Raw genomic sequence first — 55,867 nt, forward strand, 5'->3', positions numbered from 1 at the left:
GGTCTGGTTCGTGATGGCCGGGGGTGGGGTCGTTTTTTTCGGGGCTTGCTGGGTGCTCGGGTACTCGCTGCTGGGGGCGCTCGACGGGGCGCTGATGGTGGGGGTGGTGCTCCCGGTTGAGCTTGGTGGGGTGCTGGAGGTGGATCTGATCCAGCTGGACTCGGGTGTTCTGCTCAGCGGATCGTCGTCGGCCACGCCGTGGATCGCCATTCCCACCAGCACTCCGAGCAACGCGGACCCGAGCACGGCGGAACCACCCGCGGCCCACAGTGCGCGCACAGCAGATCTCCTCACATGCTCACGGTTGGAAGTCGGGCGATCACGCTCAGATTAGCGGGTAGACCAGTCGCAGCAGAACGCTCGCCTGCTTGCCTTATCGGCTTCTTGATGGCCCCGGTTGAGTGATCGCTGTCACTGATCTGTTATCCGGGCGAGTACCAAACTGGCCCCGGAAAGGCCTGCCACCAGCACGGTTCCGGTCAGATGCCACGTCGGAGCGTCACCCGTGCAGGTGAACACCTCGGTGAAGCGTTCAGAGGAGCAGGTGACGAACGGGACCGAGGAGAGGGCGATGGAGGAGGCCGCTACGCCGCCTAGTAGTGCGGAGCCGAACGTGCGCATGAGTGGGAACGCGGCGTTGGCTGTGCCTACTGCTGCGATGGCGAAGAGGAGGGGGACGGGTCTTGGGAAGAGGCCGGTCAGCGCGCAGCCGACCATCAGGACCCCGAGCACGGCCTGGCCGATCCTCGCCTGTGTCGCCACGGCAGGGACCATAACAACTCCGTAAGCTCTTTTTGGTCCGGTTTGGGCCAGTATTTTCGGTATGCCGTATCGCCGATTTCTGATTCCCATCGCAGTTGTGCTGGTCGTTGCGCTGGGGGTCGGGTTGTACCTGTTCCAGCCGTGGCGGCTGCTCACGAACCGCGAAACGCACGAAGCGCTGCTGGTGCCGACGTCCACGGCTCAGTCGGAGACTTCCAGCGCGCCCGCGCCCGTTGCGGAAACGGCCAAAGAGGTTGCCGCGGGTGAGTGGCGGTCTCTTGAGCACGCCACGACCGGTAAGGCAAGCCTGATCAAGCTGCCGAACAGCGGCTACTCGGTCCAGTTCGCCTCGTTGGACACGAGCGATGGTCCTGACCTGCACGTATACCTCTCGCCGCACGCTTCCAGCTCGCCGGAGAAGACATTTGGTCAGGGATTCACCAGTCTTGGCAAGTTGAAGGGAAATCGTGGCGACCAGGTGTACGAAATTCCCGCCGGAGTGGACGTGTCCGCCATTCGGAGTGTGGTGATCTGGTGCGAGCGGTTCTCGGCGGGCTTCGCTGTAGCACCGTTGGAACAAGGCTGAAACATCGCGGCGAGTTTGCTCTCTTCACACTATTGACATTCCTGGTCTAGACCACATAGCGTTATCCGGACGGACACAACATCGTCCCTTGCCGATGGGCGTGCGGAAGCCCCGTTGGCGAGGGGTACGGCTCACTGGGTGGGCCTTCACCGGCGGTGACGCGACTCCAACTCTCCCCGGAGCCGCGTCACCGCCGGTGGCGTTTACTGTGGTTCGTGCACACCCGGACCGTGGCGATCCATTACGTGCGTGCGGCTCTCCGCGCGTGCCCGGCGCCGTCCGACGTGCTCAGCGGTGCGGGTATTCCGGCCAGTCTGCTCGCCGACGACCGTGCGCGCGTCACGCCCGCGCAGTACACGAAGCTCATTCAGACGCTTTGGGAAGTTCTCGACGACGAGTTCATGGGGTTCGGGCCCCGGCCGTCGAAACGCGGCACGTTCGCGATGATGTGTTTGCTGGCCGTGCACTGCCCGGACCTCGAGTCGGCGCTCCGGCGCGGCCTGGCCTTTTACGCGCTCTTCGACGAACCGCTGCACCTGGCGCTCGACGACGGCCGGTTCGAGCTCGACGTGCCGGGCGATCCCGACCACTTCCTCACCGAGTCGCTTCTCGTGCTGTGGCACCGGTTCTCGTCGTGGCTCATCGGCCGCCGCATTCCGCTGCGGGAGGCTGAGTTCGCTTATCCCGAACCGGCGCACGCGGCCGAGTACCACCTGATTTTCGGGTGTCCGTTGACGTTCGACGCGCGCGCCACCGCGATCGCGTTCGACCCGAAGTTCCTGCGCATGCCGGTCGTGCAGGACGAGGCCGCGCTGCGCCGGTTCCTGCGGCACTCGCCGGCGGAGTTGTTGTCGCGCCGGGACCACGGCGCGGACACGGCGGGGCACGTGCGGCGGTTGCTCGGGCGCGGGGTGACCGGGCTGGAGGCCGTGGCGGCTCAGCTGGGGGTGTCGGCGCCGACGTTGCGCAGGAGGCTCGCCGCGGACGGGACGTCGTTCCGCGAGGTGCGTGAGCAGCTGCTGCGCGACCAGGCGGTGGCGTCGCTGGTGCGGGGCGGGGAGTCGGTGGAGGAGTTGGCGCTGCGCCTCGGGTTCTCCGAGGCGAGCGCCTTCCACCGGGCCTTCAAGCGGTGGACCGGGTCCTCACCCGGCTCCTACCGCGCCTAGAACTCGTCCCGCTCCCGCAGCGAGGCCGGCGGGCGGAACCGCTCCCCGTACGTGTCGGCGAGGTAGTCCGCGCGTTCGACGAACGCCTGCACGCCGTAGGAGTTGATGAACTGCAACGTGCCACCGCTCCACGGCGCGAAGCCGAACCCGAAGATCGAGCCGATGTTCGCGTCCGCCACCGACGTCAGCACGCCCTCGTCCAGGCACCGCACTGTTTCCAGCGCCTGCACGAACAGCAGCCGGTCCCGCACGTCCTGCTCGGACACGCCGGCGTCGGCCTTCGCGTACCGGGTCGTGAGCTCGGGCCACAGGAACTTCTTCGACCCGTCCGAGGGGTACTCGTAGAAGCCCGCGCCGGTGGACTTCCCGGCGCGCCCCAGGCCGACCATCTCGCGGATCAGGTCGTAGGCCGCGCTGTCCGCCACCAGCGACGGGTCGTCGGCGAGCGTCTGGTCGTGGATCTTCAGCTGCAGCGACAGCGTCACCTCGTCGGACACGGCCAGCGGTCCGACGGCCATGCCGGACTTCTTGGCCACGTTCTCGATCAGCGCCGGCGCGACGCCCTCGGCCAGCATCGAGATCGCCTCGATCACGTACGTGCCGAACGTCCGCGAGGTGTAGAAGCCGCGCGAGTCGTTGACGACGATCGGCGTCTTCCCGATCTGCCGCACGTAGTCGAGTGCCCGCTGCAACGTCTCCTCGGACGTCTTCTCGCCGCGGATGATCTCCACCAGCCGCATCTTCGGCACTGGCGAGAAGAAGTGCAGCCCGATGAACCGCTCGGCGTCCGGAACCGCCGTGGCGAGCCCGGTGATCGGCAGCGTCGAGGTGTTGGACGCGATCACCGCGTCCGGCAGCGCCTGGGCCTCCGCGGCTCCCAGCACCTTGTTCTTCAGCTCGCGGTTCTCGAACACCGCCTCGATGATCAGGTCGCAGCCCGCGAGGTCGGCGTCGGAGTCGGTGGGGTGCACGCCTTCCAGGCCCCCAGCGCCCTTCTGGGCCGCTTCGAGCGTCACGTCCTTCAGGACGACCTCGATGCCGGCCTTCGCCGACACCTCGGCGATTCCAGCGCCCATCATGCCCGCGCCCAGCACGCCGAGCTTCGCCACCCGCTTGCCTGCCGACGACGCGCGGCCGTTGACCTCGTTGAGGTTGAACCAGAACGCGGTGATCATGTTCTTGGAAACCTGACCGGAGGCCAGTTCCACGAAGTAGCGGCCCTCGATCTTCAGCGCCGTGTCGAAGTCGACGTAGGCACCCTCGACCGCGGTCGCCATGATCTTCTCCGGTGCCGGGTACGCGCCGTGCGACTTCTTGCGCAACACCGCGGGAGCCGCGCCCAGCAGGCCGTAACTGTTGGGGTCACCGAACTTCAGGTCCGGCACACCCGCGCCCTGCACGTCCCACGGCTGCACGGGCGCCGGGTTCGCGAGGATCCACGCACGGGCCTCGGAGATCAGCTCCTCGCGCGTCTCCACGACCTGGTGCACGATTCCGGCCTGCAGCGCGCGTTCCGGCCGCAGCTGCTTGCCCTCCATGAGCAACGGCAACGCCTTCTGCACGCCGAGCAGCCGCACCATGCGCGTCACGCCACCGCCGCCGGGCAGCAGGCCCAGCGTGGCCTCGGGCAGGCCGACACGGATGCTGTTGTCGTTCAGCACGATCCGGCGGTGCGAGGCCAGCGCGATCTCGAACCCGCCACCGAGCGCGGACCCGTTGATCGCCGCCACGACGGGCTTGCCGAGCTTCTCCAGGCGCCGCAGCTGGGACTTGAGCTCCTCGACGCCGTCCAGCGCCTGGGCCGCGTTCTCCGGGGTGATCGCGATCAGCACGTTCAGGTCGCCGCCCGCGAAGAACGTCTTCTTGGCGGACGTGATGATCACTCCGGTGATCTCGTCGCCTTCGAGGCGAGAGACCGCGTCGCCCATCAGGTCGCGGTACTCGTTGTTCATCACGTTGGCGGAGCCGGACATGTCCATCGTCAGCGTGACGATGCCGTCGGAGTCCTTGTCGTAGTGGAACGGCATGCCTCAGACCCTCTCGATGATCGTCGCGATACCCATGCCGCCGCCCACGCACAACGTGGCCAGCCCGCGGCGCAGGTCCCGGCGCTCCAGCTCGTCCAGCAGCGTGCCGAGGATCATGCAGCCGGTCGCGCCCAGCGGGTGGCCGAGTGCGATCGCGCCGCCGTTGACGTTGACCTTGTCCTCGGGGATGTCCATGTCCCGCAGGAACTTCAGCACGACCGACGAGAAGGCCTCGTTGACCTCGAACAGGTCGATGTCCTCGACCGAGAGCCCCGCCTTGTCGAGCGCCTTGCGCGCGGACGGCGCCGGCCCGGTGAGCATGATCGTCGGTTCGGTGCCGACCACCGCGACGGACACGATCCGCGCCCGCGCGGTCAGCCCGAGGGCACGACCGGCGGCTTCGGAGCCGATCAGCATCGCCGCGGCGCCGTCGACGATCTGCGACGAGTTGCCGGGCGTGTGCACGTGGTTGATGCGCTCGACGGTGGGGTAGCGGTCGATCGCCACCGTGTCGTAACCCAGGTCGCCGTGGAACTGGAAGCTCGGCTTCAACCGGCCCAGCGACTCCACAGTGGACTCGGGACGGATCGTCTCGTCCTCCTTGAGCACCACCGTGCCGTTCTGGTCGATCACCGGCACCACGGAACGCTCGAACCGGCCGTCCTTCTGCGCCTCGAACGCACGGGCGTGCGACCGGGCGGCCCACGCGTCGACGTCGGTGCGCGAGAAGCCTTCGAGCGTCGCGATCAGGTCGGCCGAAACACCCTGCGGCACGAACGACAGGTCGAAGTTCGTCGCGGGGTCGATCGCCCACGCGCCACCGTCGGAGCCCATCGGCACGCGCGACATCGACTCGACGCCACCCGCGACCACCAGGTCCTCGAACCCGGACGCGACCTTGGCCGCGGCGAGGTTCACCGACTCCAGGCCGGACGCGCAGAACCGGTTGAGCTGCACACCGGCCGGCCGCTGGTCCCAGCCCGCGGCCAGGACGGCGGTGCGGGCGATGTCGCCGCCCTGCTCGCCGAGCGGTGACACGACGCCGAACACGACGTCGTCCACCGCGGAGGTGTCGAGGGAGTTGCGTTCGGACAGCGCGCGCAGCACCCCGGCGGCGAGAGCGACGGGCTTGACGCTGTGCAGCGACCCGCGCTTCCCCTTGCCGCGCGGCGTGCGCACCGCGTCGAAGATCAAGGCTTCGCTCATGGCACCCACGCTAAGCCTGCTCGATTGAGCTGGCCATGACCGTGAAGGGTGACCGATTAGCTCACCTTCAGCTCCATGTGCTCCGGTTCGAAGGCGTCCACGAAGCCGAGTCGCTCATAAAGCCGCCTGGCCGGCAGGTTGTGGTCGTACACGCGCAGCCGGACGAGCTTCCAGCCCGCCTCCGCCGCCCACGTCAGCACCTCGCGGACCAGCGCCTCCCCGACCCCGCGGCCGCGGTGCGACGAGCTCACCCACATCGAGTAGAGGTACAGACCCTGCGGTTCCGGCGCACCCGCGACGAGCCCGACCGGCCCGTCGTCGAAAGCGACCACCTTCACGCCCTCGACCAGCCTCTCCCGCCAGTCCGACTCGCTGTACTCCTCCTCACGGGCGAGCGTCGACCCGAACTCCTCGGGGTCGCTGGCCAGCGCTTCCAACCGGATGTCGCGCCACAGCCGCCACTCGTCCGGCGTGACCTGCTGGATCTGCATGTGGAGCAGTGTGTCCGACGGGGTGGGAATTTCGCTCAGTTTTTCGGGTGACGGCCTGGCGCGCCGGTCATGGCGTGGATCAACGTCCGGTGGTTTCGTGGACGGCATGGCAGAGCGTCGATCGCGGTGGATGGACAGCGACCTGGACCAGTTGCGCCAGCTCGCCCGCACGTTCATGGAGAAGGAGGTCGCGCCGCACCAGGAACGCTTCGCCGAGCAGAAGCAGGTCGACCGCGACCTGTGGCGGCGTGCGGGTGAGGTCGGGCTGCTGTGCCTGAGCATCCCCGAGGAGTACGGCGGTGGCGGCGGCACGTTCGCACACGAGGCCGTGTTGTTGGAGGAGCAGGCACGCGCGGGCGACAGCGCGTGGGGCAACAGCGTGCACAGCGGCATCGTCGCCCACTACCTCAACTCCTACGGCTCCGAGGACCAGAAGCAGCGCTGGCTGCCCAAGCTCGCGTCCGGCGAGTACGTCGGCGCGATCGCGATGACCGAACCCGGCGCGGGCTCCGACCTCCAGGGCATCCGCACGAGGGCCGTCAGGGACGGCGACGAGTACGTCATCAACGGCTCGAAGACGTTCATCACGAACGGCCTGCACGCCGACCTGGTGATCGTGGTCGCCAAGACCGACCCCGCCCAGGGCGCGCAGGGCATCTCGCTGATCGTCGTGGAGAACGACATCCGGCGCGGCCGCGTGCTCGACAAGGTCGGCATGAAGGGCCAGGACACCGCCGAGCTGTTCTTCGACGACGTCCGCGTGCCCGCCGCGAACCTGCTGGGCGACCAGGAGGGCCTCGGGTTCATCCAGCTGATGCAGCAGCTGCCGCAGGAACGGCTGATCATCGGTGTCTGCTGCATCGCGGGCATCGAGGCGGCCGTCGACGTGACGCTGAAGTACGTCAAGGAGCGCACGGCGTTCGGCAAGGAGCTGATGAAGTTCCAGAACACCAGGTTCAAGCTCGCCGAGTGCGCCACCGAAGCGGCCGTGACCAGGGCGTTCATCGACGAGTGCATCGAGAAGCACCTGCGCGGCGAGCTCGACGTGCCGACCGCGGCGATGGCGAAGTGGTGGGCCAGCGACCGGCTGGGCAAGGTCGTCGACGAGTGCGTGCAGCTCTTCGGCGGCTACGGCTACATGAACGAGTACCCGATCGCACGGGCCTGGTCCGACGCCCGCGTGCAGCGGATCTTCGGCGGGACGAACGAGATCATGAAGGAAATCATCGCGAGGTCCCTGTGACTGCCACCTCGAAGAAAGGGCCGCTGGCAGGACTTCGCGTCGTCGAGCTCGCGGGCCTCGCGCCCGCGCCGTTCGGCTGCATGGTGCTCGCCGACCTCGGCGCGGACGTGATCCAGGTGCACAAGCCGGGCAGTCACCCGACGGTTCCCGGCGACTTCCTGACCCGCAGCCGGCGTTCGGTCGCGATCGACACCCGCAAATCCGAGGGCGCCGAGCTGGTGTTGCGGCTGGTCGAGCGGTCGGACGTGCTGGTGGAGGGCTTCCGGCCGGGCGTGACCGAGCGGCTGGGCATCGGTCCGGCGCAGTGCCTGGCTCGCAACCCGCGCCTTATATATGGACGCATGACCGGCTGGGGCCAGGACGGGCCGCTCGCCGACCGGGCCGGCCACGACATCAACTACATCGCCGTGGCGGGCGCCTTGGAACCTCTAGGACGGGCCGGTGGACCCCCGAGCTTCCCGATCAACCTGCTCGGCGACTTCGGCGGGGGAGGGCTGCTGCTGGCCGTCGGCGTGCTCGCCGCGCTGTACGAAAGGGAACGCTCCGGGCGTGGCCAGGTCGTCGACGCGGCGATGGTCGACGGGGCGGCGTTGCTGACGACGTTCCTGCACGGCATGCGCAACGCGGGCATGTGGCAGGGCGGGCGCGGCGAGAACATGCTCGACGGCGGCGTGCCGTTCTACGACGTGTACGAGGCCGCGGACGGGCGGTTCGTGGCCGTGGGCGCGTTGGAGGAGAGGTTCTACGCCGACCTGGTGGGCGTGCTGGGGCTGGCGGACGCGCCGTCCCGCGACGATCCGGCGAACTGGCCTGAGCTGCGCGAACGCATCGCGGCGGCGGTGAAGACCCGGACCAGGGACGAGTGGGCCGACCTCGCGAAGGACACGGACGCCTGCCTGGCACCGGTCCTGTCCCCGGCCGAGGCGGCACGGCATCCGTACAACGCGGCGCGTGCTTCGTTCGTGGACGTCTCCGGGGCGTTGCACCCGGCGCCGGCTCCCCGCTTCGACCGGACACCGACGGCGGTTCCGACGCCCCCGGTATCGACCGGGACGAACACCGGGGAAGTGCTTGCCGACATGGGTGTGGCGGAGGCCCAAATTATGGAACTGCGGCGGTCAGGAGTAATTGGATGAATGCTCGCGTGCGTATTAATGGAGACACGACGACGTGACAGAGCGTGTTGGGGGTGGTTCGGCATCCGGGTGAGGCCCGGTGCAACAGTGGCTGTCCAAGCTGTGGGATGCGAGGGAGTCCGTGTTCACCTCGTGCCCAGGACATCGGCGCTGGACAGGGACCTCTTTAGCCGCCATTCGGGTGACATTCCCCGTCACGTAGGCGTGCGGGCCTGGTGGATCCCGGGACCAGTTGGGCGTGGTCGTTGTTCATCGCAAGGGTGAATGAGGGACCATGACGGGTGACACGGGCGGTCCGCCGCCTGACTCGTGAGCGACATGGACGGAGAGGTACCTGTGAACCTCAAGAAGGTGCTAGTGCTGGCGGCCGTCGCGCTGGTGCTGTTCCTCCTGATCACCCAGCCCGAGCAGTCCGCCGCCGCGGTCCAGCAGGTGCTCGGCTGGCTGAGGCAGGGCGCGGAGTCGATCATCACCTTCATCAGGAGCCTCTTCGGTACGGCGACCCCGATCAGCTAGTGACAGCGGGTGACCTTCGTCCGTTCGCGTTGAGCCGGATGGGTGGAAAGAGGCCAATCACGCACTGGTAACGGGTGTTCTGGGGATTCAGGGTCTGGCGATTGTCAGACCTACCGAATACCTTCCGCTGCAATGGCCGATCCCCGACCGACGAGGAGGCACATATGGTCGAGGACTCCGGGGTCCACGAGCTGTTGCAGCAGTGGGCGGCTGAACGGTCTGATGACGCAGAGATGCAGGAGGTGAACCGGATCAAGAACGCGTGGCTCGCGGAGGCTCCCCCCTCGGCGCCAGGCATCCCCGTGCAGCGGGGAGGCAGGAGCGGGTCGTCGCGTGGCTTGGTCAAGGTCGACTCGGCGGATCCGGCCTACGTGGCCGCGATGCGCAAGCGGGCGCCGGAGGCACCCGAGGCGTTGCTCGCTGCCGCAGCGAGCTACTGGCAGCTGGTTGGCGACGTCGCCGAGGCCGAGCAGTGGTGGGACGCGGGCATCAGCCCGTTGGACCAGCGCGCGCTCGACTATCGCGCGGCGGGCCTGACCCCTGCCGATCTCGGGAGGCGCCTGGGACCGATGACGGTTCTCCAGCACCTTCGCCGCGGTTCTGCCGCAGCCTGGTGCGTCGCACGTCTGCAGAGGCAGCGCCGGGACGGCGTGGCGTAGTGGGGCACGGGCTCTCGGAGGCGGGAGCCCTGCACTTGTAGTCTGGAGGTCGTGCGCGGCCTCCTCACCCCCCAGCGAGTGTTGATCGGGCTTGCCTGTGTGGCGGCCCTGATCCTTTGTTGCGGGCTCGCGTGGTGGCAGTGGCAGCGCTTCGAGTCCGCCAGCGGCACGTTCCAGAACCTCGGTTACGTGCTCCAGTGGCCGCTCTTCGGCCTCTTCCCGGCCTTCATGGTGTGGCGCTTCCGTCGCCTGACGCGCCAACGCAGTGACGAGGCTCTCTCCGCACCGGAGCCGGTTGCGCCCGCCGCGAAGCCGGTGACTACCGTTGACGCCGTCAAACCCGCGCCTGTCGAGCAGTTCGACGACGAAGAAGACGCGGAGCTCGCGGCCTACAACCGCATGCTCGCGGACCTCAACGCGCGGGACGGTCGTTGAGCGAAGGCGGGCAGATGAAGGGTGCGTTGACCCGGTTCAGGGTCATGGCTTACGTGGTCGGAGTCTTCCTGCTGCTCCTGGTCGTGGCCATGGTGCTCAAGTACGCCGCGGACATGGGCCAGTTCATGAAGGTCGTCGGACCGGTCCACGGCTTCCTCTACGCCATCTACCTGGTGATTTCCGTCGATCTGGCGCTGAAGCTGCGCTGGTCGATCAAGGGCACCGCGCTCGTGCTGCTCGCCGGCACCGTGCCGTTCCTGTCGTTCTGGGCGGAGCGCAAGGTGGTCGAGAAGACTGCGCAGGGCGTGCCGTTGTGACGTTTGGCCTGCTAGCGTCTGGGGCTACCAACTGAACACGGCCGTCGATGTCGCGCGGGAGAGCCCATTTGAGTGTGGGCGCCGAAGGAGCAACTCCTCCCCGGAATCTCTCAGGTACAAGTACCGCACGACGAAGGCAACTCTGGAAAGCAGGCCATCGGCCTCGCCCACGGTGCAAGCCACTCCGGTGGCGAAGCTCTCAGGCTCATGACAGAGGGGGAGGCTCGCTCTAGTTGAGGAGTCTCTGATGGACCGTGTCATTCTTCTGTTGCCTCAGCCGGCCTGGTCCGGCTCTTCGGCGCACCCTGGAGGAGCGTTCTGATGTCCCGCCTCACGCCTCTGAACGCCGAGCACGAGCAGCTCGGCGCGATGTTCACCGACTTCGCGGGCTGGCGGATGCCGCTGCGCTACTCGTCCGAGCTCGCGGAGCATCACGCGGTGCGCACCACCGCGGGCCTGTTCGACCTCACGCACATGGGTGAAATCGTCCTGACCGGACCGCAGGCGGGCGAGGCGCTCGACTACGCGCTGGTCGGCCACATCTCGGCGCTGGCCGTCGGCAAGGCGCGCTACACGATGATCACCCAGGCCGATGGCGGCGTGATCGACGACCTGATCGTGTACCGGCTGGGCGACGAGGAGTTCATGGTCGTCGCGAACGCCTCGAACGCCCTCGTGGTCGCCGAGGCCCTCGTCGAGCGCGCCGCCGGGTTCGACACCGTCGTCACGGACGCCTCGACCGACTACGCGTTGATCGCGATCCAGGGCCCGAAGTCGGTCGAGATCCTGTCCGGGCTGACCGACACTGACCTGTCCACGGTCAAGTACTACGCCTCGTACCCGTCCACCGTCGCCGGTGTGGACGCGCTGCTGGCCCGCACCGGTTACACGGGCGAGGAGGGCTTCGAGCTCTTCGTCGCGCCGGCCGACGCGTCCGCAGTCTGGGCGGCGCTGCTGTCCGCCGGCGAGGCGCACGAGCTCAAGCCGTGCGGTCTCGGCTGCCGCGACACGTTGCGTCTCGAAGCTGGAATGCCGTTGTACGGCAACGAACTCACCACCTCCCTGACGCCGTACCACGCGAACCTCGGCCGGGTCGTGAAGCTCGACAAGCCGGGCGACTTCGTGGGCCGCGACGCGCTGACGAAGGTCGCGGAGTCCGGTGTGGACTCGGTCCTGGTCGGACTGAAGACCCCCGAACGCCGCGCCCCGCGACACGGTTACGCGGTGCTGAACGGCGAGGAGGTCGTCGGCGAGGTGACCTCGGGCGCCCTGTCGCCGACGCTCGGTTACTCGGTGGCCATGGCTTACGTCTCGAAGGCGAGCGCCGAGCCGGGCACCCCACTGCTGGTGGACGTCCGCGGCAAGAAGCAGCCGGTCGAGGTCGTCGCACTTCCGTTCTACAAGCGCGCCAAGTAGGGAGATCTTCCAGATGTCCGACCAGTTCAACGCTTCCCTCGCGGAGTACGACCCCGAGGTGGCCGAGGCCGTTGCGGCCGAGCTGGCACGCCAGCAGGGCACTCTCGAGATGATCGCCTCGGAGAACTTCACGCCCGTCTCGGTGCTCCAGGCCCAGGGCTCGGTGCTCACCAACAAGTACGCCGAGGGTTACCCCGGCCGCCGCTACTACGGCGGCTGCGAGCACGTGGACGTGGTGGAGCGCCTGGCCATCGAGCGCATCAAGTCGCTCTTCGGCGCCGGCTTCGCCAACGTCCAGCCGCACTCGGGCGCGCAGGCCAACGCGGCCGCGATGTTCGCGTTGCTCCAGCCCGGCGACACGATCCTGGGCCTGGACCTCGCGCACGGCGGTCACCTGACCCACGGCATGCGCATCAATTTCTCCGGCAAGCTCTACAACGTCGTGCCGTACCACGTCGCCGACTCGGACGGCCGGGTCGACATGGCCGAGGTCGAGCGCCTGGCTCAGGAACACCGTCCCAAGCTGATCGTCGCGGGCTGGTCGGCCTACCCGCGCCAGCTGGACTTCGCCGAGTTCCGCCGGATCGCGGACTCGGTCGAGGCCTACCTGATGGTCGACATGGCGCACTTCGCCGGCCTGGTGGCCGCGGGGCTGCACCCGTCGCCGGTGCCGCACGCGCACGTCACGACGACCACGACCCACAAGACCCTGGGCGGGCCTCGCGGTGGCGTGATCCTGTCCAACGAGGCGGACATCGCCAAGAAGATCAACTCGGCGGTGTTCCCCGGCCAGCAGGGCGGCCCGCTGGAGCACGTGATCGCGGCCAAGGCCGTGGCGTTCAAGCACGCCGCTTCGCCGGAGTTCGCCGACCGCCAGCGGCGCACCCTCGAAGGCTCGCGGATCCTGGCCGACCGGCTGTCCCAGCCGGACGTGGCCGCCGCGGGCGTGAAGGTGCTGACCGGTGGCACCGACGTGCACCTGGTGCTCGTCGACCTGGTCTCGTCCGAGTTGGACGGCAAGCAGGCCGAGGACGTGCTGCACCAGATCGGCATCACCGTGAACCGCAACGCCGTGCCGAACGACCCGCGTCCGCCGATGGTGACGTCGGGTCTGCGGATCGGCACGCCGGCGCTCGCCACCCGCGGGTTCGGCGAGGTGGACTTCATCGAGGTCGCCGACGTCATCGCGGAGGCGCTCAAGCCGGGTGCGGCGATCGACGAGCTGCGCGCCCGCGTCGAGGTGCTGGCGGCCAAGCACCCGCTGTACTCGACGCTCTGATCGTTCCGAAACTGAAGGGGCGCCACCGGAATCCGGTGGCGCCCCTTCAGTTCGTGACCCGAGAGCGAAACGACGGGAACCCCGGCCCCTTCCCCAGGGCCGGGGTTACACCGTGTCAGGGTGTTGTGTGTCTCAGATGGACCGTCCTAACAGAACGCTGTGGGGGGTTACGCCGCAGGAGCCACCACGCCGGGCGGGAGGCACTGGACGTTGCGGTTGCCGTCGGGCTGGATGACCCACCAGGTGCCACCAACGCCCTGGCCGGCCCACTTGCCCGGGCCCGGGTCCTTCGAGTACGAGTAGATCGGCGAGTTGGCGACGGCGACCTGCTTCTTGCCGTCAGCGCGGGTGATCAGCGAGACGAGCTTCGGGTCGATGCCCTCGACCTGCGGAACCGTGTCCGACAGGAACGGTGGCCACGTCTCAGCGCACTTGTCGTTGCAGTTGGACTTGGCGTCCGCTGCCTTGGTGTCCTTGTCGAACCGGTACATGGTCCGCCCGTCGCCGTCCTGGATGACCATGCCCATCTTGTCGACGGCCTTGCCGACCAGCTTCAACGAGCTGACTGGGGCCGCGGCGGGAGGCTGTGCCGCCGGGGGCTGCGCGGCCGGCGTTTCCGGGGCCTGCTGCTGGACCGGGGTTTCGGGCGCCTGAGCGGGCTCCTGGAGTACCGGGGCCTGAGCCGCGTCGCCGTAGTCGCCGAGGATGCCCAGGTCGGTTTCGGTCTGTGCCACGGGCTTCGAGTTCGTGCCACTTCCCGTGGCGCTCCAGACACCCAGACCCAGCACAACTGCCAGCCCCGCGGCGAGCCCGATGGCAATGCGGTTACGTCGGATCACACTCATGTCCTCCTTGTTCCGTCGTTCGCTCTATCGAGGCCATACGGGTGGGGTTGCGTCTCGGTTCAGAAACGAACCGAACCTCTTGCCGACTCGAACGTCTGGCGGAGCCAGGTTTCGCAGGAGGTGCAGGGTGGTCGTCGCTGGTCAGCTGGCGGGAATGGCCGAACGGGTGCTGGGTGCGCCGGTCCCGATCGGATTTCGGGCATGGGATGGAAGCGTGGCCGGGCCGCAGGACGGCACCGTTCTCGTGATCCGGTCGCGGGACGCGCTGCGCCGGCTCGTCTGGAGTCCGAACGAGCTGGGTCTCGCGCGCGCCTACGTGAGCGGCGAGCTCGACGTGGAGGGTGATCTCGCGACGGGGCTGTCCGAGATCTGGGGGCTCGTGCGGCGCGGGGTCACCCGGCGGCCGAGGCTCGCGGAGGTCGTGAAACTCGCATTGCAACTGAAAGTGCTGGGCCCCAACCCGTCCGCGCCGCGGGAGGAGGCCCGCCTGCGTGGCGCCCTGCACACCAAGGCGCGCGACCGGGACGCCATTTCGCACCACTACGACCTGAGCAACGCCTTCTACCGGCTCGTGCTCGACCCGAGCATGGCCTACTCGTGCGCCTACTTCACCTCGCCGGACGAGTCACTGGCCCAGGCTCAGCACAACAAGCTGGATCTGGTGTGCCGCAAGCTGGACCTGCGACCGGGTATGCGCCTGCTCGACGTGGGCTGCGGCTGGGGATCGATGATCATCCACGCCGCCCGGGACTACGGCGTGCACGCGGTCGGTGTGACGATCTCCGCTCAGCAGCGGGCGCACATCCTCGCGAGGGTCGAGGCGGAAGGTCTGCAGGACCGCGTCGAGGTGCGGCTGCAGGACTACCGGGAGGTCCGCGACGAGCCGTTCGACGCGATCTCCACGATCGAGATGGGCGAGCACGTCGGTGAGGCGAACTACCCGACGTACGCCTCGACGTTGCACCGCCTGCTGAAGCCCGAGGGGCGCCTGCTGCTGCAGCAGATGTCGCGCGGTCACAACGCACCCGGCGGTGGCGCGTTCATCGAGTCGTACGTCGCTCCGGACATGCACATGCGGCCTCTCAGTTCCACGACGGGCTTCTTGGAGGCCGCCGGGCTGGAGATCCGTGACGTGCACGCGTTGCGCGAGCACTACGTCTGGACCGTGCGGGCGTGGGCGCAGACACTGGAAGAGCGGTGGGACGAGGTCGTCGCGCTGGTCGGCGAAGGCCAGGCGCGGGTGTGGCGCCTGTACCTCGCGGGTGGCGCGCTGACGTTCGAGGAAGGACGGATGGGCGTGGACCAGATCCTCGCGGTGCGCAGGAGCGAGAACGGCAACAGCGGGATGCCGCGCGTGCGCCGTGAGCTGGTGGCGCGATGAGCTTCCTGATCACCTTTCTCGGGGCCGTCCTGCTGCTCAGCGGGCTGTTCCTGTACGCGGACGCCCGTCGCCGCTACGACCTGATCGACTCCGCGTGGGGTCCCGGCTTCGCCGTCATCGCGGTGATCACGCTGCTGTTCGCGGAGGGCGAACCAACTCGGCAGTGGTTCGTCACGGTGCTGACCGTGGTGTGGGGCGTACGCCTGGGAGCGCACATCTTCGTGCGCAACTCGGGCAAGGACGAAGATCCGCGGTACCAGGACATTTTGAGGCGTGCCAAGGGAAATCCGCGTTTGCGGATGTACCGCGTCTACCTGATCCAGGCCGTGCTGATGTGGATCGTGTCGCTGCCGGTCCAGGCCGCGCAGCATCTTTCGGCCCCGTTCGGGGTGCTAGATTGGGTGGGCACTGGCGTGTGGATGGTCGGCTTCGTGTTCGAGGCCGTGGGTGACTGGCAGCTCTCCCGGTTCCGTGCGGACCCGGCGAACAAGGGTGCCGTGATGGACCGCGGATTGTGGCGCTACACAAGGCATCCGAACTACTTCGGCGACGCTGTCGTGTGGTGGGGCCTCTACCTGTTCGCACTGCACTCGTGGCTGGCCGCGCTCACGATCGTCGGTCCGGTGATCATGACGTTGCTGCTCGCGAAGGGCACCGGCAAACCGTTGCTGGAGAAGGACATCGTGTCGCGCCGCCCTGGGTACGCCGAGTACGTCCGGCGCACCAGCGGCTTCGTGCCGCTGCCTCCGAAGAGCCGCGTGGGCTAGTGGCGTGACTCGCTACGAGGTGATTCCCGGCTGAAGCGGTGTCCGCAACCTGCGTCGGGTCTGTATCGCGCCAGGCGGCGTTCCTCGCCGCGTGGCATGTCACAGCACCCGTGCCGCAAGCGTGCGCGGGTTAGTGTTGGCGGGTGGGCAACGACATCTCCTTCCCGCGCCAACAGGCGCGCACCCAGCGGTTCACCGTCGGCGCACCGAGGACCTTCGCGGTGTCGGCGGACGGGGCCCGTGTCTTCTTCCTGCGCCCGGCCACGGCCACGAGCCGTGCGAACGGGCTCTGGGAGCTGACCACGGCCACCGGCGTCGAAAGACTGCTCGCCGACCCGGCGACGCTGCTGACCGACCCGGAGGACCTGCCGGCCGAGGAGAAGGCGCGCCGTGAGCGCACGCGTGAGTCCGGCGCGGGCATCGTGGGGTACGCCCTCTCGAAGGACGCGGGGGTGGCCTCGTTCGCGCTGTCGGGCCGGCTGTTCGTGGCCGACCTGACGACCGGTGCTGTCCGCGAGCTGCCGACTGAGGGCGGCGTCATCGACCCGCGCGTCGACCCGACGGGCAAACGTGTGGCGTACGTCACCCGCGGCACGCTCAGGGTGGTCGAGCTGGAGTCGGGCGAGGACGTCGCGGTCGCCGTGCCCGATGGGGAGGACGTGACGTTCGGCCTGGCCGAGTTCATCGCGGCCGAAGAGATGTCGCGCTACCGCGGCTACTGGTGGGAGCCGAACGGCACCCGCCTCATCGCCGCGCGCGTGAACAACGCGTCGGTGCAGCGCTGGTACATCGCCGACCCCGCGAACCCCGCGACCACGGCCACCGAGATCGCCTACCCGGCGGCCGGCACGACCAACGCCGCGGTGTCGCTGCACGTGGTGTCGCTGGACGGCACCTTCGTCCCGGTGCTGCTCGAGTTCGACTACCTCAACGACGTGCACTGGTCGTCGGGCGGCGCTCCGCTGATCACCACGCAGACCCGCGACCAGCGCACCAGGAAGATCTACGCGCTGGCCCCCGAGACCGGCGCGGTCTCCGAACTCGCCGTCGAGACCGACCCGACGTGGCTCGAGGTCACCGACGGCGCTCCGGCGTGGACCCCGGACGGCCGGCTCGTGCGGATCGTCGGCAACGGCGACGAGTACGCGCTGCAGGTCGGCGACGACGTCCTGACCACGGGCCTGCAGGTGCGCCGGGTGCTCGACATCGCCGACGACTCCGTCCTGGTCGCCGCGTCGGCGGACGACCCCACGCAGACGCACGTCTACGAGGTCGGCAAAACGACCGAGAAGCTGTCCACTGAAGACGGTGTCAACGTCGCGATCCGGGGCGGTGACACGGTTGTGCTCGTATCGGCCACTTTGGACAGGTTCGGCACGAAGGCCACCGTCGGCGACCACGTGATCGAGTCGTGGGCCGAGACCCCGGTGATCAAGGCGGCACCGCGGCTGCTGACCCTGGGCGAACGCAACATCCGCGCCGCGATCCTGCTCCCGACCGGCCACACCCCGGGAACCAAGCTCCCGGTGCTGATGGACCCGTACGGCGGCCCGCACGCGCAACGCGTCGTCTCGTCCCAGAACGCCTTCCTGGCCTCGCAGTGGCTGGCCGACCAGGGCTTCGCGGTCATCGTCGCCGACGGCCGCGGCACCCCGGGCCGAGGTCTCGCCTGGGAGCGCGCGATCGCGTTCGACTTCGCCGGCGCCACCCTGGAGGACCAGGTCGACGCCCTGCAGGCGGCCGCCGCCGTCGAACCGGACCTGGACCTCACCCGAGTCGCGATCCGCGGCTGGTCCTACGGCGGCTACCTCAGCGCCCTGGCCGTCCTGCGCCGCCCGGACGTCTTCCACGCGGGCATCGCCGGCGCCCCGGTCACCGACTGGCGCCTCTACGACACCCACTACACCGAGCGCTACCTGGGCCACCCGGACGACAAGCCCGAGGTCTACGACTCGAACTCGCTCATCGCCGACGCGGACAAGCTCTCCCGCCCGCTGATGATCATCCACGGCTTGGCCGACGACAACGTGGTCGCCGCGCACACCCTGCGCCTGTCCAACGCCCTGCTCGCCGCCGGCCGTCCGCACACCGTGCTGCCGCTCTCCGGCGTCACGCACATGACCCCGCAGGAACAGGTCGCTGAGAACCTGCTGCTGCTTCAGGTCGATTTCCTCAGGCAGGCGTTGAGCTGAGGCCGGGGTAGGGCCAGCCCCAGTGTTCGGGGTTCCTCCCCACGGCACGCTTCAGCGCCATGGGGAGGAACATCAACGCGCGCACCGTGTCCGTCGCGCTGTACGTGCTCTGGGGCCTGCTGCACATGGGGCTCGGCGCCTCGATGGTCATCGGTGACCTGTCCGATGGCGCACCAACAGAAGAAGTGGCCGCGGAAAGCCTGCTCTACTTCATCGCGGTGACGGTTCTGGGAGCCCAGGCGATCTTCGTTGCCCTCACGCTCAGCCGCGTGAACAGCCTGGTCGGCTTCTGGCTCAACACCGTGGTGCTCGGCGTCATCGACGTCGCGTTCGTCGCCTACCTGGTGCTGCCCGGTCACGTCGACCTGTACGGCGGCCTGGCGGGTCCGATCATCTGGCTGGCCGCCACAGTCTGCGCCGCCGTGGCGCTCAGGAAATAGCGAAAGGGGCGCTTCCCGCGCAACGGGAAGCGCCCCTCTCAACACCCGGACTCAGGCCAGCGACTGCCGCACCCGGTAGGGCGGAATGCTGTTGCCCAGCAACGCCAGGTCGTCGATCGACTCCGGCTGGTACCCGGCCGTCTTCAGCCGCTCGACCATCAGCGCGGTCGGGTCCTCGACCACGTCCGCGCGGCCGAACAGGTACGCCCACTCGTGCTCGTCCGAGCCGTAGTAGGCGACGGTGTCGAACACCTCGTTGAACCGCTGCCAGGAGCGGATCAGCGTGGTGTTGCGCCACATCGTCTGGCACCCGGACTGGTTCACGACGACGCCGCCGGGACGCAGCAGCGCCTTGCACATGCGCAGGAAGTCGGCGCCGTACAAGCGGTTGTGCTGCGCCTCCTCCTCGCGCTCGTCGGGCAGGTCGACCAGCACGATGTCGTACTTCTCCGACGTCGTGCGGATGTACTCGAACCCGTCGATGTACTGCACGCGGATCGGGCCGTCACCGCGCTCGGCGGCAGCCAGTTCGTCCAGCGTGTACCCGTACGGCAGGTGCTCGGCGCACAGCTTCACGGCCTGCTCGTCGATGTCGATGTGGTCGACCACCGACGCACCGTGCTGAACGGCCATCTGGCACACGACGCCCTCGGAGGAGCCGATCACCAGCACGCGCTCGACGGTGTCGGCCAGCAGCAGCGCCGGCACCATCAGGGCCTCGTGGTAGGTCAGCTGGCTGAACTCCGTCGACTGGCGGTCGTTGTCGCAGAACAGCGACACGCCCTGGGCCGTGCGGCCGATCACCAGGTGCTGGAAGTCGGTCTTGGTGTCGACCAGCACCTCGTCCACGCGCCAGTGGCGGGTCATGCCCTCGGCGAGCGGCTCGTTGATGGTGTTCACGCGGCGTGCTCCTTGATGCCACGAGTGACGACGTCCGTGCTCACGTGAGCGGCGCCCAAGGCGTCAGCGAGTAGCTGGACGGCCAGCGCGGGTTTCGCACGAGTACCGCAGGTGAACACGTCGACGAACACCGACCCCACTTCGGGATACGTGTGGATCGACGCATGGGACTCCGACAGCAGAGCCAGCACGGTGACTCCTTGAGGATCGAACTTCTTGGAGATCACCTCCAGCACAGTTGCGTCGGCCTGCGTGAGAACCTCACCAAGGGCGTGCTTCAGGAACTGCTCGTCGTCGAGCAGATCGGCACTCACGCCCGAGAGCTCTGCAAGTACGTGCTGTCCCGCGAACAAACCGACGGTTTCCTCGGTCTGACAGGGCGCTTCGGACATCAATCACTCCAAACTATGTGAATTACGACGGACTTAGATGCAGTACGTGGCCAACGGCGGGAAACCGTTGAAGCACACGGACGAATAGGAGGAGGTGTAGGCGCCGGCGTGGAGGATGTCCACGTGGTCGCCGGCCTCCAGGTCCAGCGGCAGGTCGTAGCGCGTGTGCTGGTAGATCACGTCGTCCGCGTCGCACGTCGGACCGGCCAGCACGATCGGGCCGACCGGGCCGCCGTCGCGTGAAGTCCGCAACCGGTAGGCGATCGCCTCGCCCTCGGTCTCGGCGAGGCCCTGGTAGCGACCGATGTCGACGTACACCCAGCGGCGTTCGTCCGAATAGGACTTACGCGACACCAGCACGACGGAGGAGCGGATCATGCCGGCCTCGGCGGAGATCGCGCGGCCGGGCTCGATCATCACACGAGGCCGCACGGCACCGAAGTGCCGGGTGAGGGAAGTCTCGATGGCAGAGGCGAAAGCCTCCAGGGTGGGCGTGTCCTCCTGGTACACCGCGGGCAGGCCGCCACCCAGGTTCACGGTGGTGGTCTCGATGCCTTCCGCACGCAGTTTCGACGCGATCAGGGCCGCGTCGGCGATGCCGGAGTCCCAGCCCTGCACGGACAGCTGTTGCGAGCCGGCGTGGAACGCGACGCCAAGAGGAACGAGTCCCAACTCGTGCGCGAGCCGCAAGAGATCCGTCGCCATCTCCGGATCGCAACCGAACTTGTTGCCGAACGGGTACGTGGAACCCTTGCTGTGTACAAGGATTCGCACCAGGACGGACGAACCGGGCGCGTGCGCAGCGACGAACCGCACGTCCTGCTCGCTGTCCGACACGAACAGTCGCACGCCACGCGAGTAGGCATACGCGATGTCAGCAGCCTTCTTGATGGGGTTGCTGTAGGAGATCGACGACGGTGCGGCGCCGCGCGCCAGGCACAGGTCGATCTCCGCGGGTGAGGCGACGTCGAACTGCGAACCCTCGGAGACCAACGTGCCCACCACGTCGGACTCGGGATTCGACTTGACCGCGTAGAAGATGTCGATGGACGGCATCGCGGTGTGGATTGCCTGGTAGCGCGCGCGGATCGTCTCGAGGTCGATCACCAGACACGGTGTCGACGGGTTCTCCTGGTCCAGGAAACGCCGAATACGAGCCTCTGCCTCGTAACGCCGGTCGACGGCGAAGCTCTCGGTCATTTCCCCAGGGTTCCCCCTTCATCCGCCTCGCGGTCCGTACGCGGGCACGGCCGTCCACTCTACGGCCTGGACACCGCAAGTACGCAATCCCGCGGGCCGAGTGTGATCTACCCGGCAGACTTCAGCTCGATCATGGTGATGTCCGGGGGCGCGCCCACGCGCACCGGTGGCCCCCAGAAACCCGCGCCACGACTGACGTACAGCCACGTGTCGTCCACCTTCGACAGCCCCGCCACGCTGGGTTGCTGCACCGGCACAACGAAGTTGAACGGCACCATCTGGCCGCCGTGTGTATGACCGGACAACTGGAGGTCGACGCCGCGTGAAGACGCGTCGCCGACCTGCACGGGCTGGTGTGCCAGCAGGACAAGCGGCTTGTTCTTGTCCCGGCCCGCCAGCGCGCGGTCCAAGTCCGGTCCGTCGTTGTACGACTTCCCCGTCACGTCGTTCACACCCACGAGCTCGATGCCACCGGCGACCGTCAGACCCTCGTTGCGCAACGGGTTCACGCCGAGCCGGTCCAGCTCCGCGATCCACTGCTCGTGACCCGAGAAGTACTCGTGATTGCCTGTCACGAAGAAGCTGCCGTGCCTGGACACCAGGTCCCGCAACGGGGCCGCGGCCTCGCCCAGTTCAGCGACGGTGCCGTCCACCAGGTCGCCGACGATCGCGACGAGGTCGGCCTCCTGCTCGTTGATCATCCGCACGATCCGCTCGGTGTGCGAACGGCCGAGCAGCGGCCCGAGGTGGATGTCGCTCACGACCGCGATCCGGAAGCCCGACAACGACGCCTGGAGCTTGTCCAGCGTCACCGGCACGGTCAGCAGCTGCGGCGCGCCCAGCGCCTGCGTCATGCCGTACCCGACCACGCCGCCCGCCGCGATGCCCGAGCCGATCGCGACCGACCGCGAGATGAACAGCCGCCGTGACGGGTCCGGCACGACCTCGACCGGCTCGACCGGGTCAGGACCCGCGCCCACCGCGGCGGGCACGAGGGTCGCTCGCCTGAGCAGGACCCGGCGGGGGATCTCCGCGATGCCGAGCGCGATGGCCAGGTAGAAGAGCAGGGCGAGCCACACGAACCCAGGCCAGGCGAAGAACTTCCCGTACTCCGGCGGCACCCTGCGGGTCACGACCAGCGCGCTCATCAGCAGCACGAACGCCCCGGCGACGGCCAGCCCGCCGACCCGCCGCCCGAGCGTGCGCGGGCGCGTGGTGTCCACGACCAGCCGCCGCCACAGGTACAGATGGCCCAGTCCGGCCGGAACTCCGAGGAGCAACAGGAAAATCACGACATCAGTATGCTTTTCGCCTTTCCGGGCGTGATCGTCGGAGGTGCCCACGGGCCCGCCCGATCACTTTCGGCACGCGGACCGTCACCGCCGGTGGGACCCTCGGCCCGCGGAGGCCGAAAAGAATTCCTCGCGAGGTCCATGCAACCCGCCAGGCCGCAGGTGGCGTGAGTAACCCGGTACCGCAGATAGGGGGAGACCTGATGAGTGATCGGGACGCCGCGTTCCAGGAGTACTTCGCGGCCCGTTCCGACGCCATGCGTGGCACGGCTTACCTGCTGTGCGGCGACTGGCATCGCGCGGAGGACCTCGTGCAGCAGGCGTTCACGAAGCTCTACCTGGCGTGGCGCCGGATCGAACGGCACGAGGCGCTGGACGCCTACACCAGGCAGATTCTGGTGCGGACGTTCATCTCCGAGCGACGGCGCGGGTGGTTCCGGTTCGAGTCGGCGAGCGACGAGCTCTCCGACTCGGCAGCTCCGCCGGGCACCTACCCCGAGGAACGAATGGTGTTGCTGGAGGCTCTGGCGAAGGTGCCTCCCAAACAACGTGCGTGCCTCGTCCTGCGGTACTGGGAGGACATGTCGGTCGAACAGACGGCAGTCGTCCTCAAGTGTTCGGAAGGAACGGTAAAGAGCCAGGCCGCGCGGGGGCTGCAGACGCTGCGCGGTCTGCTCTCACAGCAGGAGAGGGTTCGATGAACGAACAGGACCTCAAGCGAGTTTTCGAAAACGTTGTGGTGGCGAGCAGCCCGCCGCCGTCGATGGATCCGGTCCGCGCGCTCGACGTGGCGCGCAAGGCTCGGTCGAAGCGGCGGTCGTCGATCGTCGGTGCTCTTGTCGCGGTGCTCGTCGTCGGTGTCGGCCTCGGCTCGGCGTTCGCGCTCAACCCGACGGCCGCGAAGGAGTACATGATGGGGGCCGGCCCCAGCAGCAGCTCCTCCTGGGCGGGCGAGTGGCCGGACGGGCAGACCGACCGCACGGCTCACAACGGCCCTCAGGCGGAACGGGCGCAGAAGCTGCTCGACGAGCTCAAGGGCGTGGTGCCGGCCGGGTACGACGCACCGCAGCTCAAGTACCAGGACCCCAGCTACTCCGGGGGTGACATGCAGCGCACCCAGGGCCAGGTCGCGTCGAACAAAGGCGACGTGCCCGAGGTCTGGCAGTACATGGCGGAGACACCGGTGCGCAAGGACGGCAAGGTGGGGTGGCTGCTCGTCGAGTCGTCCACGCCCAACCCGGCCATGCCGGACGACCCGTGCGCCCTCGCCAAGGACTTCTGGGGCATGGGCGGGACGTGCAAGGTGTACGACGTCAAGGGCCTCAAGGTCGGTGTCGTGCAGGAGAACCCGAGCGGTCGTGACCAGTTCGACAAGTGGGCCACCTACCGGTCCAACGACGGTCAGATCGTGACGGTCGCCCAGGACGACAGCTACCTGGGCGGTGGCTACCCGGCGCTCGCCGAGCCGTTGTTCTCCGAGGAGAAGCTGGCCGAGCTGGCGACGGATCCCCGGTTCCGCGTCGGCAGCTGAGTCAGCGCGTTCGTGCGGAGGGCGGTCACGTTTGTGGCCGCCCTCTCTCGTTGCTCTTTTCGGGTGTTTTGGCAGGTAGAGTGCCGTCCTGCAATGCGGACTCTGCTCATCGACAACTACGACTCGTTCACGTTCAACCTCTTCCAGCACCTCGCTGAGGTGAACGGTGCCGAGCCCGTGGTCGTCCACAACGACGACCCGCGATTCCGGCTGGCCTCACTGCGTTCGTTCGACCACGTGGTGATCTCGCCAGGACCCGGCCGGCCGGGCAACCCCGCCGACTTCGGCATCTGCCGCGCGGTGATCGAGCACGCCGAGATCCCGTTGCTGGGCGTGTGTCTGGGACATCAGGGACTGTGTCTTTCCTATGGCGCCGTTGTCGGCCCTGCGCCCGTGCCGCGCCATGGGGTCGTTTCCCCGGTCACGCACACGGGCGTCGACGTGTTCGCCGGACTGCCGTCGCCGTTGGACGTCGTGCGCTATCACTCGTTGGCGGTCACTGAACTGCCTTCTTCTTTGGAACCCATCGCGTGGAGCGACGACGGCGTGCTGATGGGTGTGCGCGCTCTCGACCGGCCCGCGTGGGGCGTGCAGTTCCACCCCGAGTCGATCTGCACGGACTTCGGACGCGAAATGCTCGCGAACTTCAGCGCGCTCACCCCCACGCGGACGGCCGCGGTGCCGGAACCGGTGCTGGTTCGTCGAGAGCCTCAGAGGCGCGCTGTGCACGTCCGGCGCCTGGACCTGGCCGTCGACGCGGAGGAAGCGTTCGCGGCGCTCTACGGGACGTCTGAGGCCGCGTTCTGGCTGGACAGCGGATCCGGCGGGCGGTTCTCGTTCATGGGGGACGCGTCGGGCCCCCTCGCGCGCGTCGCGCAGTACTCGGTGCCGGACCACGAACTCGTGCTCAACGGCGAACGACTGTCCTGTCCATCCTTCTTCTCGTGGCTGGACGAGGACCTCGCGCGATGGAGCGTGGAGCAGCCCGACGTGCCGTTCGACTTCGCACTGGGGTGGGTCGGGTATCTCGGCTACGAGTTGAAGGCGGAGTGCGGCGGCGACTTCGCACACCGCGCGGAACAGCCTGACGCGTCGTTCGTCTTCGCGGACCGTGCCGTGGTCATCGATCACGTTGATGATTGCGTCTATTTGCTCTCGTTGACCGACGACTCCTGGTTCGGCGACGTTTCCGCCGTCCTGGCAGATCTGAGGCATTTGGGTGAGCCTTCGCAACCTGTCGTGTCCGACGTGACGCTGCGGCATCCGCGTGCGCACTACCTGAAGCTGATCGGCGCGTGCCAGGAAGCGATCACGGCGGGGGAGACGTACGAGGTGTGCCTGACGAACATGATGTCTTGCACGACGCCGGGGCATGCGCCGCTCGACCCGTGGGCCACTTATCGGCTGCTTCGCGCCGCAAATCCCGTTCCGTTCGGGGCGTTGCTGCGTTTCGGCGAACTGTCCGTGCTCAGCACGTCACCCGAACGATTTATCCGGGTCGACCGAGATGGCGTCGTGGAGTCATCGCCGATCAAGGGCACACGCCCTCGTGGTGTTGATGCGTCGGACGACGAGATGTTGCGCACAACGTTGGCCCGTTCGGTCAAGGACCGGGCGGAGAACCTGATGATCGTGGACCTCGTCCGCAACGATCTCGGCACGTGCGCGGAAGTGGGTTCGGTCGAGGTGACGCGGTTGTTCGACGTCGAGACCTATGTGACCGTACACCAATTGGTGAGCACCGTGAGAGCCAGGCTTCGGCCGGACAGTTCTGCCGTCCGATGTGTTCGAGCGGCGTTTCCCGGTGGTTCGATGACCGGTGCACCGAAGATCCGGACCATGCAGATCCTTGATGGGTTGGAAGCCGGTCCACGTGGGGTGTACTCGGGAGCGCTCGGTTACTTCTCGCTCAACGGAGCCGCCGACTTCAGCATCGTCATCCGAACCCTCGTCGCGAACGGCGACCAGGTCAGTTTCGGTGTTGGCGGAGCGGTGATCTCGCTGTCCGAGCCCGACGAGGAATTCGAGGAGACAGCGGTCAAGGCAACAGCGGTGTTACGCCTGTTCGGAGCGGACTTTCCCGGTCGTTGATCCCACGTTCCGGGGAAGATGTGAACGAACAGGACTGTGTTTGATCCTGATGGGTCGAACCTCGGGTTAACACGTCGGCCGGCGACCCGGCCGACGTGTGGAAACCTCGCTTTTGCGCAGGTCAGGAGGCGTGCGCTTCCTGGAACTGCACGACCAGGTTCTGCGGAATGCGACCACGGTCCGAGATCTGGTGCCCCTGTGCCCGAGCCCAGTCACGAATGCGCTGCGCCTCGGCCTTGTCGGTGGCCTTCACCGTCGACTTGCCGGTGCCCTTGCGCTGCTTGCGGCCACCCGCACGACGGGCCTTGCCGACGAAGTCCGCCAGCGACTCGCGAAGCCGCTCCGCATTTCCCTTCGACAGGTCGATGGCGTACTCGACACCGTCAAGTGCGAAGGTCACGGTCTCGTCGGCTTCTCCGCCGTCGAGGTCGTCGATGAGTTGGACGACGGTCTGCTGTGCCACTGTTCCTCCGTTGGGTACTCACATAGCACGCGGATCCTCGACGTAACCACGTGCTCCGACAACACCATAGTCCAGATGAGGAAAAACGGCGAACCTTTCGCCGCTAAAATGTGACCCAACCGCCCGGTCGGGTCATTTACCCGGTGAAACCACAGGGGTGTTATGGGTCCAAAATGTGCAGCTAGTCGTCTCACTTCGTCCCGTTGCTGGGCTTGCTGGCCGCTTCACCATTCCCGCTGACGGAGCAGCGCTGCACATAACGCACCCCCATCCGTGCGGGTATCCTCGACATACCCGCCAGGGGTAGGGAAGGTCAGGAGCCGATGCACGGGTACACCGCGGACAAGGACGCATACCTCAAGCGACTGCGCCGCATCGAGGGACAGATCCGCGGTCTCCAGCGCATGGTCGAGAACGATGAATACTGCATCGACGTCCTCACCCAGATCTCCGCCGCCACGAAGGCGCTGCAGGCGGTCTCGCTGGGGTTGCTCGACGAGCACCTGAAGCATTGTGTGGCCCAGGCGGCGGCCGAGGGCGGGCCGGTGGCCGAGGAGAAGCTGGCGGAGGCGTCGGCGGCCATCGGACGGCTCGTGAAGTCCTAAGGGTCCCCTGCGGAAACCTGTTGGTCTGATCCGCTAGAGTTCATCCCGCTACGCCCCCGTAGCCCAATCGGCAGAGGCAGCGGACTCAAAATCCGTCCAGTGTGCGTTCGAGTCGCACCGGGGGCACGTACAACATCTACACACGAGCCCGTGACCGTGCTGGTCACGGGCTCGTGTGCGTCTTGGAACATTTCGTCGATCCTTTCCGCAGCTCCGGCGATGGCGGTGAGCCGGTCGGCCGGCAGTTTGATGGTCAGAGTCACGTAGTTGCTGTCCGGGTGCAGCCGGATGGTCAGCTGGGTGGTGTCGAACAGCTTCCGCAGCAGCTTCTCGGGTGCCTTGGCCAGGTCGATTCGTAGTTGTGGGAGCGCGTCGATCAGGTTGGCGTCCTCTTCACTGGGCTTGGTGGGCTCAGCGTCGTCCAGGGCGTCGAGCTCGGCGATGGCGGCCAGGTTGGCCTGTTTCTCGGCTTCGAGGTCGTTGTAGCTCTGGCGCAGTCCTCGACTGAACGGGTCATCGGGATCGCCGCTCTGGGCCTGGCGCAGGATGGTGTCCTGTCGGCGAGCGACATCGGCAATGCTGCGTTGCAGTCGCTCTCGTAGGGCCTGCCGTTCCTGGGTTTGCCGGTCGTTGACCGTGGCGAGCTCGGCGGCGAGGATGGCTCGGCGGTGCGGGCCGAAGACCCTGTCGGCGTAGAACGCGGCAATCGCTTCGAACAGCTTGCTTTCGCGGATGTAGACCGTCTTTGCGTGGTTGGGGTAGTTGTCGGGGCGGCCGAGGTTGTTGTTGCGCGGCCAGCACAGGTAGTAGGCACGTTCGCCACGTTGGCTGCCGAACATCCGGCGCCCGCAGGAGTCGTACACCATGCCGCGCGACACGTAGGTGCGAGCGGTTGCCGGGCGAGTGTTCTTCTCGTCGCCGTCGCGAGAGCCGCGTTTGGTCTGCCTTCGTGCGTTGAGCTCATCGAACATCCACTTTGGAATCAACGGCTCGTGCGCCGGTGCGGTGGACCACACCTAGAGGTTCACCCCGAACGGTGGACAGGGGCGTAAGAAGATCAGGCAGCTGCTCGGAGTGACTTCTCATAGTCGCTGGGACTGCGCATCCCGAGCTTGGAGTGCCGCCGCGTACTGTTGTAGAAAAGGATCCAATCGTCAACTGCGGCAACGAGTTCCGTCTTGGTGGCGTAGACGTGCCGGTAGTAGTGCTCGTGTTTGAACGTCGACCAGAACGACTCGGCGGGGCTGTTGTCCCAGCAGATCCCGGTGGCGCCCATCGATCGGCGCAGTCCGTGCCGGAAACAGGCCTGCGCGGTCAGGTTCGCCGTGTATTCGCCACCGCGGTCGGAATGTAGGACTGTGCCACGACATTCGCCGCCGCGGGCTGCCACGGCCGCCTCGATGGCGGTGGTGACCATCTGGGCGTTGATGTGGTCGGCGATGCTGTAGCCGAGAACTGTGCGGGAATGCCCGTCGCGGATCGCGCACAGGAGCATCTCGCCCTCACCGCAAGACAAGTACGTGATGTCGGTCAGCCACACGGCGTTCAGACGGCCCTGGTCGAACTTGCGCTCCTGCTGGACGACGGTGTTGTGGTTCATCGCGTAGGCCGGCATCTCGGCCAGGTCAATTCGATAGATCATCGCGATGTTTCGTGACCCGCAGGCGCAGGGGAGAGGCAGCGGGAGCTGAGTGGCGACAGCGGTGAAGACGAGCAACATCGGCAGGGCCCTGAAAGGTTGCTCCAGCGGCATGGGCACCAGCTCGGAACGCCTTCATCTGGGTCTTCGCGGCGTCTACGGCGTCTGGACCGCGTCGTAGAACGACTTCGCGAGTTCACGTAGTGGCCCCCTGCACTCCTGCGACCTCGGCGCGGGCTTGTCCGCTGGTTTGTTCTCGAGAATCAGCACGGCGTTGACGTCGAGGATTATCAGCATGCAGCTGTCCTTGCCCTTCGGCGTCAGCCACTTCGCCTTCTCACCCACCTCCACGTCCCCAGCCGCACCGTCGTCGGCCGGATCGGCGCCAGGCTTGGACGTCACGTCGTACACTTCACGGGCCTTGAGCGCTCCTCTACCTGGACCAGCAGGCCCCGAGATGTCGCTCTTCTCGTCTTGCCACGCCGACACCTGCAGGTTCACCCGCGGCCAGTCCGGGATGCGCTGGAACTCACATCCGGTGAGCATGTCGGACACCGAGGGGTCTTCGTTGCCGGACCGGAACGGCGGCAGACCCGTCACCCTCTGCGTCACCTGCTGGCAGGTTGGCAGTGCCGTGTACTTGGCGCGAACGGGCGCAGGCGATGTCGCTGAGGTCGGCGACGTGCTGGACATGCCCTGCGGCTTGCCGCTCACCGCGTCGCCACCGGTACACGCCGCCGCACTCAACGCGAGCACTGCCACGCCCACGATCCCAGTGGCTCGATTCACTGCGCCCCCAGACCCTTCCACACGTCCTCTTCCGGATCGGCTTCCTCTGCGCGAAGGCGACGCTTGGACGGGCTCGCCGGTGTTATACCTCGATCCGAGGTGAGCCCGGCATCGCTGAACACCTCCCACAAATCTTGTTGGAGCTGCCCGACGTTCGCCCGAGAGACCGCTGCGGCGTCCGCCGTCAGTCCGACCAACGCCCTGTTGCGGATCTGCAGTGTCACGAGACCATACGGACTGCGTAGTGTTGTCACCTGGAGTGACACCTTGTCGGCGTTCTCCCTGGCTTCGCGCAGCTGCCGGCCGATGGCGGCCTGTTCTACCTTGACCTGAGTCAGCCACGTCTCCAGGTCAGGCATGCCGGACCAGCTCTGAAAGCTGACCGGTTCGGGTTCGGCACGGTGCTCGCTCCGTGCCTGCCGTTCGACGGTGGCAGCGATCCGCACAGCGTCGGGCTGGCAGAGCCGGAAGGCGATCGCGTTGTCCTGCTGCTCCGCAATCACGCCCGTGCGGTCGTCAGTGACTGCGAGTGCCACAGGCTGCGTTTCATCGGCGGTACCGACCAAGGCGACCGCAAGGTGCCCGCGGGCGAACACGTGCAACGCCTGCACCGACTCCGGCGCGAACTCGCCGTCACGGACCAGTCCCCGGTCAATCAGGTCCCGGTGCACGGCCTCGATCAGCCGAACCCGGTCCTCGCGCGTGGTGCCGTGATGCGGAATGGCGAACGGGAACCGCCGCAAATTGATTCGCAACGCCTCGCCGAGCACATCCAGCGCCGCGAACGAACAGACGATCTCCCCCGACACCCTGAAACCCACCTCTCGCTGCCCGCACCGCTCCCCACGGTGCGTGACCGCGCGACATACTGCCAGTCGAACACCTATCAACAGAGCGTTACCACTCCGAGTCAGTCGAAGATCTCACCCGGTTGGCGCAGCCTCATCCGCCAGACCAGAACGAACACGAGCGCTCGTCACAGTTCAGCTATCGCCTCGGCGATGAGCTCGAGTGACTCTCCTTCGGGCAACGCCGTCTGATGCAGCTTCTCGAATCGCTGCGCACACTGCTCGATCAGGTCCAGCTCGCTCATCTCCATCAGATGCAGCAACTGTGCCTTCATCACCTGCGGGCCGCTGACAACCGGCCGGAGCACGGACTCAGGGAATACCGCTTGGACGTTGAGCGGATCCTTGTCGCAGAGTCGGCTCGACCAGGAATCCCTGACCGCTGCCTGCAGCGCCGCACGGTACGGATCGTCGACCCGTACCGCGAAGTGCGCGTAGTCAGGGAGCTGGAGGAGCGGCGGAACAAAATCAGTGGTGAACGTGCGCAACGCCGTCGCTTCGAAAACCAGATCGGCGAGGTCTGCCGCCGGGTCGAACGACACCGCACTGCCATCGAGCACGCGGGTACGCACCTATTCGGCGTGCTGCGACAGTTGGACGACGGACTGCCATTCCGAGGCCGGCACCTTGTAGACGTATCCCAGCGCCATGATGTCGAGCACTGCGGACGGCTGCACCGCGTTCTCGATCATCGACAACTTGGCGCTGCTGAAACCCACCCGCTGCCCCGCGTCGGTCAGGCTGAGCTGCAGCTCGTTGCGCCACCCGGCCAGCTGCCGCCTGATGGCGCGTTCGAGCGTCGTGGCCCGGAAGTTCTTCGGCATCCCCGTGTCATCCCATGTCCGCCGCGTCGCCCAACTCCTCGAACGGCACGAAGCTGCACCCACGTAGCTCGCGGACCAACGCCGCAGCGACCATCCACTGAGTCAGCGGATCACCGTAGGTAAGACGAACGGCATTGACCGCGACAGGCGCGAACACACCTGGCCGGTAGAGAGTGCCCCAGACACCCACGACCGCGAACTCCCGAACTCGAACGGCAACAGCGCCGCACCGAAGCGCCGGGCACAGCCGCATCGACGTCCCCACGCACCGAGCACAGACCGGCGGGTCCACCGAAGCCGCACCTTCAGGCCAACCTGGCCAGTCCTTGCGGAAATCCCGCATCAACCACAGAACACCTTCCGGCGTTCGATCCGCCGGCCCCGCACACACCTGGCACAGCAGCTCACACATTGCTCGCCGCTGCCGAGCCGGATGCACCCTGGCGAACTCCGGCCTTCCCTCCAGGAGACGCTCCGCCACTCGCGCCCACAGGACACCCTGCTCATCCCGATCACCCAGAAGCTCACGCGCATAACCGACACCGCGGCCATCTGGACGTACCGCCAAGTCGCACCGCAGGTCCTGCTCACCAGGCCGCGCGGTCACATACGGCGCAACAATGCCGCCAGGCTGCAATGTTCGAACCTCGGTCATCGTCACTCGGTTCTCTCGTTCGTCGTCGTCAATCCTGTGTTGTGCAACGGGTTTGGTCACCCGCGCTGAGAGCTGCGTGCGCCACCGCTGTGAAGTCCGGAATCGACACGCCTGCTGGTCCTGTGAGCCACCGCAACCGGTGCTGCCCGAACCGACTCGGCGGAAGATCGACGCTGCGCCCGGCGCGGACGTGGTCGACACCAAGTTCAGCGAGTTCCGGCCGAGCTGCGCCGGTGTTCGGTGAGACGAGAAAGACCCAGCGAACGCCGTGGTCATCAGGCGACTCGAACAGCGGCACGGAGTCGTTGAGAGCCACGCGCACTCGTTCGCCGAGCGCCCTGGGAATGTCCAACGCGTCAACCCCGCGGCTGGACATCAGTCACCTCACGATCGCAGGTAGGAGAAGACGGGGAGCCAGCCGCGACATCGGTGGCGGCAGCTCATCCAGGCCGTCCAGCACGTCGGAGAGTGTGCCCGTGACGAGCCAGCACGCCTGAGGACGACCGCCGCAGACCACCGACTCAACGAGGAATCGCCCGGCCTGGGCGTCCGTGTCCTCCACGGTGGCGGAAACCTGCAGTTCACGGCGGGTGCGCGAGCGGGTAGATGTTGTACGAGGCGCGCCGGGGCACGATCTTCGGGCGAGGTGTGTTCGCGGAAAGCGCGAACCATGCCTCGCCCGTGGTGTTTTCTGGGGCCGAGCCCCCCAGACCCCAGCCGGGGGTTGCGCCCCGGACCCCCGCCTCGGGTCGTCGCTTCGCTCGACCACAGATGTCGGGTCGTCGCTTCGCTCGACCACAGGGTGCTGCCGGCTCGGCCTCCGGGCAGGTGTTGCGGACGAGCCTTCATCGAATGCGTTCTCGGTGGGAATGTCGAACTGTTCGGCCTTTTGGCGCATATTCCAGGTGTCACAGACACGAGGCAACCGGATCGGGATCGATTTCCGTCCTTTCGGTGTGGCGGTCGTGTCGTGGTTGATCCGAAGGAGGGAATCACGTGAAAACCCGAAGAATTGGGCGGCTGTGTGTTGGTGCCGCCGTGCTGCTGATCAGTTCGTGTGCGGCCGGATCCGACTCGGCGCAGCAGCCCGGAACGCTCGGCCCGCTCGCTGTGCTCGAAGATCAGGCGCAGGGGGAGTCGACGAGCCTGGGCGGCACCGGGCGGCTGCGCATCACCGAGCGGTGTGTGGAGCTGGAGCTGGCCGAGACCGGGGCGCGCAGGCTGCTCGCGTGGCGATCGGCGCAGGTCGAGTGGGTTTCGGGCGCGATCGCGTTCACCGCGGCCAACGGCGATCGGCTGACGATCAAAGCGGGTGACATGGTGACCGTCAGCGGTGAGGACCTTGTCGGTGACGAGCCGGTCGAGCGCAGGGATCACTGGGTCGCGGAGCCGGATGCGAGCTGTGCTCGCGACGTGTTCATCGTCCACGACGCGAGGCCGGCGGGGCCGCGCTGATACTCGTCTTATCAAGTGAATACTCTCCGGTCGGTGTCACGATCCGTTGATTAATATTGAATCGGGAAGATTTTCGAATCATTTTTCTGCGTACGTAAGGCGGTACCTGGTGGCGATGTTGCCTGCCAGGGTTCCTGGCCGAGGATGTTATTCCTCAGTCGCCATCAGGGGAGTCGCCGTGAAATTATCGAGGATTCCAACAGCACTAGCATCGTGCGCGCTCGTCGGCAGTGTGTTCGTCGCACCCGCCGCCGCGGATTCGCTGGGCACGAGCAGTGGCCCGGCGGTCGTCGAAGGGACGACGGGACCGGAGGCGTTGGCCACTGACCTGGCCCTCGTCGCCAAGAGCAGAGGCTGGACGGTCGAACAGGCCGCCGCGCAGCACGCGGTGGCCGAGGCGTTCGGCAAGGTGCAGCAGGAGATCTCGGCCAAACGCCAGGACGTCTACGCGGGCGCGAAGCTGTCCGCGACGCCGGGAGGCGCGCCGACGCTCTACGTCAAGGGCAAAGCCGACGGCGATCTGCTGGCGCGGGTCCGCGCCTCGGGCGTCGCCGTCGAGATCGCCGACAACCGGCCGCATTCGTGGCTGGAGCTCGAGGAACGGTCGGTCCGCCTCAACCACCGGCTGGTCGACATCGGCTTCCAGGACGTCGTCACGTCCTTCGACGAGACGACCTCGACGGTCGAGGCCGTGGCGACCAGGAGACCGAACCTGCCCGCCCAGGCCCAGCAGGTACTCTCCCGGCTTTCCGCGGACGAGGCGCAGGGTGTCCGCCTGGCGCTGGTCGACGGGGACGTCGCGGCCGACGAGCAGGCTTTCGGTGGAATGGCGGTTCAGGACGATGGTGTCTTCGAATGCACCAGTGGCTGGGCCGTGCAGAACGGCGGCGGCACCACCGGTGTGACCACGGCGGGGCACTGTGACGGCATCAACCAGATCGTCGATCCCGCCGTCGGCGTCCACGCGGTGACCCACCAGGCGGAGCACCGCGGCGAGTGGGGCGACGTCGAGTGGAAGACCTCCGCGGTGGCCGAGCCCGACGACTTCTACGCCAGCGCGACGGATCTGCGGGACGTCGCGGCGGTGGAGCCGCGTGCCTCGATCACCGTCGGCGAGTCGGTCTGCGTCTACGGGCGCTCGTCCAACTCGCGTGACTGCGGCGACACCGTGTTCCGGACGTCGATCTCCTGCACCAACAGCGGTGTGTTCAACGACCGCCTGGTGGCGATGAACGCCAAGAACACCACCATCGGCGGCGACAGCGGTGGCGGCTGGTCGTTCAACTTCACGGCCTTCGGGTCGCACAAGGGTGGATGCACGGTCGACGGCTCGGTCCGCAACGTCTTCAGCGTCGCGGACCTTTACGACGAGGCGTTGGGCGTCAGCGTGCGCACGAGCTGAGCCTTACCGCACGGTTGAAGGCCAAGCCCTCGACAGGAATCCGGTCGAGGGCTTGGCCTTGACCACTACCTGCGTTCCTTGGCGGTGGTGGCTGAGCGGGTGCAGACGTTGCCGACATCGGTCGTCTGGCCGCGGTCCACGTAGATCTCCGCCAGGCCGACGAGCCGGCCGCGCGAGTCGCTGCACGTGAGGGTGTACGGCTCCTTGGGGCCGTAGGTCGTGGGCAGCGGCGAGGAGAACTCGACGGCCAGGTTGGACCAGTCGTCCGTCTTCGCCGGGTCGGCCTGGGCGTAGTTGACCAGCACGGCGGTGTAGTCACCGGCGGGCGGGTCGAACAGCCTGGCCTTCTCGGAGTTGGTGTCACCGGTGACCGAGGACGTGACCAGGTTGCCCGCCGAGTCGAAGATGTAGAGGTCCCAGTCGGTGCCGGCGGTGCCCCAGCTGACGCTGACCTCCATCTTGCCGTTGTCCGCGGTGGGCATGCCCTCGACCCGGAACGGGATGCGCTCGGCGACCGGGTTGTTCGGGAAGTCCGTGTTGGTCGCCGGAACGCCGTCCGGGTTGGCCAGCACCAACGTCTGCTGAGCCGGGCCCTGCGGGTCGCGGCCGTAGTTGCCCGCGACGTACGGGCGGGTCGACGGGTTGACCGCCCACTTGAACCTGCCGCCGCTGCCGACGAGGTCGGACTTGATCACGTCGGCCCACTGGATCGGGTCGGACGTGGTGCCGCCCGGCTGGATGATCCGCGAGGTCGGCGTGCTGAAGGCCTTGCGCACCTGGAGCTTGTAGCCCTGGGGAGCCGAACCGACGAGAGTGGCGTGCGCTGCCTGGTCCGCGGTGCTCGCCAGCATGTCGACGAACGCCTGCCGGTTGCCGCCCTTGCCCTCGCCCGCCGCCGGAGCGAGACCCGCGTACTCGGCGACGACCTTGCTGAACTGCGGGTGGAACTCGTCGGGGCCGACCTCGAACGTGAACGCCCAGCCGCCCGTCGCGTAGTACGACCAGTCCTCCAGGCCGCCGGTCGAGTCGTACAGCTGCCACACCGGCTGGCTCTTGTAACCGTTGCGGGAAGCCAGTTTGTCGCCCAGAGCGCGGTAGGCCGGCTCCTCGAGCGGAGGCCGGACGTCGGCGACGCCGGGCACGCGCAGCACCAGGTTCGAGTAGGTGTGCAGGGTGATCAGGTTGGTCACCGCGTGGTTGGCGACGATCGAGCGGACGTTGCGGGTCTCCGGCTCGGAGAACGGTCCGGTACCGCGGTAGGTGTCGCTGCTCCACTGGAAGGACGCGCCGACGCCGCCCCAGAGACCCGCGTAGTTGCGGTTGGGGTCGGTACCGCGCAGCCGGCCCGCGGGGTTCGCGCCGCAGGCACCGGTCCGCAGTTCCTCCGGAGAGTCGGACACGTTGCAGTTCTTGCGCTTCATCTCGTAGTCGAACCGGCTGAAGTCGCCCTTGGGCTCGGCTTCGCGGGAGACGCTGAACCCGTCCGGGTTCACGATCGGCACCACGATGTTGCGCGTCTTCTGCACCAGCGACTTGAGCTCTCCGCCCGCGCGGAAACCCTTCACCAGTTCGTACGCCCACTCCACGGCGTGCTCACCGGCGGGCCACTCCCGCGCGTGGTGCACGCCCATGGTGAAGTTGACGGGCTTGCCGTCGCCCGCCTTGGTCACCGGGGTGGCGATCTCCACGCCGACGACGTCGCGGCCCTCCCAGGTCGGTTCGGGCAGGGTGAAGGCCCTGACCAGACCGGGGTTGCGGCGGGCCAGTTCCTTGAGCTCGTACTCGTACTCGTACAGGTGCCGGTAGGAGGTCCGTCCCGACGGCAGCACGGACTTCTCGGTGCGGGCGTCGTACTCGACGTCCGCCTTCGCGTTCTCGATCGACCTCGCCGAGAGGTCCGGCTGCACGACAGTGGAACGCATGCCGCTGTCGCTCAGCTTCCTGCGGTCCTCCGCGCCGGCCAGCACGACCTCGACGCCCGTGGCGTCGGCCTTCTCGGTGACGTCGAGACCGAGCGCGAACAGGTGGTCCTTCTGCTTTCTGGTGGGCGTTTCCACGCGCACGATCTCGGCCTGCCGGCCGGATTCCGGTGCCGCGGCGGCGAGGAAGTCCACGCCGAGGGTGACGGTGCGGGAGGAGCCGGAGAGCCGGCAGGCCTGGACGACGAGCTGCTGGCCCTTCTTCACGAAGCTCTCGGCGAGCTCGGCGCTGCGCAGCGCCGCGGAGGCCGCCACCACCGCACCGGTCGCCTTGTCGAACACGGCGACGTCCCAGTCGCCAGACCCGCTGCCGTGCGGGCGGAGCCGCGCCTGGACGAGGCCGTCCACTGTGGAGGTGACCTGGCGCAGGGCGACACCCCGGTCGCCCTTCGTCAGCGTCTTCGCGAAGCACGAGCGCGCGACGGCCTGGTCACTGCGCAGGGTGCTGTCCTCCGCGCTGGCGGTCGACGCGGTCAGCCCGGCGACCACGAGACCGCTGACGCCGAGCGCGGTGATCGTCCGCCAGGCGGGTAGGCGGGTTCTGGAGCGGTCTGGGGCAGGACGGATGGGCACAGGGACTCGCACGATGTTTCTCCGAATTCCCAAGGAAGTCGCGTAATGGGCAGAGATGCGACGGTAGCGACGAATGCCGTCTCAATTGAGAGCCGGTCGGATGGTTTCGCTCTTGGTGTGCAACTGCCAGGTTCTCCTCACCTGAGGTACGGCAGCTCGCTCAGTTGATCAAGTCCGAACGGCGGAGTGAGGTGCGCTCACAAAGACGATACGGTCGTCAAAGATTCAACGAGCGCGTCGGGAGCTCTTGGTGGTCCGGAAGTCCTTGTCAGTTCTCATGGTTCTCCTCACGTGTGCGTGCACTGTGGAGAGCCCCGCGCCCGCTGTGGACACTCGGGTGTGGACGCGCCCGCCCACGTTGGTGACCGAGGCGCAGGAGAACGTGCCCCGGCACGTGCGCGAGGTGATCGACGGCCGCACGGTCGAACTCGACAGCGGTGAGCGCGTCCAGATCTCGTTGCTCGCCCCGCCCGCGGAGTGCTGGGCCGCCGCCGCGATCGCGTTCGCGACGAAGACACTGGTGGCGCGGCCGGTTCGGATGACGTCCGTCATTCCCGGCGAAGTCAACCTGTGGCTCGAGGACGGCACCGACTACGCGCTTCTGGCCGTGCGGGAGGGTGTGCTGCGCGCTCAGGGCGCGGCCGGTGCGCTGGCTGAGGCGGAAGCTGCTGCGGCGCGCGAAAACCGCGGCTTGTGGGGACTTCCGTGCAATGGCATGGATATGACGTCGACGACTGCGACCACAACTCCTCCGAAACGTGTCCAGCAGCCGGAACCGGTCGCGACGACGACCACTGCCGCATCCCCGGTGGTCGTCACGACCACCACCACCCGGCCGCCGCCACCTCCGCCCGTTGTGCCGCCGTGCGCTGTCGCATATCGGGTCAGCGGGCAGTGGCCGGGCGGGTTCCAGGGCGGCATCACGATCAGGAACACCGGCTCGGCGGCGATCAACGGATGGACGCTGCAGTGGTCCTTCGCCGACGGTCAGGTCGTGAACCAGATGTGGAACGCGAGCTCGTCGCAGCGCGGTGCGACCGTCAGTGCCGCGAGCGTTCACTACACGGCGGCGATCGCGCCGGGACGTGAGGTGTCGATCGGGTTTCTCGGGTCCATGCGCGACAAGAACCGCGTTCCCGGGTCGTTCACGCTGAACGGAACGGCCTGCACGACGAACTGACCAGATCGGAGACGAACCGTGCAGGTCACAGGGGCTGTGCCGCTGCACGCCGAGGTCGATCACGCTCTCGGCGGCCGGTGGATCTCGCTGCGCACGGCCCGCCGCGAGTGGCTGTGGCACCGTGCCGACCCGGCGCGCTCCGGGGTGATGCCGGGCGATCCCTTCGTGGACGCGGGTGGCCTGGAGGAGTGCGTCCCGACGGTTCGCGGCACCCCGGATCACGGCGATGCCTGGAGCAGGCCGTGGCACGAGTCCGGGGTGGACTGCCCAGATTTCACGCTCCGCCGGACCATCGGCGCGCAGGACGGTGCCGTTGTCGCCGACTACGAACTGACGGCGGAGCCCGGTTATCGGTTCGTGTGGGCCGCGCACGCGCTGCTCGACGTCGGCCCCGCCGCTCGGTTGGTCGCGCCCGCGGGCACTCCCGTGCTGATCACCGATCCCGCTCCGGTGCTCCGCGAGTGGCCAGCCGGGCTGGCGTCACTGGGTCCCGACGACGGGTCGGCGGTCGGCGCGATCCTGGAACACGGCCGGATCCTGGTCGTGGATGGAGATCATCAGCTCGGCCTGCGGGTGGAGTGCGCCGATCAACCCGTCTCCGTCGCGTTGTGGCGCAACCTGTGCGGCTGGCCGGAAGAGGCGCCGTATCGCAGCATCGGCGTGGAACCCATGCTCGGCCGCACTTTCGACCGCCACGACCGCACCCGCCCGGTCGCGGTGGTGCCTGCCGGCGGCACTGTGCGCTGGCGCATGACTCTCACCGCGTTCGCCTGCCCGCCCGAGCACGTGCCTGCTGTGGGCTGATCTGCCGACAGCAGAGAAAGCGGCGAGCGGCACCGTCGAGTCGGCATCGTCAGAACCATGACGAATAACGAGAAGCTGTTCAGCCCTGGGCTGCGGGAACGGTTCTTCGGTCAGCGGGTGCTGATTCTCGACGGCGCGCTCGACGACGACAACGGCACGGTGCTGGCGACCCAGATGTTGTCACTGGCGAGCGACGACCCGCGGCAGGACATCGCGCTGTGGATCAACTCGCCGGGCGGTTCGGTGCCGTCGATGCTGGCGATCCGCGACGTGATGCGGCTGGTGCCGTGCGACGTGGCCACGCTGGCGCTGGGCCTCGCCTGCAGCGCTGGGCAGTTCCTGCTGTCCGCGGGCACTCCGGGCAAGCGGTTCGCGTTGCCGCACGCGCGAATCCTGATGCACCAGGGAAGTTCGGGGATCGGCGGCTCGGCGGTCGAGGTGGAGGTGCAGGCGGACGACCTGCGCTACACCAGGGACACCGTGCTCGGGTTGATCGCCGAGGACACCGGGCAGCCGTTCGACCGGATCTTCACCGACTCGCTGCACGACCGTTGGTTCACCACGGCGCAGGCACTCGAGTACGGGTTCATCGACCACGTCGTCAGCGATCTGGCTCAGGTCGTACCTGTCCGCACGCACAAGCTGGGACTGCACTCGGGGGCTGTCGCATGAGCACTTACACCATTCCCAACGTCATCACGCGGGACGCGCGCGGTGAGCGGGTCATGGACGTCTACTCGCACCTGCTGTCCGAGCGGATCGTCTACCTCGGCACCGGGATCGACTCCGGGGTGGCCAACGCGCTGATCGCGCAGTTGTTCCACCTGGAGGCGGACAACCCGGACCTGGAGATCAACCTCTACATCAACTGCGAGGGCGGGGACCCGTCGGCGATGCTCGCGTTGTACGACACCATGCGCTACATCAAGGCGCCGGTCGCGACGACGTGCGTGGGCCAGGCGGTCGCGGCCGGAGCGGTGCTGCTGGCCGCCGGGGCGGAAGGGCGCCGGTCCGTCCTGCCGCACTCCAGGGTCGTGTTGCACCAACCGGCGGCACAGGGGCGCGGCACGATCCCGGACCTCATCCTCGCGGCGGACGAGGTGGTCCGGGTGCGCACGCAGCTGGAGGAGATCCTGGCGCGGCACACCGGCCGGGCCGTGGCCGAACTGCGCCACGACACCGACCGCGACCGCGTGTTCGACGCACCTGGTGCCGTCGAGTACGGACTCGCGGACCAGGTGCTCGACCAGCGGGCCTAAGCCACCAGCGCGAAAGCCATGGCGACGGGACCCGAGGGACGACCCATCGGACGTGAAGTGTGGAACTGTTGCGTGCGCTGAACGAGGCGAACCTGGCCGGCGATGCTGATCAGCAGGTCGGCCAGGTCGATGCCCAGCGCCCCGGTGACCGCGGCGATCATCTCGCTCGACGGCTCCTTGCGGCCGCGCTCGATCTCGGACAGGTACTGCACCGAGATGCCGGCCCGGTCGGCGACGTCGACCAGGCGGTCGCCCCGTTCCTCTCTGGCCTCGCGCAGCTTCCGGCCCAGGGCCTCGCGCCACAACGGTTCGGGCGTGCGCTTGAAGTCCAGGATCTCCGCCATGTCGTCATGGTGACAGCACCGCGACCCCGGCAAAGGGGCGTTCTGCTACGAGCAGAAAGACGGCCCTAAAACGACCCAAAGGTGGCCGAAAGAGCGCTGAGCAGGCTGTTCCCCGCACACAGCAACATCCACCAAGGGGAGAAACAGCATGAGGATGCTCATCGGTCTGGGCGCCGCCACGCTCGCCGCGATCGCGCTGCCCGCCGTCGCGCACGCCGCGCCGCACACCACGGTGTACGTGAACAACCACCAGCTCGTCATCGACGCCGAGGCCGGCAAGACCAACAACGTCGTGGTCGCGCTGGACACCGCGAACCACCGGCTGTCCATCACCGACTCCGGCGACCTGCTGGCCGTCGGCGCGGGCTGTTCGCTCAGCGGCACGACCGTGTACTGCACCTACGAGTCCGGCGCCACGAAGCTGATCACGTCAGTCCGGGTCAACGCCGGTGATCTCAACGACCGCGTCGCGATCAACTACGACAACACCAACGCCGACGCGATGCCGGCCCACGTGTACGGCGAGGAGGGCAACGACGTCATCGAGACCCGCGCCAAGGGCACGATCAGCGGTGGTGACGGCGTTGACACGCTGAGGCCGAAGCGCGGCGGCGTGAGCGTCTACGGCGGTGCCGGTGCGGACCGCGTCGACTACAACAGCGGCAGTGCGCTGCACCCGAACTCGGGTGTCTCGGTCACCATCGGTTCCGGCACCGACGACGGTTACGACACGCTGGCGCTCAAGGACTACGTGGCGAGCGACGTGGAGAACCTGACCGGCACCAACTTCGTCGACCACCTGGTCGGCAGCGCGGTGGCCAACAACATCCTGGCGCTGAGCGGCAACGACCTCATCTGGGGCCTCGCCGGCAACGACACGCTCAACGGCGGCCTCGGCGTGGACACCTGCCTCGACGCCGAGGCCGGCGACACCCTGGTCAGCTGCCCCTGACCTGCGAAAAGTCCGACCTTAAGACCGCTTTAAGCGAGCGCGGCATCCTTCGGGTCCGCGGGCTGGGAGAGCCCGCGGACCCGAAGGGGGATGGACGTGAAGGTGATGAGCACCGGCCTGCTCGTGCTGAGCTTGACCAGCCCGGCCGTGGCACAGGCCGCGACCGACGAGGTCGTGGCGGTGCAGGCCGTCAGCCCGGCGAACTCGGTGGACAAGACCGTGTCGGTCAGCTGCCCGAGCGGCACGAAGGTCGTCGGCACCGGCGGTTCGGTGACCGGCGAGCGGACCACGATCACGCGGGTGCGCCCGAGCGCGGACCTCACCAGCGTGGAGGTCACGGCGGTCGAACACGGGGCGGGGACCGTGCAGTCGTGGACGGTGAAGGTACGGGCGAACTGCGCGCCCGGCGACTTCACCCTGGTGTCCAAGAGCGGCACCAAGAACGCCGAGGCGACCTGCCCGGCCGGCGAGAAGTCGCTCGGCGTCGCGGGGGAGACCGACGGCGTGCACCTGACCAGGATGGCGCCCAAGAACAACCTCAAGGGCGCCCTGGTCGAGGCACCCGACTCGGCCACCGTCACGGCGCACGCGATCTGCGGCACCCGACCGGGGCTGGTCCTGCGCGGCGGCACCTCGTCGGTCGTGATGACCAAGACCGCGACGAAGTCCGTTGCCTGTCAGGGAACCGAGCAGCCGGTCAGCGCCGGCGGTGCGGTCGCCGGCGCGATCATCGACGACGTCGTCCCGGACGGCACCGGCGCGTCCGTCACCGGTGAGGCGGCGGCCGCGCAGGGGCAAGCCATCCGTTGGTCGATCACGCCCTACGTCGTGTGTTCGCAATGAAAGGTCGCGGATCCACTTCGATCTCGCGCATCCGCGTGACGTAGGTCTGGTAACACCGCCGTGCCTCGCCGTGGCTCCCTGCGGCGGCGAGGACGCGCACCAGCATCAGGTGCGCCGGCTCGTCGTACGGGTCGCGTTCCAGTACGCGCAGGCAATACCTGCTGGCCAGCGCGTACTCCCCACCGGACTCGGCCCGTGCGGCGAGCACCGCCACCACCTGCAGGTAGATCAGCCGGGCTTCCTCGCGCAGCCTGCCCGCCCAGTCCTCGTACGGGTCCTCCTCCAGGAAGTCGCCGTGGTAGGCGGACTCGGCGGCCGCCAGCAGTGACTGCGCCTCGGACGAGTTCCGTTGTGCCGCAGCGAGTCCGGCCCGTGCGTCGGCGAGGAACGCGACCACGTCGACGGGCAGCACGTCCGGGTCGAGGCGGATCGCGTCACCCTCGGCCACGATTCCGGTGCCGGCGCGCAGGACGCTGCGAGCGGTGGACAACGCCACCGCCAGCCGGTTCGCGACCTTCTCCGGTTCCTCGTCCGGCCACAGCAGGTTGCCCAGGCCCTCACGGGTGATCGGCCTGCCGCGCCGGGCGATGAGGATCTTCACCAGGTCCCTGGCCTTGCGCGACTGCCACGCGGCGGGCGGCAGCGGTTCGCCGTCGCGCAGCACCCGGAACCCGCCCAGCGTCTGGATGAACAGCTCCGGCCTGCTCGCCCTCCGGCACGTCTCGGCCACCGCCGCGGCCGCTTCGGCGAGCACTCGCGCACCGAGATCCGCCGCCTGCTGCCGGGCCTCACCGGCGAGTTGTTCCCCGGCCGCACCACCGATCAGCATCGCCTGCGCCGTGCGCACCCGGATCTCGCCGAGCGGGTTGCCGATCTCGCGCCACAACGTCAGCGCCTGGTCGAGCAGCACCGGGTCGCGTTCCAGCACTCCCCGCAGCCGCAACGACCGCGCGAACCCGGCCCGGTCACCACGCCGAGTCGCGATCTCCGCCGCCTCCTGGCACATGTCCTTGTCGTGGTCGAGCCAGCCCAGCACCAGCAGCGCCGCTACGTTCTCGCCGTGTTCCAACGCTTTGCGTGCGTGCTCCCGCGCCAGGTCCGGGTCGTCGTCGGAGAACAGCTCGGCCAGCCCGACGTGTGCCAGCACCATGTGCGGCACGGTGTTCTTGGCCGACGCGAGCCGCAACGCCTCGTGCAGCGCGAATCCCGCCAACGCCCGGTCGCCCCGCTTGCGGTGCACCTCGCCCAGGTAGACCAGCGGTGCCGCCGCGAGCCAGCTCCCCGCCTGGTCGAACACCTTCTGCGCGGCGAGGAAGTCGGCGGCCGCCTCGTCCAGCCGGCCGAGCCCGAGCAACGCCTCACCGCGGTTGTGCAACCCGATCGCCCGGTACGTCGCGAACCCGGTGACGTCCGCGAGCGGCAGCATCTCCTCGATCTCCTGCAACGCCGCCCGGTGCTCACCCGCCTCCACGTGGTGTGAGGCCCGGTTCGAGCGGATGCGGATGACGCCGAGCACGTCACCGGCCTTCTGCGCGTGGTCGAGCGCGATGTCGTAGTGCTCGGTCAGCTCGTCGCGTTTCCCTTGTGCCGCAGCGACCATCGCGAGCACTGTGTGCGCGGTGCCGATCGCGGCGTCGTTCGTCGCCGTCAGCAACGCCTCGGTGGCCTTGGACGCGGCGGCTTCGATGTCGCCCAACGCCCAATGCGCGCTGGCGGCCGTGCTCAGCAGCATCGACTCGGCCGTCGGATCCGAGCCGTCCGCAACGTAGTCGTCGCAGATCTTCAGCGCGTCCTGCGGCCCGCCACGCAGGTGCTGGATCCATGCCATGCGCCAGGCCAGTTCGGCCGTGAGCCCGTCCTCGGTGGCCTGAGTGAAGCGGTCCGCCGCCTGCCGCCACTCACCGCGCAACTGGTGCGCGACACCTTCGAGCTGCCACACCTCGGCCGTGCGTTGTTCCTCGGGAACCCGGCCGGTCGCGGCGAGCACCGCGTCCGCACCACCCGTCCGCAACACGTCGTCGAGCAACGCCGTGACGCCCGGCCAGTCCTCCAGCGCGGCAAGGGAATCCACCGCGCGGACGTACTCACCCTTCGACGTGAACCAGCGTGCCGCCGCCGCGTGCACGCCGACCGCCGGCTCCAGAAACTCCCGCGCCAGCGGCACCAACGCGAACCAGCCGGGTTCCGCCCGGACCTGTTCGACGAACAACCCGCGCCGGGCAAGGTCGTTCAGGATCGCCGAAGCCTCGGCATGTCCCAGTGACGCCAGCAGATCGGACGTGAACCGATCGAACGCGGCGGCGGTCCTCAGCAACGAACGGGTCTGTTCCGGTTCCCTGCCAACCACTTCGTCGACCAGGTCGCCGAGTTCCTCCACCGTGCCCGTCTCGGCGACCAGACGTACCGCGATCGGCCATCCGCCGGTCACCTCGTGCACGTCGTGACCAGCGACCACAGCGGTCTCCTCGGCCGTGAACGCGAGCTGGGCCGCGTTGACTTCGGTCAGCTCACCGTCAACCTTGAAGCGCCGCAACGAGAAAGGCGGCAACGTCCGTCCGGAAAGAACCACTCGGGAGGTCTGCGGCAGTTGCAGGCACAACGCCTCCAGCAGTCGCGCCGCCGAATCTCCCGGTCTGAGCACGTGTATGTCGTCCAGCACGAGCAACACGTCCTCCGGCCAGGCATCCGCCAGCAGCCCGGCGATGGCGTGCGCCCGTCCGGCTTCGTCCTCACCGGACACCGACGGGACACTGGTCCACCCGGCGGACAAGGCGATGGCCATCGGCTGCAACAGCCGATGGCCATCCTGGCAGGTGTGCCACACGACCGGACGGTCGGTGTCGGCTTGCGTCAGCAGCGTCGTTTTGCCGTAACCGGCGGGTGCGACGAGAGTCGTGAGCCTCGTCGTGCAGAGCAGCCCCTCGAGCCGGGGCCGCCGGATCACCGTTGTCCTCCCACGCCCCAAGATCGTCGCTGACGCGGTTGTGTTACACCAATACCTCTGCCTTCTTCTTGCGCACCCGGACCACGACCGCCACCGCCAGCAGCACCACGAGCACGCTGTACGCGGTCGCGGCGAACGGACTGGTGACGAGGGCGCTCAACGAACCCTCGCTGATCTGCAGGGTGCGCCGGACCTGTTCCTCCGCCATCGGCCCGAGGATCAACCCGACCACGAGCGGCGCGACCGGATATCCGTGCCGCCGCATGAAGAACCCGGCCACACCGATCAGCAGCAGCACGATCAGGTCGTCCACCACGAAGTTCACCGCGTAGGTGCCCAGCGCAGCGAACAGCAGGATGCCCGCGTAAAGGTACGGCCGCGGGATCTGCAGCACCTTCACCCACATCTTCACCAGCGGCAGGTTCAGCACGAGCAGCATCACGTTGCCGATGTACAGCGACGCGATCAGCGCCCACACCATCGCCGAGTTGTTGGTGAACAGCAGCGGTCCCGGCTGGATGCCGTAGCTCTGGAACGCCGCGACGATCACCGCGGCCGTCGCGGACGTCGGCAGACCCAGTGTCAGCAACGGCACCAGAACGCCCGCGGCGGCAGCGTTGTTGGCCGCCTCCGGACCAGCCACGCCCTCGATCGCGCCGTGCCCGAACTCCTCCGGCTTCTTCGAGAGCTTCTTCTCCGCCGCGTAGGACAGGAAGGTCGACACGTCCGCGCCACCGGCCGGCACGGTGCCGATCGGGAACCCGATGAACGTGCCGCGCAGCCACGGTTTCCAGGAGCGCGACCAGAACTCGCGGGTCATCCACCTGCCGCCGACCGGGATCACCTCGATCGGCCCGTGCCGCAGCCGTGACGCCACGTACAGCGCCTCGCCGACCGCGAACACGCCGACCGCCACCACGACCACGTCGATGCCGTCGGCCAGCGTCGACACCCCGAGGGTGAAGCGTTGCTGCCCCGACAAGGTGTCCGTGCCGATCAGCCCGATGAACAACCCGAGCCCCAACGACGCCAGCCCGCGCACCGGTGACGAGCCGAGCAGCGCCGCCACGGTCGTGAACGCCACGACCATCAGTGCCACGTAGTCGGCCGGGCCGAGCGTCACCGCGATGTCCGCGATGGTCGGGGCCAGCAACGTCAGCAACACCGTGGCGATCGTGCCCGCCACGAACGACCCGATCGCCGCGGTCGCCAGCGCCGCCGCGCCCTTTCCCGCGCGGGCCATCTTGTTGCCTTCTAAGGCAGTCACGATCGACGCGGACTCACCCGGCGTGTTCAGCAGGATCGAAGTGGTCGATCCGCCGTACATGCCGCCGTAGTAGATGCCCGCGAAGATGATCAGCGCCGCCGTCGGGTCCAGCGTGTAGGTCAACGGCAGCAGCAACGCCACCGTCATGGCCGGTCCGATGCCCGGCAGCACGCCGACGGCGGTGCCGAGCGTGACGCCCAGCAGCGCGTACAGCAGATAGGCGGGCTGCGCGGCGGTCGCGAAACCCTCCAGCAGAGCGGTGATGCTATCCATCGAGGAACGGCACCCCTTCGAAGATCCCGGCGGGCAGCGAGAGGCCCAGTCCGAACGCGAACACCACCTGCACGACCAGGGCCAGCGCCACCGCGATCGGCAGTGCGCGCCACCAGACCGCGCCGAGCGTCCACGCCGCGCCGAAGAACAGCACGGTCGCCGCGACGGGCCAGCCGGCGATGTCGATCAGCACCAGATGGGCGATCAGCACGGCCACGAGCTTGCCCACGGTGACCCAGTCGGTGCGGCCGTCGATGGCGACGTCCTCACCCTCCTCGGCCTGGCCGAGCTTGCCGCGGGCGGTGGCGATGATCGCCGCCACGCCCGTCACGACGAGCAGAGCCCCTACGGCGTAAGGAAAAGCACGCGGCCCGACCGCGTTGTCCGCACGCGCGGCGATCGTGGTCGCGTCGACCAGGGTGAAGACCCCGATCGCCGCGACCAGACCGCCGAACGCGTACTCCTCGACTTTTGCCGAAATCACTTCACGAGCCCGATGTTCTGCAGCGCCGGGCGGATGCGGCCGATCTCCTTGTTCAGGAACGTGGAGAACTCGGCGCCGCTGAGGAAGGTGTCGGTCCAGCCCTTCTTGGTGAGCTCTTCCTTCCACTGCGGGCTCGCGTGCATGTCGGTGACGAGCTTGGTCAGCCGGTCCTTGGCCTCGGGCGTGATCCCGCCCGGCGCCACGACACCGCGCCAGTTCGTGAGCTCGACGCCCAGGTTCAGCTCCTTGAAGGTCGGCACCTTCAGCGTCGGGTCCTGGTTGGGCCCGGAGGTGCCGAGCGCGCGCAGCTTGCCCGCCTTGATCTGCTCGCGGTACTCGCCGATGCCGGAGATGCCGGCGTCGACCTTCTTGCCCAGCAACGCGGCCAGCGACTCGCCGCCGCCCGAGTAGGGCACGTAGTTCAGCTTGTCCGGGGAGATGTCCTTCGCCTTGAGCAACAGCCCGGCGAGGATGTGGTCGGTGCCGCCGGCCGAACCGCCGGTGATCGACACGCCCTTGCCCTTCTCCGCGATGGCCGCCAGCAGGTCGTCGACCGACTTGATCGGCGAGTCGGCGGGCACCACGAGCACCTCGTCCTCGGCGGTGAGGCGCGCGATCGGCGTGGTCTCCTCGAGGCGCGCCGTGGACGCGTTCGTTTCCACCGCGCCGACCATGACCAGGCCGGTGATCATCAGGTACGACGTGGACTTCTCGTTCGCGAGCTTCTGCAGGCCGACCGTGCCTCCTGCCCCGCCGACGTTGCTGACCTGCACGGATCCCGCGAGCTTCGCCCCGGACACCGCCGCGGACATCGCCCGCGCCGTCTGGTCCCAGCCGCCACCGGGGTCGGCCGGCGCCATGATCTCCAGCTTGCCGATGGCGTCACCGCCGCCAGAGCTCTTCGCAGCCTGACCGCATCCCGCGAGCACCAGTCCGACGGCGGTCAACGCGACCGCTCGTCTCCAGCCTGCACCCATCGAGCCCACTCCTCAGCTTCGTTGCCGGACGTTGGGCGGGAACGGTAGGTATGTCGGCTGCGTAAACATGTGCATCGGTCGTAAAAGGCGTATTGGTCGTTTAGTTCGTGACCTGATTCACAGGCGTTGCGCAAGAATGCACTCCATGTTTCGCCGGTCCGTGTCGCTGGGCGTGTCGCTCCTGGTGTTGCAGGTGGTCATCGTGCTGATGACGACCTGTGCCGCCGGGCTGCTCGCGGCCAAGTTGCAGAGCGACCGGATCCGCGAGGCGTACAAGGACCGGATGTTGTCCGTCGCGTTGAGCGTGGCCCGGCTGCCGACGGTGGTGCAGGCGTTCGACTCGCCGAACCCGTCCGCGACCATCCAGCCGTTGGCGGAGCTGATCCGTAACGCGTCCCAGGTCACCTACGTCGTGGTCACCGACCGCAACGGCGTCCGATACGCGCACCCTGATCCGAAACGCATCGGTGAACGCGTCTCGACCGACCCGAGTTCCGCGCTGTCCGGTGACGTGTTCGTCGGCACCGAGACAGGAACGCTCGGCACGTCGTTGAGGGCGAAGGTGCCGGTGCGGGCCGCCGACGGACGGATCATCGGCATGGCCTCGGTCGGCATCCTGGAGAGCCAGCTGTCCGACGACCTCGCGGAGGACCTGCCGGAACTGATCGGGTGGCTGGCCGCCGCCGCGCTGGTCGGGGTGCTCGGCGCGGCACTGATCACGCAGCTCGTCCGGCGCCGCACGTTCCGGCTCGAACCGGCCGAGATCGCGCAGCTGCTGGAGACCAGGGACGCGATGCTGCACGGCATCCGCGAGGGCGTGGTGGCCGTGGACGATCGCCAGCGGCTGGCGTTGGTCAACGACGAGGCGATGCGGTTGCTCGGCCTCACCGACAACCCCACGGGACAGCCGGCGGAGGAAGTCCTCGACGACGGGCTGCTGGACCTGGCGCGCTCGGTGGACGACGTGGCGGACCGGCTCGTGCTCGCCGGGGAACGAGTGCTGGTCGCGAACCGGATGACCGCGAAGACACACGACCGTGCGGTCGGTGTCGTACTCACGTTGCGCGACCGCACCGAGCTGCACGACGCGTTGCGCGAGTTGGACGGCCAACGGACCGTCACCGAGGTGCTGCGCGCGCAGGCCCACGAGTTCTCCAACCACCTGCACGTCATCGGTGGGCTGCTGGAGCTCGAACGGCAGACCGACGCCGTCGCCTACATCGAACGGGTCGGCGGCGCCGGCTCGCTCACCGCGGACATCATCGACGGCGCGAACGCGGACCCGGCGCTGGCGGCGTTGCTGCTGGCCAAGTCCTCCACAGCGCACGAACGCGGCGTGGAACTGCGGCTGGACCCGGAGAGCTCGGTCGACATCCGCGCGGGCGACGACGCGTTGACGGTGCTCGGCAACCTCGTCGACAACGCGGTCGACGCCGTGGAGACCGGAGGCGTGGTGCGGGTCCTGGTCCGTTCGTCGGCGACCGGAGTACGGGTTGTAGTGGACGACAACGGTCCGGGCGTGGCTGAATCACAACGTGGTCGCATCTTCGACCTGGGCGTGAGTTCGAAGGATGTAATGGGAGCGCACGGCCGGGGGATAGGACTCGCATTGGTGTCGAGGGTGGTCACCCGGCGCAGCGGCCAGGTGGCGATCACCGACTCGGAGCTCGGCGGCGCGTCGTTCGACGTGTGGCTGCCGGAAACGGGGAACCGATGAGCGTGCGGACGCTGGTCGTCGACGACGACTTCGCCGTGGCCGCGATCCACCGGGGTTTCCTGGAGGCGATGCCCGAGTTCGAGGTGGTCGGCGAGGCCCACCGCGGCGGCGAGGCGTTGCGGGCGGTGGAGTCGTTGCGGCCCGACCTGGTGCTGCTGGACATCCACCTGCCCGACATGTCCGGGCTGGAGGTGCTGGCCCGGTTGCGCGCCCGCGGCGGACCGCCGGTCGACGTCATCGCGGTCACCGCCGCGCGCGAACGGGAGACCGTGCGGCAGGCCATGTCCCGTGGCGTGGACAACTACCTGGTCAAGCCGTTCACGCGGACGGCGTTCATCGACCGGATGCGGGAGTACCTGGCTCAGCGGATCGAGGTGCAGCGGCTCGGTCAGGTGCTGGACCAGGACGAGGTCGACCAGCTGATGCACCACCGGCCGCGCACCTTGGTGATGCCCAAGGGGTTGTCGGCCGTGACGCTGCGGCTGGTGACGGACGCGTTGCGGGACAGCGAAAGCGATCTCTCGGCGCAGGAGGTGGGGGAGCGGGCCGGGCTGTCCAGGGTGAGCGCGCGCCGCTACCTGGAGCACCTCGTGACGATCGGCAAGGCCGAGGTGCAACCGCGGTACGGCATGGCGAACCGGCCCGCGCACGGCTACCGGCTGACCTGAGCGTCCCAGTCGATCCGGTACTTCTGGTCCTTCGTGAACGCCCGCGCCCCGAAGGTCTTCATCACCACCGGCATCAGCAGCCGGGTGAGCAGACCCATTCCGCGCTTGTCGCTGTTGGTCCTGGCCGCCCTTGCCGCGATCCGTTCGACCCGTGGGCGGCGCAACCGTTCGTAGGTCGCGAACGCTTCGGTGACGTCCGGGATGTCACGCAGGCAGCGGGCCAGCTGCACCGCAGACTCGGCCGCCAGCGAGGCACCCTGGCCGGAACTCGCGCTCGGCGCGTGGGCGGAGTCGCCGACCAGGACCATGCGGTCGCGGAACCAGTGCGGCACGCTGGGCATGATCTCCAACGGACCGGCGCCGATCACCTCGTCGCTGTGCGCCAGCAGTCGCTTCGCGGGCATGTCGTCGCCGTACGCCTCGCGCAGGCGTTCGAGCCAGGTCGCGGACGGCACGGCGTCGATCTCGGCCGGGGTCATCGGCTGCGGCACCGCGAGGTTGTTGAACCAGGCGATGGTGCCGTCGGACTCCTCCCAGTAGCCGAGGAACGAGCTGCCGAACACGAAGTACATCGTCTCCGGTTCGCCGTGCACGCCGCTGTTCGTGGCGTACGAGCCGAATCCGAGCAGGCCGACGTACTCCGGTTGCGGCGCTTGGGGATCGATGACGGCCCGCACTCTGGAACGGATGCCGTCGGCGCCGACCAGGACGTCCCCTTCCTCGGTGCTGCCGTCCGAGAACGTCGCGGTGACGCCGTTTTCGTGGGTTTCGACGTCCACGAGACGTTTGCCGTACTCGACCTTGACCCGCTGGGACACCGTCAGCTCGCGCAACCGCTGGTAGAGCTCGGCCCGTGGCACGACGCGGCTCTCGTCACCCGTGATCCTGCCCAGCGTGCGGCCCTGCGCATCGGCCATCACCATGTGGCGCAAGGGTTTGCCGAAGTCGGACGCCAGCCCGGCGAGCCGCAGCGCCGCCAGGCCGTTGGGTGCCACGGTCAACATGCCGCCGACGCCGTCCGCGGTCGTGTCGTACGCCTCGAACACGACCGAGTCGATGCCGGCCTTCTGCAGAGCGAGTGCGGTGACCGGTCCCGCGATGCCGCCCCCGATGACCAACGCCTTCACGTTTCCCTCCCGAAGTGCTGACGCCACGCCTTCTGGTACTCGGCCTGTCCCAGCTGCCCGACCAGCTTCGCGACGAACCGCGATTCGGCCTCCAGCAAGGAGATCCGGTACTCCTCCTCGACCAGGAAGATCCACTGGAGCCCCTCGCCGACCGCCTTCTCGACCACCCCGCGCGCCTCCGCGAGCTCGCGGTCGAGCACGCCGGCGCGGGTGCGGAGCAGGTCCGCGGCCTCCACGGGGTCCAGTACCGAGAGCAACGACAGCGCGACCCCGAACTGCGGGTACTCCTGCACCGGATCACGGACGAGCTCGCGCATCCAGTCGTACAGCTCGTCGCGCCCGGCGTCGGTCAACGCGTAGACCGTGCGCTCAGGCCGTTGGGTGTCCTTGACGGTCTCCTGCTCGGTGACGAAACCCGCCTTCCGCAGCTGCTCGACCACCATGTAGAGCGAGCCGCGGTTGAACTTGATGTTGCGGTCCTTGCCCGTCTCCTTGAGCTGTTTGCCCAGCTCGTAGGGGTGTTGCGGCCCCATCACGAGAAAGGCCAGCACAGCCAGGGCCAGCGGGTTCGACACCTTGCGCCGCACGACGTCCTCCTTGGTCGACCTCAACTATCCGCTCCTGACTAGTCGAAGTCAACTAATGGCCGAATCGGTCCGCTCAACGGTCCTGTCGGGTGACTTGACCCGTCGCAGGGGGCGCTCCGTTGCTAGCTTCGGCCGGCGAGGGGGCGTCATGAGCGGATTCGTCGAGGCAGCGGCGGGGTTGAGGCCGGTTCTGGAGCGGCACCAGGCGGCCGGTGACCGTGATCGGCGGTTGACCGGAGAGGCGATGGCCGCACTGCGGGACATCGGGGTGTTCCGCATGTTCGTGTCCGCTGAGCTGGGTGGTCTCGGCCTCGACCTGCTCACCGCCGTGACCGCCACGGCCGAGCTGGCCAAGGGCGATCCGTCGGCCGCCTGGGTCGTCATGATCCTCGGCGCCGGCGACCAGCTCGCCGGACGCTTTCCCGCGCACGTCCAGCGCGAGATCTACGGCGGCGGCCCGGACACGCACATCTGCACCGTGCTCACGCCGCGCGCGAAGGCCGAGCGCGTCGACGGCGGCTGGCGACTCACCGGCGAGTGGTTCCCGGCGTCCGGCTGCCTGCACGCCACCTGGGCCCTGGTGGGCTTCCCGATCGGCGCCGAAGACCAGGGCGTGGCGCTCGTCCCGCTGAGCGAGCTCCGGATCAAGGACACCTGGTTCACCACCGGCATGCGGGCCACCGGCAGCAACCTCATGGCCGGCGAGGACGTGTTCGTGCCGGACGAGCGCGTCCTCAACACCGGCGAGGAGCTCGTCGGCGACATGCCGCTGTTGCCGTCCGTCCTCACGTTCATGATCAGCCCTTACCTGGGCACGGCCCGGGCGGCGCTGGAACACGTTGTGGCGCAGGCGGACAAGCGTCCTGTCTCGTTCACCACCTATCAGCGCCAGAGCGACTCCCCGGCGTTCCAACTGGCGATCGCCGAGGCCGCGGCCAAGATCGACGTGGCGGGCCTGCTGGCCCGGTCGTGCGCCGAGATGGCCGGCGACGCGTCGCCGGACAACCTCGCCCGTGCCCGAGTGCGTCTGCACGCCTCTCACGCCGTGCGGCAGTGCGGTGAGGCGCTGGACCTGCTGGTCTCCGCGCACGGTGCGTCGGCCGTCGCGGAGTCCAGTCCCCTCAACGTGTACCTGCGGGACATGCAGACCGCTCTGCGGCACGCGATGATCAGCCCGACGATGAGCCTGGAGGCGTTCGGCCGTGTGCTGCTGGGCGTGCGTCCCAACATCACACCCCTGATCTAGGGCCATTCCCAGGTAGGACTCGGCGGGCGGCCTCGTCCAGGGCCTTGAACGAGGCCGCCCGCCGTCGTCAGCAGTTGTAGCTCTTCGTCGAGATGTCGCCGTAGTACGTCACGGCCTTGCCGTGCAGGATCGCCTTGACGTCGTTGCCGTTGAGGCGCTGTTCGTAGTGCAGGTGGGTGTAGGTCTGCCCGCCGGACTTGCCGACCGTGCCGACCCGCGCGCCACGGGCGACCTTCTGGCCGTCCTTCACCGCGACCGAGCCGAGGTGCGCGTAGTAGGTCGCCCAGCCGCCGCCGTGGTTGATCACGACGTAGTTGCCGTAGCCCGAGGCCGCGTAGCGCACGTCGACGGTGCCACCGGCGCTGGCGATCACCGGCTTGCCCTTGTCGGAGTCGCCGCTGCCCATGTTGAAGTCGATGGCGTACAACGGTTTGTGGTTGGACCGCGTGCCGGCGCGCCAGATCTGGCCGCACGGGAACGGCATCTCGAACGCCGGTCGCGCGGCGGCGTCCACAGTGGACTCCTCGGCGGTGGCGGTGGTCGTGAACGCGAGTGGTGCCAGCAGCGCGAGCGCCGCTACGGCCAGGCGACTGAACCTCATGATTGCCCCTCTCCAGGCGAAGATCCCGATGGCTGAAGGCTGGCAGCGGGGCCGGACGCCAACCAGAGAGGGAAAACCCTCACCTGTGGCACGATCGGCGGCATGAGACCTGGGGGCAGGATTCTTGTGCTCGTGGCCGCGCTCTTGAGCCTGGCCGGATGCGGATCGAGTGCGGACGCGCTGCCGGACTGGGAACCGCAGGTCGCGCGGTCGATCTCACCGACCACGCCGACCACACCGTCGTCCGCGGAGCCGTCGTGCGACACCGGGCTGCGGTTCACCGAGATCTCCGGCGACTCGGCGATGGGCCTGCGCGTGCGCGTGATCGAAGTGGTCAACTGCGGCACGAAGCCGCTCGAACTGAACGGATATCCGCAGGTCAAGCTGCTCGATGAGGAGAGGCGGCAGCTGGACGCGCAGATCCTCGACGGGTCCGGCGGCATCGCGTTGGTCGAGGGCTTCGACGCCCCGCCACAGCCGATCACCCTGCAGCCGGGGGAGCGCGCGACGAGCGCGTTCATGTGGAAGAACACGAACACGTCGATCGACCCGCCGCTGGTCGGTCGCCACATCGACATCGCGGCCGTGCCGGGCGGCACCTGGCAGCCGCTGGTGCCGATGCCGCCGGGCGACGACTTTCACGTCGACCTGGGCAGCACCGGGCGCCTGGGCGTCCGGGCGTGGCACCGCTAGTGGAGCCGGTCGTATCAGGCGTGTTAATTCTTCTGGTGGCACGGAGTTTCCGTGTGTTCTCATGACGACATGTCGACCACCGCGCTCCTGAGCTTCACGTTCGTCGCGCTGCTGACCGTCATCACGCCGGGCCTGGAAACCTTGCTGGTGCTCAGGACCGCCCTCCTGGTCGGCCGCCGCGCCGCGATGGGCGTCGTGGTGGGCAGCACGCTCGGTTGCCTGGTGTGGGCGACCGCCGGACTCGTCGGTCTCACCGCGCTGCTGCAAGCGTCCGAACTGGCCTACAACATCGTCCGCTGGCTCGGCGCCGGTTACCTGATCTACTTGGGCGCCAAGGCACTCTGGCAGTCGTTCGTCCTGAGGCACCGCCGTCCCGTCGCGATCGACGAACCCGCACCC

Annotated in this window: 56 protein-coding genes, 1 tRNA gene, 1 pseudogene and 2 riboswitches (1 of these 60 cut by a window edge); of the genes and pseudogenes, 33 read left to right on the top strand and 25 right to left on the bottom strand. The window is 68.0% G+C overall.

The window, feature by feature from the left end; all coding sequences use genetic code 11:
* Window positions 1–279: pseudogene (locus tag B0F77_RS49095) on the bottom strand (hypothetical protein); the annotation flags it as partial.
* 132 nt (window positions 280–411) lie between these two features.
* Entirely contained in the window at window positions 412–762 is a 351-nt protein-coding gene (locus B0F77_RS24300) for a hypothetical protein (RefSeq protein WP_143466879.1), read from the bottom strand.
* Between the two features lie 61 nt (window positions 763–823).
* On the opposite strand from B0F77_RS24300, the gene B0F77_RS24305 reads away from it, so the two are divergent.
* Window positions 824–1,348 carry a DM13 domain-containing protein gene (locus B0F77_RS24305; RefSeq protein WP_086665288.1) on the top strand — a complete coding sequence of 175 codons (525 nt, stop codon included), beginning with the start codon at window positions 824–826 and terminating at the stop codon, window positions 1,346–1,348.
* 215 nt (window positions 1,349–1,563) lie between these two features.
* Complete coding sequence (locus tag B0F77_RS24310; protein WP_086665289.1) at window positions 1,564–2,514, top strand: AraC family transcriptional regulator; 951 nt, start codon at window positions 1,564–1,566, stop codon at window positions 2,512–2,514.
* On the opposite strand, the gene B0F77_RS24315 is transcribed toward B0F77_RS24310, so the two are convergent.
* The 3 genes from B0F77_RS24315 to B0F77_RS24325 are packed head-to-tail and all read right to left on the bottom strand — an operon-like array spanning window position 2,511 to window position 6,238.
* Complete coding sequence (locus B0F77_RS24315; protein ID WP_086665290.1) at window positions 2,511–4,541, bottom strand: 3-hydroxyacyl-CoA dehydrogenase NAD-binding domain-containing protein; 2,031 nt, start codon at window positions 4,539–4,541, stop codon at window positions 2,511–2,513. The two genes, B0F77_RS24310 and B0F77_RS24315, sit on opposite strands and share 4 nt — an antisense overlap.
* A 3-nt stretch (window positions 4,542–4,544) precedes the next feature.
* The gene (locus tag B0F77_RS24320) at window positions 4,545–5,747 is read right to left on the bottom strand and encodes an acetyl-CoA C-acetyltransferase (RefSeq protein ID WP_086665291.1); all 1,203 of its coding nucleotides are present in this window, start codon (window positions 5,745–5,747) and stop codon (window positions 4,545–4,547) included.
* Window positions 5,748–5,803: 56 nt separating this feature from the next.
* A complete protein-coding gene (locus tag B0F77_RS24325; RefSeq protein WP_086665292.1) occupies window positions 5,804–6,238 on the bottom strand; it encodes a GNAT family N-acetyltransferase in 435 nt (144 codons plus the stop codon).
* Window positions 6,239–6,344: 106 nt separating this feature from the next.
* Between B0F77_RS24325 and B0F77_RS24330 the strand changes: the two genes are divergently transcribed.
* The 8 genes from B0F77_RS24330 (at window position 6,345) to glyA (ending at window position 13,239) form a co-directional block, all read left to right on the top strand.
* Window positions 6,345–7,481, top strand: a complete 1,137-nt coding sequence (locus B0F77_RS24330; protein ID WP_086665381.1) for an acyl-CoA dehydrogenase family protein — start codon at window positions 6,345–6,347, stop codon at window positions 7,479–7,481.
* On the top strand, window positions 7,478–8,617 hold the full coding sequence (locus tag B0F77_RS24335) for a CaiB/BaiF CoA transferase family protein (RefSeq protein ID WP_086665293.1): 1,140 nt from the start codon (window positions 7,478–7,480) through the stop codon (window positions 8,615–8,617). The genes B0F77_RS24330 and B0F77_RS24335 overlap by 4 nt, the downstream gene beginning before the upstream one ends.
* Window positions 8,618–8,953: 336 nt before the next feature.
* On the top strand, window positions 8,954–9,133 hold the full coding sequence (locus B0F77_RS24340) for a hypothetical protein (RefSeq protein WP_425435713.1): 180 nt from the start codon (window positions 8,954–8,956) through the stop codon (window positions 9,131–9,133).
* 164 nt (window positions 9,134–9,297) lie between these two features.
* The gene (locus tag B0F77_RS24345; RefSeq protein ID WP_086665294.1) at window positions 9,298–9,792 is read left to right on the top strand and encodes a transcriptional regulator; all 495 of its coding nucleotides are present in this window, start codon (window positions 9,298–9,300) and stop codon (window positions 9,790–9,792) included.
* 51 nt (window positions 9,793–9,843) lie between these two features.
* Complete coding sequence (locus tag B0F77_RS24350; RefSeq protein WP_086665295.1) at window positions 9,844–10,227, top strand: hypothetical protein; 384 nt, start codon at window positions 9,844–9,846, stop codon at window positions 10,225–10,227.
* Window positions 10,228–10,241: 14 nt separating this feature from the next.
* Entirely contained in the window at window positions 10,242–10,544 is a 303-nt protein-coding gene (locus tag B0F77_RS24355; protein WP_030466691.1) for a DUF3817 domain-containing protein, read from the top strand.
* Between the two features lie 45 nt (window positions 10,545–10,589).
* Window positions 10,590–10,680, top strand: a riboswitch (glycine riboswitch).
* Window position 10,681: 1 nt separating this feature from the next.
* Window positions 10,682–10,765, top strand: a riboswitch (glycine riboswitch).
* A gap of 100 nt (window positions 10,766–10,865) precedes the next feature.
* On the top strand, window positions 10,866–11,960 hold the full coding sequence (gene gcvT / locus B0F77_RS24360) for a glycine cleavage system aminomethyltransferase GcvT (RefSeq protein ID WP_086665296.1): 1,095 nt from the start codon (window positions 10,866–10,868) through the stop codon (window positions 11,958–11,960).
* Between the two features lie 13 nt (window positions 11,961–11,973).
* Complete coding sequence (gene glyA / locus B0F77_RS24365) at window positions 11,974–13,239, top strand: serine hydroxymethyltransferase (protein WP_086665297.1); 1,266 nt, start codon at window positions 11,974–11,976, stop codon at window positions 13,237–13,239.
* A 167-nt stretch (window positions 13,240–13,406) separates the two neighbouring features.
* On the opposite strand, the gene B0F77_RS24370 is transcribed toward glyA, so the two are convergent.
* Window positions 13,407–14,078, bottom strand: coding sequence for a COG4315 family predicted lipoprotein (locus tag B0F77_RS24370; protein ID WP_086665383.1), 672 nt, complete (start codon window positions 14,076–14,078; stop codon window positions 13,407–13,409).
* Between the two features lie 160 nt (window positions 14,079–14,238).
* Between B0F77_RS24370 and B0F77_RS24375 the strand changes: the two genes are divergently transcribed.
* The 4 genes from B0F77_RS24375 (at window position 14,239) to B0F77_RS24390 (ending at window position 18,864) form a co-directional block, all read left to right on the top strand.
* A complete protein-coding gene (locus B0F77_RS24375; protein WP_245848597.1) occupies window positions 14,239–15,465 on the top strand; it encodes an SAM-dependent methyltransferase in 1,227 nt (408 codons plus the stop codon).
* Entirely contained in the window at window positions 15,462–16,232 is a 771-nt protein-coding gene (locus B0F77_RS24380; RefSeq protein WP_086665299.1) for a DUF1295 domain-containing protein, read from the top strand. The genes B0F77_RS24375 and B0F77_RS24380 overlap by 4 nt, the downstream gene beginning before the upstream one ends.
* Before the next feature lie 143 nt (window positions 16,233–16,375).
* Window positions 16,376–18,424, top strand: coding sequence for a S9 family peptidase (locus tag B0F77_RS24385; protein WP_086665300.1), 2,049 nt, complete (start codon window positions 16,376–16,378; stop codon window positions 18,422–18,424).
* Window positions 18,425–18,483: 59 nt separating this feature from the next.
* Entirely contained in the window at window positions 18,484–18,864 is a 381-nt protein-coding gene (locus B0F77_RS24390) for a hypothetical protein (protein WP_211293981.1), read from the top strand.
* 51 nt (window positions 18,865–18,915) lie between these two features.
* Here B0F77_RS24390 and B0F77_RS24395 read toward each other — a convergent pair whose 3' ends face one another.
* The 4 genes from B0F77_RS24395 to B0F77_RS24410 all read right to left on the bottom strand — a co-directional run bounded on the left by B0F77_RS24395 (window position 18,916) and on the right by B0F77_RS24410 (window position 22,648).
* On the bottom strand, window positions 18,916–19,731 hold the full coding sequence (locus B0F77_RS24395; RefSeq protein WP_086665385.1) for a spermidine synthase: 816 nt from the start codon (window positions 19,729–19,731) through the stop codon (window positions 18,916–18,918).
* 29 nt (window positions 19,732–19,760) lie between these two features.
* A complete protein-coding gene (gene speD, locus B0F77_RS49940) occupies window positions 19,761–20,156 on the bottom strand; it encodes an adenosylmethionine decarboxylase (RefSeq protein WP_086665301.1) in 396 nt (131 codons plus the stop codon).
* Between the two features lie 33 nt (window positions 20,157–20,189).
* Window positions 20,190–21,356, bottom strand: a complete 1,167-nt coding sequence (locus tag B0F77_RS24405) for a type III PLP-dependent enzyme (protein ID WP_086665302.1) — start codon at window positions 21,354–21,356, stop codon at window positions 20,190–20,192.
* Between the two features lie 107 nt (window positions 21,357–21,463).
* Window positions 21,464–22,648, bottom strand: coding sequence for a metallophosphoesterase (locus B0F77_RS24410; protein ID WP_342746827.1), 1,185 nt, complete (start codon window positions 22,646–22,648; stop codon window positions 21,464–21,466).
* Window positions 22,649–22,851: 203 nt separating this feature from the next.
* On the opposite strand from B0F77_RS24410, the gene B0F77_RS24415 reads away from it, so the two are divergent.
* The 3 genes from B0F77_RS24415 (at window position 22,852) to pabB (ending at window position 26,270) form a co-directional block, all read left to right on the top strand.
* Window positions 22,852–23,349 carry a SigE family RNA polymerase sigma factor gene (locus B0F77_RS24415; RefSeq protein WP_086665303.1) on the top strand — a complete coding sequence of 166 codons (498 nt, stop codon included), beginning with the start codon at window positions 22,852–22,854 and terminating at the stop codon, window positions 23,347–23,349.
* Complete coding sequence (locus tag B0F77_RS24420; RefSeq protein ID WP_086665304.1) at window positions 23,346–24,179, top strand: hypothetical protein; 834 nt, start codon at window positions 23,346–23,348, stop codon at window positions 24,177–24,179. The genes B0F77_RS24415 and B0F77_RS24420 overlap by 4 nt, the downstream gene beginning before the upstream one ends.
* Before the next feature lie 93 nt (window positions 24,180–24,272).
* Window positions 24,273–26,270, top strand: coding sequence for an aminodeoxychorismate synthase component I (gene pabB / locus B0F77_RS24425; RefSeq protein WP_086665305.1), 1,998 nt, complete (start codon window positions 24,273–24,275; stop codon window positions 26,268–26,270).
* A 121-nt stretch (window positions 26,271–26,391) separates the two neighbouring features.
* Here the strand turns inward: pabB and B0F77_RS24430 are convergent, their stop codons facing one another.
* The gene (locus tag B0F77_RS24430; RefSeq protein ID WP_030476951.1) at window positions 26,392–26,733 is read right to left on the bottom strand and encodes a histone-like nucleoid-structuring protein Lsr2; all 342 of its coding nucleotides are present in this window, start codon (window positions 26,731–26,733) and stop codon (window positions 26,392–26,394) included.
* A 323-nt stretch (window positions 26,734–27,056) separates the two neighbouring features.
* Between B0F77_RS24430 and B0F77_RS24435 the strand changes: the two genes are divergently transcribed.
* From B0F77_RS24435 to B0F77_RS24445, 3 genes are all read left to right on the top strand, one after another.
* A complete protein-coding gene (locus tag B0F77_RS24435) occupies window positions 27,057–27,338 on the top strand; it encodes a metal-sensitive transcriptional regulator (RefSeq protein ID WP_030466675.1) in 282 nt (93 codons plus the stop codon).
* Window positions 27,339–27,390: 52 nt separating this feature from the next.
* Window positions 27,391–27,464 (top strand) — tRNA-Leu (locus B0F77_RS24440).
* A 233-nt stretch (window positions 27,465–27,697) separates the two neighbouring features.
* Window positions 27,698–27,940 (top strand): hypothetical protein, encoded by a 243-nt coding sequence (locus B0F77_RS24445; protein ID WP_086665306.1) that lies wholly within the window; start codon window positions 27,698–27,700, stop codon window positions 27,938–27,940.
* A 455-nt stretch (window positions 27,941–28,395) separates the two neighbouring features.
* On the opposite strand, the gene B0F77_RS24450 is transcribed toward B0F77_RS24445, so the two are convergent.
* From B0F77_RS24450 to B0F77_RS24470, 5 genes are all read right to left on the bottom strand, one after another.
* Complete coding sequence (locus tag B0F77_RS24450) at window positions 28,396–28,980, bottom strand: IS3 family transposase (RefSeq protein WP_211293982.1); 585 nt, start codon at window positions 28,978–28,980, stop codon at window positions 28,396–28,398.
* 153 nt (window positions 28,981–29,133) lie between these two features.
* Complete coding sequence (locus tag B0F77_RS24455; RefSeq protein WP_143466881.1) at window positions 29,134–29,739, bottom strand: hypothetical protein; 606 nt, start codon at window positions 29,737–29,739, stop codon at window positions 29,134–29,136.
* A gap of 23 nt (window positions 29,740–29,762) precedes the next feature.
* Complete coding sequence (locus tag B0F77_RS24460) at window positions 29,763–30,587, bottom strand: ESX secretion-associated protein EspG (RefSeq protein WP_342746828.1); 825 nt, start codon at window positions 30,585–30,587, stop codon at window positions 29,763–29,765.
* A 155-nt stretch (window positions 30,588–30,742) separates the two neighbouring features.
* Window positions 30,743–31,186: a Scr1 family TA system antitoxin-like transcriptional regulator gene (locus B0F77_RS24465; RefSeq protein ID WP_086665308.1), complete on the bottom strand. Its 444-nt coding sequence runs from the start codon at window positions 31,184–31,186 to the stop codon at window positions 30,743–30,745.
* Entirely contained in the window at window positions 31,187–31,438 is a 252-nt protein-coding gene (locus tag B0F77_RS24470; protein WP_086665309.1) for a helix-turn-helix domain-containing protein, read from the bottom strand.
* A 1,651-nt stretch (window positions 31,439–33,089) separates the two neighbouring features.
* Here B0F77_RS24470 and B0F77_RS24485 point away from each other — a divergent pair.
* Window positions 33,090–33,548 carry a hypothetical protein gene (locus tag B0F77_RS24485; protein WP_143466883.1) on the top strand — a complete coding sequence of 153 codons (459 nt, stop codon included), beginning with the start codon at window positions 33,090–33,092 and terminating at the stop codon, window positions 33,546–33,548.
* A gap of 232 nt (window positions 33,549–33,780) precedes the next feature.
* Entirely contained in the window at window positions 33,781–34,950 is a 1,170-nt protein-coding gene (locus tag B0F77_RS24490; protein WP_086665313.1) for a hypothetical protein, read from the top strand.
* Window positions 34,951–35,015: 65 nt separating this feature from the next.
* On the opposite strand, the gene B0F77_RS24495 is transcribed toward B0F77_RS24490, so the two are convergent.
* On the bottom strand, window positions 35,016–37,445 hold the full coding sequence (locus B0F77_RS24495; RefSeq protein ID WP_086665388.1) for a M14 family zinc carboxypeptidase: 2,430 nt from the start codon (window positions 37,443–37,445) through the stop codon (window positions 35,016–35,018).
* 394 nt (window positions 37,446–37,839) lie between these two features.
* Here B0F77_RS24495 and B0F77_RS24500 point away from each other — a divergent pair, with 394 nt between their 5' ends.
* Genes B0F77_RS24500 through B0F77_RS24515 form a run of 4 tightly spaced genes read left to right on the top strand, consistent with a single transcriptional unit; the run spans window position 37,840 to window position 40,745 of the window.
* On the top strand, window positions 37,840–38,682 hold the full coding sequence (locus tag B0F77_RS24500; protein WP_158102810.1) for a cellulose-binding domain-containing protein: 843 nt from the start codon (window positions 37,840–37,842) through the stop codon (window positions 38,680–38,682).
* An 18-nt stretch (window positions 38,683–38,700) separates the two neighbouring features.
* Window positions 38,701–39,486, top strand: a complete 786-nt coding sequence (locus B0F77_RS24505; RefSeq protein WP_211293984.1) for a hypothetical protein — start codon at window positions 38,701–38,703, stop codon at window positions 39,484–39,486.
* A 57-nt stretch (window positions 39,487–39,543) separates the two neighbouring features.
* Window positions 39,544–40,158, top strand: coding sequence for a ClpP family protease (locus B0F77_RS24510; protein WP_086665315.1), 615 nt, complete (start codon window positions 39,544–39,546; stop codon window positions 40,156–40,158).
* Window positions 40,155–40,745 carry a ClpP family protease gene (locus tag B0F77_RS24515; RefSeq protein ID WP_086665316.1) on the top strand — a complete coding sequence of 197 codons (591 nt, stop codon included), beginning with the start codon at window positions 40,155–40,157 and terminating at the stop codon, window positions 40,743–40,745. Before B0F77_RS24510 ends, B0F77_RS24515 begins: the two co-directional genes overlap by 4 nt.
* Here B0F77_RS24515 and B0F77_RS24520 read toward each other — a convergent pair.
* Window positions 40,742–41,089, bottom strand: a complete 348-nt coding sequence (locus tag B0F77_RS24520) for a helix-turn-helix domain-containing protein (protein ID WP_086665317.1) — start codon at window positions 41,087–41,089, stop codon at window positions 40,742–40,744. The genes B0F77_RS24515 and B0F77_RS24520 overlap by 4 nt on opposite strands.
* Before the next feature lie 148 nt (window positions 41,090–41,237).
* Here B0F77_RS24520 and B0F77_RS48065 point away from each other — a divergent pair, with 148 nt between their 5' ends.
* Together B0F77_RS48065 and B0F77_RS24530 are read left to right on the top strand one after the other, a co-directional pair.
* Entirely contained in the window at window positions 41,238–42,041 is an 804-nt protein-coding gene (locus B0F77_RS48065) for a calcium-binding protein (protein WP_158102811.1), read from the top strand.
* Window positions 42,042–42,137: 96 nt separating this feature from the next.
* The gene (locus B0F77_RS24530) at window positions 42,138–42,884 is read left to right on the top strand and encodes a hypothetical protein (RefSeq protein ID WP_143466884.1); all 747 of its coding nucleotides are present in this window, start codon (window positions 42,138–42,140) and stop codon (window positions 42,882–42,884) included.
* Here the strand turns inward: B0F77_RS24530 and B0F77_RS24535 are convergent.
* From B0F77_RS24535 to B0F77_RS24550, 4 genes are read right to left on the bottom strand one after another with little or no spacing between them, the layout of a single operon-like run.
* On the bottom strand, window positions 42,856–45,828 hold the full coding sequence (locus tag B0F77_RS24535; protein WP_086665320.1) for an AfsR/SARP family transcriptional regulator: 2,973 nt from the start codon (window positions 45,826–45,828) through the stop codon (window positions 42,856–42,858). The genes B0F77_RS24530 and B0F77_RS24535 overlap by 29 nt on opposite strands.
* Window positions 45,829–45,871: 43 nt before the next feature.
* The gene (locus B0F77_RS24540) at window positions 45,872–47,368 is read right to left on the bottom strand and encodes a tripartite tricarboxylate transporter permease (protein ID WP_086665321.1); all 1,497 of its coding nucleotides are present in this window, start codon (window positions 47,366–47,368) and stop codon (window positions 45,872–45,874) included.
* The gene (locus B0F77_RS24545; protein ID WP_086665322.1) at window positions 47,361–47,852 is read right to left on the bottom strand and encodes a tripartite tricarboxylate transporter TctB family protein; all 492 of its coding nucleotides are present in this window, start codon (window positions 47,850–47,852) and stop codon (window positions 47,361–47,363) included. The genes B0F77_RS24540 and B0F77_RS24545 overlap by 8 nt, the downstream gene beginning before the upstream one ends.
* Window positions 47,849–48,829 (bottom strand): Bug family tripartite tricarboxylate transporter substrate binding protein, encoded by a 981-nt coding sequence (locus B0F77_RS24550; RefSeq protein ID WP_086665390.1) that lies wholly within the window; start codon window positions 48,827–48,829, stop codon window positions 47,849–47,851. The genes B0F77_RS24545 and B0F77_RS24550 overlap by 4 nt, the downstream gene beginning before the upstream one ends.
* Before the next feature lie 145 nt (window positions 48,830–48,974).
* On the opposite strand from B0F77_RS24550, the gene B0F77_RS24555 reads away from it, so the two are divergent.
* On the top strand, window positions 48,975–50,546 hold the full coding sequence (locus B0F77_RS24555) for an ATP-binding protein (protein ID WP_245848591.1): 1,572 nt from the start codon (window positions 48,975–48,977) through the stop codon (window positions 50,544–50,546).
* A complete protein-coding gene (locus tag B0F77_RS24560; protein WP_086665324.1) occupies window positions 50,543–51,214 on the top strand; it encodes a response regulator in 672 nt (223 codons plus the stop codon). The genes B0F77_RS24555 and B0F77_RS24560 overlap by 4 nt, the downstream gene beginning before the upstream one ends.
* Here B0F77_RS24560 and B0F77_RS24565 read toward each other — a convergent pair.
* Together B0F77_RS24565 and B0F77_RS24570 are read right to left on the bottom strand one after the other, a co-directional pair.
* Window positions 51,199–52,341, bottom strand: coding sequence for an FAD-dependent oxidoreductase (locus B0F77_RS24565; protein WP_086665325.1), 1,143 nt, complete (start codon window positions 52,339–52,341; stop codon window positions 51,199–51,201). The genes B0F77_RS24560 and B0F77_RS24565 overlap by 16 nt on opposite strands.
* Window positions 52,338–52,952 (bottom strand): PadR family transcriptional regulator, encoded by a 615-nt coding sequence (locus tag B0F77_RS24570; RefSeq protein ID WP_245848592.1) that lies wholly within the window; start codon window positions 52,950–52,952, stop codon window positions 52,338–52,340. The genes B0F77_RS24565 and B0F77_RS24570 overlap by 4 nt, the downstream gene beginning before the upstream one ends.
* Window positions 52,953–53,076: 124 nt before the next feature.
* Between B0F77_RS24570 and B0F77_RS24575 the strand changes: the two genes are divergently transcribed.
* Window positions 53,077–54,174 carry an acyl-CoA dehydrogenase family protein gene (locus B0F77_RS24575; protein ID WP_086665326.1) on the top strand — a complete coding sequence of 366 codons (1,098 nt, stop codon included), beginning with the start codon at window positions 53,077–53,079 and terminating at the stop codon, window positions 54,172–54,174.
* A gap of 67 nt (window positions 54,175–54,241) precedes the next feature.
* On the opposite strand, the gene B0F77_RS24580 is transcribed toward B0F77_RS24575, so the two are convergent.
* On the bottom strand, window positions 54,242–54,775 hold the full coding sequence (locus B0F77_RS24580; protein WP_086665327.1) for a M23 family metallopeptidase: 534 nt from the start codon (window positions 54,773–54,775) through the stop codon (window positions 54,242–54,244).
* A gap of 102 nt (window positions 54,776–54,877) precedes the next feature.
* Between B0F77_RS24580 and B0F77_RS24585 the strand changes: the two genes are divergently transcribed.
* Together B0F77_RS24585 and B0F77_RS24590 are read left to right on the top strand one after the other, a co-directional pair.
* Window positions 54,878–55,468, top strand: a complete 591-nt coding sequence (locus B0F77_RS24585) for a DUF4232 domain-containing protein (protein ID WP_086665328.1) — start codon at window positions 54,878–54,880, stop codon at window positions 55,466–55,468.
* A gap of 69 nt (window positions 55,469–55,537) precedes the next feature.
* Window positions 55,538–55,867, top strand: the 5' portion of a protein-coding gene (locus B0F77_RS24590; protein ID WP_086665329.1) for a LysE family translocator. It continues 294 nt past the right edge of the window; the window shows 330 of its 624 coding nt (coding positions 1–330); the start codon lies at window positions 55,538–55,540; its stop codon lies off the right edge, out of view.

Source organism: Lentzea kentuckyensis (assembly GCF_002150765.1).
GTDB lineage: Bacteria > Actinomycetota > Actinomycetes > Mycobacteriales > Pseudonocardiaceae > Lentzea > Lentzea kentuckyensis.

Coding starts and splice junctions, on each gene's coding strand:
- B0F77_RS24420 (WP_086665304.1), top strand. CDS start 23,346: ATGAACGAACAGGACCTCAAGCGAGTTTTCGAAAACGTTGTGGTGGCG.
- B0F77_RS24305 (WP_086665288.1), top strand. CDS start 824: ATGCCGTATCGCCGATTTCTGATTCCCATCGCAGTTGTGCTGGTCGTT.
- B0F77_RS24470 (WP_086665309.1), bottom strand. CDS start 31,438: ATGCCGAAGAACTTCCGGGCCACGACGCTCGAACGCGCCATCAGGCGG.
- B0F77_RS24375 (WP_245848597.1), top strand. CDS start 14,239: ATGGCCGAACGGGTGCTGGGTGCGCCGGTCCCGATCGGATTTCGGGCA.
- B0F77_RS24390 (WP_211293981.1), top strand. CDS start 18,484: ATGGGGAGGAACATCAACGCGCGCACCGTGTCCGTCGCGCTGTACGTG.
- B0F77_RS48065 (WP_158102811.1), top strand. CDS start 41,238: ATGAGGATGCTCATCGGTCTGGGCGCCGCCACGCTCGCCGCGATCGCG.
- B0F77_RS24355 (WP_030466691.1), top strand. CDS start 10,242: ATGAAGGGTGCGTTGACCCGGTTCAGGGTCATGGCTTACGTGGTCGGA.
- B0F77_RS24345 (WP_086665294.1), top strand. CDS start 9,298: ATGGTCGAGGACTCCGGGGTCCACGAGCTGTTGCAGCAGTGGGCGGCT.
- B0F77_RS24520 (WP_086665317.1), bottom strand. CDS start 41,089: ATGGCGGAGATCCTGGACTTCAAGCGCACGCCCGAACCGTTGTGGCGC.
- pabB (WP_086665305.1), top strand. CDS start 24,273: ATGCGGACTCTGCTCATCGACAACTACGACTCGTTCACGTTCAACCTC.
- B0F77_RS24415 (WP_086665303.1), top strand. CDS start 22,852: ATGAGTGATCGGGACGCCGCGTTCCAGGAGTACTTCGCGGCCCGTTCC.
- speD (WP_086665301.1), bottom strand. CDS start 20,156: ATGTCCGAAGCGCCCTGTCAGACCGAGGAAACCGTCGGTTTGTTCGCG.
- glyA (WP_086665297.1), top strand. CDS start 11,974: ATGTCCGACCAGTTCAACGCTTCCCTCGCGGAGTACGACCCCGAGGTG.
- B0F77_RS24575 (WP_086665326.1), top strand. CDS start 53,077: ATGAGCGGATTCGTCGAGGCAGCGGCGGGGTTGAGGCCGGTTCTGGAG.
- B0F77_RS24450 (WP_211293982.1), bottom strand. CDS start 28,980: ATGATCTATCGAATTGACCTGGCCGAGATGCCGGCCTACGCGATGAAC.
- B0F77_RS24315 (WP_086665290.1), bottom strand. CDS start 4,541: ATGCCGTTCCACTACGACAAGGACTCCGACGGCATCGTCACGCTGACG.
- B0F77_RS24580 (WP_086665327.1), bottom strand. CDS start 54,775: ATGAGGTTCAGTCGCCTGGCCGTAGCGGCGCTCGCGCTGCTGGCACCA.
- B0F77_RS24325 (WP_086665292.1), bottom strand. CDS start 6,238: ATGCAGATCCAGCAGGTCACGCCGGACGAGTGGCGGCTGTGGCGCGAC.
- B0F77_RS24515 (WP_086665316.1), top strand. CDS start 40,155: ATGAGCACTTACACCATTCCCAACGTCATCACGCGGGACGCGCGCGGT.
- B0F77_RS24405 (WP_086665302.1), bottom strand. CDS start 21,356: ATGACCGAGAGCTTCGCCGTCGACCGGCGTTACGAGGCAGAGGCTCGT.
- B0F77_RS24510 (WP_086665315.1), top strand. CDS start 39,544: ATGACGAATAACGAGAAGCTGTTCAGCCCTGGGCTGCGGGAACGGTTC.
- B0F77_RS24435 (WP_030466675.1), top strand. CDS start 27,057: ATGCACGGGTACACCGCGGACAAGGACGCATACCTCAAGCGACTGCGC.
- B0F77_RS24560 (WP_086665324.1), top strand. CDS start 50,543: ATGAGCGTGCGGACGCTGGTCGTCGACGACGACTTCGCCGTGGCCGCG.
- B0F77_RS24320 (WP_086665291.1), bottom strand. CDS start 5,747: ATGAGCGAAGCCTTGATCTTCGACGCGGTGCGCACGCCGCGCGGCAAG.
- B0F77_RS24330 (WP_086665381.1), top strand. CDS start 6,345: ATGGCAGAGCGTCGATCGCGGTGGATGGACAGCGACCTGGACCAGTTG.
- B0F77_RS24555 (WP_245848591.1), top strand. CDS start 48,975: ATGTTTCGCCGGTCCGTGTCGCTGGGCGTGTCGCTCCTGGTGTTGCAG.
- B0F77_RS24585 (WP_086665328.1), top strand. CDS start 54,878: ATGAGACCTGGGGGCAGGATTCTTGTGCTCGTGGCCGCGCTCTTGAGC.
- gcvT (WP_086665296.1), top strand. CDS start 10,866: ATGTCCCGCCTCACGCCTCTGAACGCCGAGCACGAGCAGCTCGGCGCG.
- B0F77_RS24395 (WP_086665385.1), bottom strand. CDS start 19,731: ATGACCCGCCACTGGCGCGTGGACGAGGTGCTGGTCGACACCAAGACC.
- B0F77_RS24540 (WP_086665321.1), bottom strand. CDS start 47,368: ATGGATAGCATCACCGCTCTGCTGGAGGGTTTCGCGACCGCCGCGCAG.
- B0F77_RS24550 (WP_086665390.1), bottom strand. CDS start 48,829: ATGGGTGCAGGCTGGAGACGAGCGGTCGCGTTGACCGCCGTCGGACTG.
- B0F77_RS24380 (WP_086665299.1), top strand. CDS start 15,462: ATGAGCTTCCTGATCACCTTTCTCGGGGCCGTCCTGCTGCTCAGCGGG.